We start from the raw sequence: 53261 nt of genomic DNA, 5'->3' as shown, positions 1-53261 counted from the left end.
AAGATCATCCGCCCATCGGCCAATTACACCGGGCCCGAAGACCTCGCCTTCGTGCCGCTCAAGGATCGCAAGGAGGCCTGAGGCCCATGCCCTATCTCGTTTCCGCCGACCTGCCCGCGACCAGCGCCGGCAGCCGTTTTCGCGCCTTGCTGAACCGCCCGCAGATCCTGCAATTGCCCGGCGCCCATAATGGCCATGCCGCCATTCAGGCGAAAAATGCCGGCTTTGAGGGCCTCTATCTCTCCGGCGCCGCCATGACCGCCTCGATGGGCCTGCCTGATCTGGGCGTCATCACGGTCGACGAAGTCGCGTTCTTCATCCGCCAGATCGCCCGCGCCGCCGGGCTGCCGCTCCTGGTGGACGGCGACACCGGCTATGGCGAAGCGCTCAATGTCATGCACATGGTGCGCACCTTCGAGGAAGCCGGCGCCGGTGCGGTGCATCTGGAAGACCAGTTGCTGCCCAAGAAATGCGGCCACCTCAATGACAAGAAGCTGGCCGATGCGCATGACATGGCCGCCAAGGTCGCCGCTGCCGCCAGGGCCCGCCGCGACATGGTGATCATCGCCCGCACCGATGCGGCGGCCAGCGAAGGGCTGGACGGCGCCGTGGCCCGCGCCAAGCTCTATATCGAGGCCGGCGCCGATGCGATTTTCCCCGAAGCGCTGACCAGCATCGACATGTTCCGCGATTTCGCCAAGGCGATGCCGGGCGTCAAGCTCTTGGCCAATATGACCGAATTTGGCCGCACGCCCTACCAGACGGCCGCCGAGTTCGAAGCCCTGGGCTACGCCATGGTGATCTGGCCGGTCTCCTCCCTCCGTGTCGCCAACAAGGCGCAGGAAAAGCTCTATGCCACTATTCTGCGCGACGGCGGCACCAAGGCCATGCTCGACCAGATGCAGACCCGCCAGGAGCTCTATGACGTGATCGGCCTGCATGATTATGAGGCGCTCGACGCCTCGATCATCAAGACCATCGTGCCCTGATCCGCCCGCGTTTGCTCTTGGTTTACCACGCCAGCAACTCGCTGGCGCGGTAAGCACCTCGTCAAGCATCCCCTGCCTAAGGTCTTTCCCTGACACAGAACGTGTCGCAGGCATTTGGGCAGCGGGATGAACGAGGAACGACAAGCCGAGCATCGTGGCGACTGGCGCCGTACCATGGCCATACCGGTCCTGCTCGCGCTTGCCGCCATGCTGGTGGCGGCCATCCTGGTCGACCGGCAGAACCAGCAGATTGCCGAGAGCAATCTGCGCTCGGATGCGCTCAACCAGATTTCGGTGATCCGCGCCAAGCTCGAAGGCCATATTGCGGGCAATATCCAGCTCATCAAGGGCCTGGTTGCGGTCATCTCCACCGAACCCGACATGGACCAGGCGCGCTATGATGCCTTGGTCGGCAATATTTTCGAGGAAGGCAGCCAGTTACGCTCAGTCGCGGCGGCGCCCGACCTGATCATTACAATGACCCATCCTCTGGCCGGCAATGAAGCGGCTATCGGGCTCAATTACCGACACGTGCCGGCGCAATGGCCGGCGGTGCGCGAGGTTCTGGAAACCGGCAGCCTCAATATTGCGGGGCCGGTTGATCTGGTGCAGGGCGGACAGGGCTTTGTCGGCCGCTTCCCGGTGTTTACCGGTCCTGAGGACAATCGGCAGTTCTGGGGCCTGGTCTCCGCCGTAGTGGATGTGCAAAAGCTCTATGCCGACAGTGGCCTGCTCGATCCCGAACTGGGACTCGACATCTCGATTACTGGGCATGACGGCACGGGACGCACCGGCAAGCGCTTTTTCGGGCCGGACCTCAGCGAGGCCAACCCGGTGACCGCCAGCGTCGTGCTGCCATCAGGGAGCTGGGAGATCGCGGCCGCGCCCAAGCAGGGCTGGGGCGCTGACCCTGTCTCCACCTGGTCGCTGCGTGGCCTGATCCTGGCCGCCGGAGCCCTGATCCTGTTCCCCATCGTGGTGACCGGCCGCATGATCCGCGAGCGCCATGAGCATATTCATGAACTGGGCGTGCGCGAGAGCGAGCTGGCGCGCCTGACCCGGCGCCTCAATCTGGCCCTTGCCGTCTCCAAGGTCGGGGTGTGGGAGCTGGACATGTCCACCAACGCGGAAACCTGGGACGAGCGCAACAACGAAATCTACGGCCTGCCCACCGATGGCGCGCCGCGCCACCATGAGCACTGGCGGCAGGCAGTTCATCCCGATGATCGCGAGCAGGCGGAAGCGACCTTCCGGGCCCAGATCGCCTCAGGCTATTATGAAACCGATTACCGGGTGCTCCATTCCGATGGCACGCTGCGCTATGTGCGCTCCGTGGGCGCGCTGCATCGCGAACCGGGTCAGCCGGACAAGGTCATCGGGGTCAATTGGGACGTTACCGAGGATGTCAGGCTTAACGATGATCTGCGGCGCGCCAAGCAGCAGGCCGAGACGCGCAGCAATGATCTGGAAGCGGCCCGCATCCGCATCGAGCACAATGCGCTGCATGACAGCCTGACCGGCCTGCCGAACCGGCGCTATCTCGACGAGATCCTCAAACAGCACGCGGCCGACGGGTTCCATGGCTGCGGCTCGATTGCCCTGCTCCACATCGATCTGGATCGGTTCAAGCAGATCAATGACACGCTGGGCCATGCGGCGGGCGACGCCATGCTGATCCATGCCAGCAAGGTGCTGCGTGCCAATTGCCGCGAGACCGATTTCGTTGCCCGCATCGGCGGGGACGAATTCGTCATCGTCTCGAGCGCGGGGCCAAGCGACGCGCATCTGCATCTGATGGCCGACCGTATCGTGCGTGAAATGCGGCGCCCCGCCCAGCATGACGGCCATGAAGTGCGCTTCGGGGTCAGCATCGGGGTGGCGGTGTCCCGCACGGCGGACATCAATGTCAACCAATTGCTGGTCAATGCCGATATTGCGCTCTATCGCGCCAAGGCGCTGGGCCGCAACCGCCATGAGTTCTTCACCGAAGCGCTACAAGCCGAGGTGGTTCGCACCAAGCGGGTGGCCGACGAAATTCTCATCGGCCTGGACAATGACGCCTTCTTCGCCTTCTACCAGCCCCAGTTCGACGCCCAGACGCTGCAGCTGATCGGCGTCGAGGCCTTGGCCCGCTGGAACCATGCCGATGGCACGATCAAGACGCCCGACCATTTCATGGACGTGGCCGAGGAGCTCAATGTCGTTTCCCAGATCGACAAGCTGATCCTGGATCAGGCGCTGGCCGATCTGGCCCGCTGGGACGAAAAAGGCTTCAACGTCCCGCGCGTCTCGGTCAATGTTTCGCTGCGGCGCCTGCATGACGAAGGGCTGGTGGAAAGCCTGCGCGCCCTGCCGCTGCAGCCGGGGCGCGTGGCCTTTGAACTGGTCGAGTCGATCTATCTTGATGAAAGCGACGGGGTGGTCGCCTGGAATATCGACCAGATCAAGGAGTTGGGCATTGATGTCGAGATCGATGATTTCGGGACCGGCTATGCCTCGATCGTTTCCCTGCAGAAACTGCATCCGCGCCGCCTCAAGATTGATCGCCAACTGATCAACCCGATCCTGCATGAACCGGCCCAGCGCCAGCTCGTGGCCTCGATTGTCGATATCGGAAAATCCATGGATATCGAGATCGTCGCCGAGGGCGTGGAAACCATGGAACACGCCGAAATCCTGCGCGGCCTGGGCTGCGAAGTGCTGCAGGGCTATGCCCTGGCCCGGCCAATGAGCCGCGACGCGTTGGAAAAATTCCTGCTCAAGGGACACCACAAGCTGGTGGGTTGACGCGCCGGTCCCTCATTGGTCCTCATCCTGAGACGCCTTGCGTGGCAAGGCCGCGAAGGACGAGGGCGGCCATCGCCAGGCCGGTCAACTTTTTTATCCCCGCGTCCAGGACCTCGCTTATCCTTTCACCCATCTCTCCCGCGAAAGGGCGGACTGCAGCGAACAGTTGCGGGAGGAGCCGGTGAGACTGGATTCGCTCCAGGGCTCGCCTGCTCGTTGGGCCACCTTGCGACGAGCGATCAATAGGGGCCACGACAGCAGGAGAAACCCGGTGTCCCGAGGCGGCGACGTCTCTATTTACTTAGTTTTACTGAGACGCACGCGCCTCGGGATACGCTCTATTCGTCACAACCGCAGGCGCACGCGTCGGGCGGCAAAGGGTGTTGGCAATGTCAGTCGACCAGGAAATAGGTGATGGTGGTGACCACGCGCACCTTCTTGTCGATCTGCTTTTCCGGCCGGTCATTGGGGATCTCAACGGCGGGCAGGATTTCGAACACGCCCTGATTGGCGGTCTGGATATCGCCGACCTGCGCCCCGGATTCGGCGGCGAACTGTTCGGCGGTTTCCTTGGCGCGCTGGGTGGCTTCGGTCAGCATTTCGCCCTTGAGGTCGTTGATGCCGGTGAACACGAAGCTGGCCCCGGCGCTATAGGCGTCGGAGGAGAACACCACGCCCTGGCGCAAGAGATCGGCGACCGAACGGCTCGCCTCGGCCAGATCCTGCACCCGGTCGGTGGTGACCAGCAAATCCTCGGTCAGCACGAAACGGTATTCGTCGTTCATGGCGTTGGCGTTGTAGCCCGCCGCCCGGTCTTCAACGAGCACGTTCTGGACCTGGATTTCGGTTTCGGCAAAGCCGCGAGCGGACAGGAATTCGCGCACCGAGGCCTCGGAGGCTTCAAGGCTCGCCCGCGCCGCCTGCAGGGTCGGGCCGGTGGCCACGAAGCGAATGGGCCAGAAGCCCAGATTGGCCTCGACGGCGCGTTCGGAAAGCCCCTTGACCGTGACCACGCGCAGCGGCTGGCGGCTTTCTACCAGCGAAGTACCGACAAACCAGCCGGCCAACGCCATGCCGGCCGCCAGAAAAACTGCGGCAACAATTGCGACGATTTTCATGCTAGTCCCTCTGCGAATATCCCCTGGCGGGGAGTTGAGCGCCGCGATCATGGCGCGACAATGGCATAGGAGGAGCTGGCTGAATGGCGCATGAACACAGGATTTTCGGGCTGGGCGTGGTGGGCGCCGGCATGGCGGCAAAACCGCACGCCCTGGCGCTCAACGCGCTCAAGGACCAGGTCGCCGTGCGCGGCGTGTGGCGACGCAACCGGTCCGAGCTTGACCAGTTCTGTGCCGAATATGACCTCCCCGCGGCCCAGAGCTATGAGGCCCTGCTGGCCGACCCGGCGGTGGACGCCATTCTGGTGCTCACCCCGCCCAATGCCCGCGAAGAGATCGTGGCTGCCGCCGCCAAGGCAGGCAAGCATGTGCTGATGGAAAAGCCAGTGGAGCGCTCCACCGAAGCGGCAGAGCGCATCGTTGCCGCCTGCGACAAGGCTGGTGTGACGCTGGGCATTATTTTCCAGCACCGGTTCCGCGCCGCCTCAAAGGCCCTGGCCGAAAAGGTGGCGAGCGGCGCTTTGGGCGATTTGCAGGCCGTGCATCTGGTCGTGCCCTGGTGGCGCCCGCAAGAAGGATATTACGACAAGCCGGGTCGCGGCACATTCGCCCAGGATGGCGGCGGCGTGCTGATCACCCAGGCGATCCATTCGCTCGACCTCATGCTCAGCCTCACCGGCCCGGTCAAGGCGGTGACGGCCCTGTCCGCCACGACCGGACTGCACCAGATGGAAACTGAGGATTTCGTGGCCGGGGGCATGGAATTTATCAATGGCGCGGTTGGCGCGCTGATGGCCACCACCGCCAATTTTCCGGGTGGGCCCGAAAGCCTGACGCTCAACTTCAGCAAGGCCAGCGCCACGCTGACCGGGGGCAATCTGACGCTGAACCGGTTTGACGGGCAGACTGAGACCGTGGGTGAAGCCAGTTCGTCCGGCGGCGGCGCCGACCCGATGGCGTTCCCATTCGACTGGCATATGGCCCAGATCGCCGAGTTCGCCGATGCCGTGCAGCAGGGTCGCCAGCCGGTCTCGACAGGTCACACCGCGCTCAACGTGCACCGGCTCATCGACGCCCTGATCCGCTCGGGGAAGGAAGGGAAAAGGGTGGAGGTATAGCTTCAAATAGCGGGGGCCGCGGACGCACACCTCTCCCCTTAGGGGAGAGGTCGGCACGAAGCGAGGCCGCCAGTATCGTCAGGCCACCCGGGAAATATCCGGCACGGCGTCGAGCAGCATTTTGGTGTAGTCGGCCTGCGGATTGTCGAAGATGGCGTCGGTTGGGCCCTTTTCGACCAGCACACCATTATGCAGCACCCCGACCGCGCTCGACATCTGCCGCACCACTGCCAGGTTGTGGCTGATGAGCAGATAAGTCAGGCCGAATTCGTCCTGCAATTCCTGCATCAGGTCGAGCACCTGGGCCTGCACCGAAACGTCGAGCGCCGAGGTGGGCTCGTCGCAGACAATGAATTCGGGCTGGCTGGAGAGGGCCCGGGCGATGGCGATGCGTTGGCGCTGGCCGCCGGAGAATTCATGCGGGAACTTGCGCATGACCGAAGGATCCAGCCGCACCCGGGTCAGCAGTTCGGCCACCCGGTGGTCGACCTCGGTGCGGTTGCGGGCAAGGCCCAGGGTCCGCATCGGCTCGGCGATGATGTCGGCCACCCGCCAGCGAGGATTGAGGCTGGCATAGGGGTCCTGGAAGATCATCTGCACCCGCTTGCGCCGCTCCTTATGCCCGGCCCCTCCAGCCCAGATATCATGGCCATCGACCGTGATTTGCCCCGAGGAAGGACGCAGCAGACCGACAATCATCTTGGCGCAGGTGGATTTGCCCGATCCGCTTTCACCCACAAGGCCGAAGGTCTTGCCTTTTTCGATGGCGAAACTGACATCGTTGACGGCGCGGAACATCTCGACCTTGCCGGGCAGGAGCTTGAGGAAGCCACCGCCCCCGATCTCGAAGTCGCGCACCAGGTGCTTGACCTGCACATAGGCGCCGTCGTCATTGGCGGCCGCTTCAGGGGCCACATCACCGGCCTGGCGCTGGATGGTCGGGATCGAGTTGATCAGCTTGATCGTATAGGGCTCCTGCGGGCGGCGAATGATGTCGCCCACCGTGCCGGTTTCGACCACCGTGCCCTGATGCATCACCACCATGCGGTCGGCCGTCTGGGCAATGACACCCATATCGTGGGTGATCAGCATCACCGCCGCACCGTGATTGGCGCAGAGTTTCTTGAGCACCTTGATGATCTGGGCTTGCACCGACACGTCGAGCGCCGAGGTCGGCTCGTCGGCAATGATCAGTTCCGGTTCTGCCGCGATGGCCAGTGCGATGACGACGCGCTGGCGCATGCCGCCCGAGAACTGGTGCGGATAGCTCTCCATGCGCTCGGCCGCCTTGGGGATGCCGGCTTCGGTGAGCAGATCGATCGCCTTCTGGCGTGCTTCGGCCTCATTGAGCGGCAGATGCGTGCGGATGGTTTCGATCAGTTGCTCGCCGATGGTGTAGAGCGGGTTGAGGCTGGTGAGCGGGTCCTGGAAGACCATGCCGATGCGCCTGCCGCGCAGTTTGGCCTTGGCTTCTTCGGGCAGATTGTCGATCCGCTCGCCCTTAAGGCGGATTTCGCCGGATGCGATATGGCCGGGCGGCTCGATCAGGCCAATGACGGCCGAGCCGGTCATGGATTTACCGGCGCCCGACTCGCCCACCACGCCGACCACTTCGCCGGGCATGATGTCGAAGCTGACCCCGCTGACCGCGCGAAAGACGTCGTTGCGGAAGGGGAATTCGACCACAAGGTCCTTGATGGAGAGTACTGGCTCGGTCATCAGCGCAACTTCGGGTTGAGGGCGTCACGCAGCCAGTCACCCAGAAGGTTGACCGACAGGGCGAGCAGAACAAGGGTGACCGCAGGGAAGAGCAGGATCCACCATTCGCCGGAGAACAGGAATTGCTGACCAATGCGGATCAGCGTCCCGAGCGAGGGCTGGGTGGGCGGCACGCCGACACCGAGATAGGAGAGCGTGGCTTCCTCGATAATGGCCAGCGCCAGCCCGATGGTGCCGATGACCAGCACCGGGCCCATCACATTGGGCAGCACGTGGCGCAGCAGGATGATGAACGGGTTCACCCCCAGGATGCGGGCGGCGGATACATAATCCTTCTGCCGCTCGACCATGGTGGCGCCGCGCACGGTGCGGGCGAACTGCGCCCAGTTGGCCAGGCCGATGGCCAGGATCAGCACCCAGATGGCCGCGCCCTCCTGCTGGTTGGGCGGAATCAGGCCGCGGGCGACGCCGAAGATCAGCAACGCAATCAGGATGGCCGGAAAGCTCAGCTGCACATCGGCGACGCGCATGATGACGGCATCCCAGATGCCGCCCAGATAGCCGGCGACCAGACCAAGGCCGACCCCCATGACCATGGCGAACAGCGTGGCCGAGAAGCCGACAAAGAGCGAGACGCGCGAGCCATACATGATGGTCGAGAGCACATCGCGGCCCTGATTGTCGGTGCCCAGAATGAAGTAGCGCCCGGCAAAGGAATTCGAATTGGGCGGGGTGAAGCCGTCCATCAGGTTCAACGTGGCCGGATTGAACGGGTTGTAGGGGGCAATCCAGGGGGCGAGCACCGCCATCAGGATCAGCACCAGCGCTACGATCGAGGCGACGATGGTGACCGGCGAATGCCGGTAGGACCAGACGATGTCGGACTTGAGAAAGGTCCGCCAGCGCGACGTCTTGGCCGCCACGACGGGCTGCTCGGGGGAATGGGGCAGATCGGTCACCGACTACCTCCCGGATTTGGCGCCGTCGCGCAGGCGCGGATCGACGATGAAATAGAGAATATCAACGATGAGGTTGATGACCACGAAAACCAGCGCCACAAAGACGAGGTAGGCGGCCATGACCGGGACGTCGACGACGGCAACGGAGTTGACGAAGAGCGAGCCCACGCCAGGCCACTGGAAGACAGTTTCGGTGATGATGGCAAAGGCGATGACCGAACCCAGTTGCAGGCCGGTGATGGTGATGACCGGGACCATGGTGTTCTTGAGGGCATGGCCGAAATTGATCGCCCGCTGGCTCAAGCCACGGGCCTTGGCAAAGCGGATATAGTCCGTGCGCAGCACCTCGAGCATTTCGGCGCGCACCAGCCGCATGATCAGCGTTAGCTGGAACAGCGAGAGCGTAATGGCCGGCAGGATGATTGAGCGTAGTCCGGATTCGGTGAGGAAACCGGTGCGCCACCAGCCCAGATCCACCACCTCGCCGCGCCCGAAGGAAGGCAGGACCTTGAGTTCGACCGCAAAGACATAGATCAGGCCAATACCGATCAGGAAGGTGGGCAAGGACACCCCGATCAGCGAGGCAGTCATGATGACGCCGGTGGAAAAGGCTCGAGGCCGCAGGGCAGTGTAGATACCCAGAACAACGCCAAGCACCAGGGCGATGCTGGCCGAGGCGAAGGCCAGTTCGATGGTGGCCGGCAGGCGCTCCATGATGAGCTGGCTCACCGGCTGCTGCAGCCGATAGGAGATGCCGAACTGGCCCTGCAGGGCATTGCCGACAAAGCTGAAGAACTGGATGTAGAAGGGCTCGTTGAGCCCCAGGCGCTCGCGCAGCGCCGCATGGTCGGCCAGCGTCGAATCCTGGCCCAGCATGGAGCTGACCGGATCGCCGACATAACGGAAGACCATGAAGGCGATGAAAGCCACCGCAAGCATGACGATAACGGACTGAAACAGCCGTCGCGCAATGAAGGCCAGCATACTGGGCCCCCCATAACTGAGAACCGCCGCGCGGGCTTCGACTCCGCGCGGCGGTTCAGGATTGCAGGACGCTTACTCGGCGAACACGACAGTGGTCATGTTGGGCTGGTTTTCCGGGTGCACCGGCAGGGTGATATCCTCGCGCATGGCATAGGCCAGCGTCTGGTTATGCACCGGCAGGAGCACGCGGTCGGCCTTCACCACTTCCCAGATCTCCGCAATGGTCGCATTGCGTGCGTCGAGGTCGGTTTCGGTGCCCAGCGAGATGATCTTCTCATCCAGTTCCGGGTTCGAGTAGCCGCCGACATTATATGTGCCGTGCGTTTCGTTCTTGGTGTGCACCAGATCGTTGAAGATATAGGCGCTGTCGAAGGTCGGAACGCCCCAGCCAAGCAGGTAGAAGTCGGTCTCATCGCCCAGGATGATCGGGCTGTGCTCAGCAATCGGGCGCGAGGCCAGCGTCACATCGATACCGATCTGACCCAACATACCGACATAGGCTGTGGAGATGGCTTCGTCATTGACGTAGCGGTTGTTCGGTGTGTCCAGGGTCACAGAGAACCCATCGGGGTAGCCAGCTTCAGCCAGCAGTTCCTTGGCGCGTTCCACATCGGGAGCGGGATACTGGTCGAGTTCCTCGGTCCAGCCATTGACGAAGGGCGGGGTTGCCACGCCGGTCGGGATAGAGTTGCCGCGCATCACCACCTGCTGGATGGCATCGCGATCAAGCGCCAGTTCCATGGCTTCGCGCACCAGCGGGTTGTCGAACGGGTTGCTGTCGGTGATGTTGGAGGAGCGCAGCGGCTCGTCACCGAAGCGATAGCCGAAATAGATCACGCGGTTTTCCGGACCGGTTTCGACCTTGAAGCCGGGCGAATTCTGCAGGCGCTCAATATCCTGAACCGGGACGTCCTGAACGATATCGACGTCGCCCGAAAGAAGGGCAGCAATGCGGGTGGCATTGTCGGCGATCGGCAGATAGACGATCTCGGTTACCTCAGGCGCCTCGCCCCACCAGCCGTCGAAGACGGAGAGCACAGAGCGCACGTCGACCTCGCGCGAGGTCAGCATATAGGGGCCGGTGCCATTGGTGTTGAGAACGGCATAGTTGGATTCGCCGGCGGCAAAATCCTGGACTTCCTCGACATTATTGGTCTCGGACCAGGTCTTGTCCATGATGAAGGTGTTGGTGACGTTGTTCGGGTAAAGCGGGCTCGGGCCGACCATCTGCACCTCGACGGTGTAGTCGTCCACGGCGCGCACTTCTGCCACTTCGGCATGAAGCTGCTTGAGATTGGAGCCTTCCGAGCGGGCGCGGTCGAGCGAAAACACCACGTCCTCGGCGGTGAAGTCAGCGCCGTCGTGGAACTTGACGCCTTCGCGCAGCTTGAACACCCAGACGGTCGGATCACCTTCCTTGACATACCATTCGGTTGCCAGGCGCGGAATCAGCGTGCCTTCGGTATCGCGCCACATCAGGGTTTCATAGATGTGATGGGCGAAAGTATGCGTGACGCCCTGGTTCTGCGAATGCGGATCCAGCGTGAGCGAATCGGACGAACGCGCCCAGCGGACCGTCTCGGCCTGGGCAACACCGGCGAGCATCGTCGAGGCGATCAGGACCGCCGCGATGCGGGTCAGTGAAGTGTGCATGAATAGTCTCCCGTTCCTTGAAAACGCCATCTCAATGGTTGCCCAAAGGTGGCTTGGGCGACACCAAAGCGTAGATTTAACAGGAGCGCAACGGGAATCGTTGACCGTTTGGTCAATGCTATCGCCGGTAAATTGGCAATCCACAGAAATGGACGGTTCCTGACTGATCCGTTCGGCTGGCTCTGCAGGCCCTTGACCCCTGCCCCGGCGCGGCCTCATCTGCGTGCATGATACAGTCCATCGCCACCATCGCCCTGGTCGTCGCCGACTACGAGGAGGCCATTGCATTCTACTGCGATACGGTCGGTTTCACGCTGCTCGAAGATACGCCGCTGGCACCTGGCAAGCGCTGGGTGGTGTTGGCGCCACCGGGCGGAGACGGTGCGCGCCTGTTGCTGGCAAAGGCCGACGGTCCAGACCAGGAGGCGGTAATCGGCAAGCAGACCGGGGGACGGGTCATGCTGTTTCTGCAAACCGACGATTTTGACCGCGACCACGCCCGCATGCAGGCCAATGGTGTGCGTTTTCTCGAAGAGCCACGGCGCGAGGCCTATGGCACGGTCGCCGTCTTTGTTGATCTTTACGGGAACAAATGGGACCTCATCGAACCGCAGCGTTGATTGGCCTGGCTCTGTTCTGCGCGAGCCCGGCCGCCGGACAACAGCCCGGCTGGCACCATTCCCCCTTGCCCGGAGAAGGCGACCGGGCCAGCATGGGCTGTGCGCGCGAGAGCAATGCGGATAATTTTGCCTGCCTTGTCGTCCGCTGCGAGGATGACTACGCGGTCGGCGTGCATGTCCATACGAGCCGCCCCTTAGGTGACCGCGGCACTTGGGAAATGACTCTGGATCGGGAAACAAGGCAGCTTGATGCCATTGCCGGCTCCTCGCCCTATGGCGCGCGTATGGATGACCCGGATGGCTGGCTTTTGGATGGATTGCGTCAAGGCACGTTTGTTTATCTGCGCCACAAAGCCGATATGGATGGGGCGTTCGCCTTTATCGACCTGTCCGGATCCTTCCGATCGATCGTAGAGGCCTTGCATTGGTGTGCGCCACGCGTGCCAACAGCCGAACAATTCGGGTCGGCAGACGTTGACCCACCAGAGAACAATGGAGAAGCACAATGAATCGTCGCCCCCTTGGCCGCAGCGAACTGGTGATCGAACCCTTGGTGCTGGGTGGTAATGTGTTTGGCTGGACGGTCGATGAAGCACGGGGCTTCGACGTTCTCGATGCCTATGTCGGCTCAGGGTTTTCCGCGATTGACACCGCCGAAGGTTACCCCAACTGGGTGCCGGGCAACCCGCCTGGCATGAGCGAGACGATCATCGGGAAGTGGCTGAAGGCACGGGGCAATCGGGACAAGGTGCATATTTTCACCAAGGTCAATTCGGGCAGGAAGCAGGGCGGGCTGAAGCCCGACGCGATCAAGGCAGGCATCGAAGCGTCTCTCAAAAGGCTGCAGACCGACTATGTCGATCTCTATTTCAGCCACTGGCCTGACGCCGACTCCAGCCACGAGGAGACGCTGGAGACCTATGACACCTTGATCCGGGCGGGCAAGGTGCGGGTCATTGGCGCCTCGAACTACAGCGCCGACATGATGCGGGAAGCGCAACAGACCGCGATCGTCAAATCGCTGCAGCGTTACGAGGTGACCCAGCCGCGCTACAATCTCTACGACCGCGCCGAATTCGATGCGCTCCGCCCCTATCTCATCGAGAACGAGGTCGGCTCGATTGTCTATTACAGTCTCGCCTCGGGCTTTCTGACAGGCAAATATCGCAGTCAGGATGATCTGGGACAGTCGGCGCGAGGCAGCGGGGCCGGACAATACCTCAACGCCAAGGGCCTGAGCATTCTGGGCGCGCTCGATCAGGTTGCCGCCGAAACGGACGCAACGCCTGCTGAGGTGGCACTGGCCTGGCTGGTGGCTCAACCCGGTGTGAGCGCACCGATTGCCTCAGCCACCTCGGTCGAACAGGTCGAGAGCTTGGCGCGCGGGGTGCGCCTCAAGCTAAGCGCAGAAGCAGAAAAACTGCTGAACGATAGCGGGCGGTGAACGGCAAATGGGCCGCACGGCGCAAAACAGCAAAAGCGCTACAGATTGAGCCCTAAAAAATTGAACAGCGCCTCAGACTTGACGACAGATCGCGATTACTGGCATTGCGAGATGAAGTTATCGCAAAGCTGCGGAGCGATACTCAGCCGGGCCGGTCCTGAACCAGAATACACTATCTATTGGCCGCAGGCTCGTCTTGTCCCGGCAGGAGTCCTGTCAAGATGTTTTCAGATCTGGAGCCGACGCGCGACGTGTTTGTTGCCGGCCGGCGCGGCGTTCGCCACACGGGCGTGCGGCGTGCCAATGAAAAGACCGTGCTCACGGTCGTCGCCTTTAATTCGGGCGCCTCGAATGCCGAGATCTCGCGCTTATCAGGCCTGGCGCCGCAGACGGTATCCGCCATTCTGATCGATCTTGAGCGGGAGGGACTGATTGTACGTGGGCCGGTTTTGCGGGGTCGGCGCGGACAACCCGCCACACCGATTCTTCTGCATGAGAATGGGGGCTTTGCAATCGGCGTGGAGATCGGCTGGCGGCATCTTGATGTCGTGCTGATCAATATGCATGCCGACATCCTGCAGCACCACCATGAAGACCACGCCTATCCCGACGCCACCTCGCTGTTCGACCGTATCGGCAGCGTTGTCGAGACGTTCCGCCGTACCTTGCCGCAGCACCATCGGTCGCGGCTGCTCGATATCGGCCTGGCCATACCCGGTTCGCTGACCACTGATCTGGACCTTTTCAATGCGCCGCCCGAGCAGGTGAAGCGGTGGCGCGAGATCGACCCTGTCGCCGAGCTGGCGGGGCGCAGCGGACTTGAGATCACCCAGATCAATGACGGCAATGCCGGATGCTGGGCCGAACTGATTGCGCTGGCGCCGCCGCGACCGGCCAATGTCGTCTTTCTGATGGTTTCGCAATTGCTGCTGGCCGGCATGGTGAGCGATGGGATGCTGTGGGAAGGCGCGACCGGCCACGCCGTCGATTTGGGCTCTGGCCTCGTCCACGTGAACGGCAGAGCGCCGCAATTGGCGCACCAGGTCGCCTCGCTCTTCGCCCTGCGCGCCCGGCTCGCCGCCGCCGGCTTTACAGAGGCTGAAGGGCCGGTGGCGAACTGGGACCTAGTCGCAATGGCGCCCCATGTCGAGGCATGGGTTGGGGAGGCGGCACAAGCCTTGGCGCAGGTAGTCCACAATGCCAGCATGATCCTTGAGCAGCCGCTGGTGGTCCTTGATACCGAGCTGGGCGCTGGGATTGGGGCCAAGTTGGCGGAGCGCTTGCAAGTCGAAATGGGCCGGTTCGCGACACGCGGCTTCAAGCAGCCCCGCGTTGTCAATGGCCAGCATGGCAAGCTGTCTCCTGCCATTGGCGCTGCAGAATTGCCGCTCTACAGGCGCTACTTTTGAACCTTGGTTGCGGCCCGTGCCGGTTCCAGCGCATCACGCAGCCGGGCGCTGGGGATCAGTACGACCGTATGATGCGGCGCAATGCGGTGCTCCTCGCCAGTGCGGGGATTGCGACCAATCCGCTCGGCGCGGGAACGCACATCCAGCGTTCCAAACCCACTTAGCTTGACTGACTCGCCACGTTTTAGGGCATCACCGATCAACTCGAACATGCGTTCGCCGATCTGGACAGCATCGTGACGCGACAGGCCCGTCGCGTCGGCGACGCTTTCCCCTAACATGGCTCGGGTGACTGTTTTATCCACTCCAAACCTCCTCGCCCCATTAAATTCATAGGAGGAAGATAAACGGCTGTCCAGTGCCGCACGCGATCACAAAAAACATGATCCTGCGCTTCAGGATAATTGACATTTTTTAGAATGGTTATAAGCTAGCGGCAACGTTCATGAGGGCCATCAGCCCAAAAGTGCTCGCGCGACGCAGCAGAAAGGCTTCCAGTGAGACTGACCCGCCAATCCAACTATGCCATCCGTACGCTGGTCTATTGCGCTGTCAACGAGCCGGGTTTGAGCCGGGTGGCCGAAATCGCGCGCGCGTATGGCATTTCGGAATTGTTTCTATTCAAGCTGATCAAGCCGCTGGTGGAAAACGGGCTGCTGCAAACCGTGCGCGGGCGGCATGGTGGCATCAAGCTGGGCAAGCCCGCCCAGGATATTACCCTGCTTGAAACCATCCGGCTGACCGAAGAGAATTTCGCGTTGGCGGAATGCTTCGAGGACGGCTCGGACTGCCCCTTGATCGGTGAATGCGATCTCAATGGGGCGCTGCGTGAAGCGCTGGGCGCGTTTTTCGAGGTGCTGAACCGGCACACCATTGCTGATCTGGCCAGCAAGAAGCGCTCGATCCGCGAAAGGCTCGGTCTGACGGCAGACGAGGCCGTCAACGCGGCCTAACCGAAAATCTGATAACAAAACTCAAATATGAGTTTGACAATCATATTTGATCATGGTTGATTACGTCCATGGCGCTGCGACCCCTTGGGGCCTGTGGGTCTGAGCGCCAGAACATGACGGGGCTTGCTGCTACCGTCTCCCCGGGCCGGCCAGGATCCTCAACGTCCTGGCCGGCCTCTTTGCCTTCCTTTGATTGATCTGCGTCCGCCCCTGTGCTCTATCCGGGGCCGAATGCTTCCGGACACAACATGGCCCAGCCTCCCCTACTTTCTCTGCAGGATATCCAGCTCACCTTTGGCGGCACGCGGCTGCTTGAAGCGGCAGAGCTGATCGTTTCACCCGGCCAGCGCATCGCACTGGTCGGTCGCAATGGGTCTGGCAAGTCGACGCTGCTCAAGATCGCGTCGGGTGAGGTGACCCCTGACAAGGGCGCACGCTTCGTCGAGCCCAGTGCCACGCTGCGCTACCTGCCGCAGGAACCGGACCTTTCGGCCTATGCAACGACGCTGGCCTATGTCGAGGCGGGCCTCGGGCCAGGCGATGACGAATATCGCGCGCAGTACCTATTGAGCTCGCTGGGACTCACCGGCGCGGAAGACCCCAAAAAGCTGTCGGGCGGGGAAGGCCGCCGCGCGGCGCTGGCCCGCGTGCTGGCGCCCAAGCCCGATGTTCTGCTGCTCGACGAGCCGACCAACCATCTCGACCTTCCCGCTATCGAGTGGCTGCAGGCCGAGCTGGATTCGCTGCGTTCGGCCCTGGTGCTGATCAGCCACGACCGGCGCTTCCTCAGCGACTTGACGCGCGCCACCGTCTGGCTGGACCGAGGCGTGACGCGCCGCCTCGACAAGGGGTTTTCTCATTTCGAGGGCTGGCGCGACCAAGTGCTGGAAGAAGAGGAACGCGACCGCCACAAGCTCGACCGCCAGATCGTGCGCGAGGAGCATTGGCTGCGCTATGGCGTCACCGCGCGGCGCAAGCGCAATGTCGGCCGGCTCGAAAGGCTGGCCGGTTTGCGGCAGGACCGGCGCGAGCAAAGACGCGTGACAGGTTCGGTCAACATGCAGGTGAGCGAGGGACGCACCTCGGGCGCGCTGGTGGTCGAGGCGGAGAATATTTCCAAGTCCTACGGGCCGCGCGTCATCGTCGGGGATTTTTCGACGCGCGTTCTGCGCGGCGACCGGATTGGTATTGTCGGCCCCAATGGTGCCGGCAAGACCACGCTGATCAAGATGCTGACCGGCCTCGACAAGCCGGACAGCGGCAAGATCAAACTGGGCTCGGCGCTAGAACTGGCGATGCTCGATCAGGGTCGCGCGAAGCTGCATCCCGAAACGCGCCTAAAGGAAGCGCTGACCGGGGGTGGCTCGGATACCTTGCAGATCAACGGCCAGCCCAAGCATGTCGTTGGCTACATGAAGGACTTCCTGTTCGGCCCCGAGCAGGCAAACACCCCGATCGGCAAACTGTCGGGTGGCGAGCGCGCCCGCGTGGCGCTGGCCCGGGCGCTGGCCTTGCCCTCCAATTTCCTGGTGTTGGACGAGCCGACCAACGATCTCGACCTCGAAACCCTCGACCTGCTCGAGGAAATGGTTTCGGACTATGCCGGAACGGTCATCGTGGTCAGCCATGACCGCGACTTCCTAGACCGCGTTGCCACTTCGGTGATCATCGCCGAGGGGGAAGGGGTCTGGACCGAATATGCCGGCGGCTACTCCGACATGGTGATCCAGCGCGGCGAGGGCGTCACCGCCCGCGAACCGGCCCTCAAGGCGCATCGCGCGGGCAAGACCAGCCTGACCCAGACATCACTGGCGACCTCGGCAGCCGCTCCCAAGCGCAAACTGAGTTTCAAGGAAAAGCACGCGCTCGAAACCCTGCCCAAGGACATCGAGAAACTCGATAGCGAGATTGACGCGCTCAACACGGCGCTGGCGGAGGCCAATTTCTACACCCGTGACCCCGCTGGCTTCGCGGCCAAGTCCAAAGCGCTGGAAGCCGCCGTCGCCCGAAAGGCGAAGGCTGAGGAACAGTGGCTGGAGCTAGAAATGCTGCGCGAGGAACTAGAGGGCTCCTGACTCGCCTCAGTCCTGCCAGTCAAAAACCGGCTGAGCCATGAACTGCAGACCTTCGGTTTCCCCGGCAATACGGCGAAGCAGCAGGCTACCCAGATTGCGGCCCGCAGCGACAAAATCTTCCGGCACGGTTTCAGCTCCCGGCTGGAACTGGGCGAACATCGAGGAGGATTGCTTGGTCACGACATGGGCGGTCTTGCCCACCACTAGCCCCGCATCTGTCAATCCGCCAGTTACCGCCAGGGCCGAAACTTCCGAAGCGCAGACATAACCATCAGGCCCGTCGGGCCGCTTGGCGCGCTTGATGACATAGTTGCGGATGGCATCGGTCGGGCTGCCCAGATTGACGTCCGCGGCAAACTCGAAGGTGATACCGGCCTCGCGGGCAGCCCGTTCCATGCCGGCTTTCAAATGCTCGGTATAGGTGAGCGCGCTTTCGGGCAGGATGATCGAGACCTTGCGGCAGCCTTTCGCGGCCAGGCGCAGCGTCGCGCCGTAGGCATAGGCCTCATTGTCGTAATCGGCAAAGGGGTGCGCCTCCGGCCACCGGCTGCGGCCATGACTGACAAACGGAAAGTCATTGTCGAGCAGGAAGCGGATGCGCTCGTCGAAGGCCTCGGCCTTGGAAAAGATCACGCCATCGGCCATGCGGTTACGCACGATGTGCTGGATCGGCTCAATGGGTTCCACATTGCGGAATAGTGGCGTTATGACAAGGTGATAGCTGGTGTTGCGCAGCGCCTCGGTAATGCCGGTCACAAGGCTGGTGCCGAAGCCATAGATCTGTTCGTCTGGCTCGAGGATGAGCGAGATGACATTGGTGCGGCCGGTCTTGAGGCGCAGGGCCGCCCGATCCGGCATATAGCCGATCTCGGCAGCGATCTTTTGGACGCGGTCACGCGTTTCCTGAGCTAATTCGGGTGCATTATTCAGGGCGCGAGAAATGGTGGTGACCGCCAACCCCGTCATTTGTGCGATGGTCTTGAGCGTGGGCTTGCCCGATGGCTTTGCGCCCCGCTTGCCGCGCGAGGCGGGCGGTACTTCTTCCTGCGACACCAATGTTCCCCTCAGACCCGCCGGAAACCGGCGGGGACGCCTAATCGGCAAAGAACATCAGATTGCGGGGTTCGAAGCAAGACGCATACACTTGTGTTTTAATATGAGCGCTGTTATCAAAATTTTATGGGTCGAGGCTTTTCGGGCAGGGTTTTGCGCGATTATCGGCAAATACGCATAAAGGTGCACTGGCAAAACCCGACCGCGTTCCCTATTTTGCCATTGCGCCGCCGCAATGGCGTGCCAATCAAGCGTCCAACACCCGCAAGGAGAGGAATGACGATGACGACATCGAAGACCTTCACGATCCATGCCATGTGTTCGACCGTAGTAACCTGCATGCGAATTTCCAAACGCTGGCAAGGGTCCTGTCGCGCAAAACGAATGTGATCTGATCCGTCACATCCTCGTCTCACAAAACCGATAGACCCCGCGCTGCCAGTCCCCGGATCACCTTCAAAATGAAGGAATCCGTGTTGGACGGACGCGCAAGTGGAGTTTCCACCCATGCAGGAAAATAATCTGAACAGGGCCGAAAAGCTCAGGCCCATTGTGATTGAAGTTGCCGGAGAACCGCAGGGCGTGGTTGTACCGGATGCTGAAGGCTACAGGTTCGTGGCGGTCAAGCTGCCGGCCTTTGCCATGGACGGCAGGCACTTCCCTTCTGTCGAGACCGCCCATCTGGCGATCAGTCGCGCCGTAGCGGACGGCGATGCCGCATAACAAAGCCGGTGGCACGACCACCGGCTTTTTCGTTTCCGGACCGAAAGCTTAGCCCTCAATCGTCATTGGTTGCGTTCAACTCCGAAGGCCGACGGCCTTCTGCCATTGGTAATTCCGGATCGAGGGCGGCCTCTACCGCCGAGGCCAGCGCATCGACATCTACCCGTGAGGCGCCGGAAGCTGCCTGTCGTTCCAGTTCGGATGCCAGGGCCGTGATGATTGCCTGATGCCGCAGTTCTGCGCTATCCCTAGCCATTCCCATCAATCGAAATCCCCTGCTCATCAACCCGCACCTCTATGCCCGGCTGGGCCTGTTGCTGCTGATAGGTATAGATGCCAAAGGCGACCAATGCGATAACCAGAATGGCGATCACGCCGTAGAGGCTGTTGCGGGACAAGGGTATCTCCTGACGCTTGAATAGACTTGGCTCAACGCACAAGGTCCCTAAACGGTTCAATCCTCTGCAATGCGGCGCAGCGCCATGACAAAAGCAGTGACACCGATGCCGACAGAACTCGAATTATCGATCACCAAAGGCTCGACATCGGCGGGCAGAGCTGCCCCTTCGCGTGCAAGGCGCGCGACGATCTGGTCGCGGTTTTCGCGCCCCCGCTTGGACAGGCGCGCGGCGCGCAGGGAAATCTCAGCGGAAATCTGGATGACCCGGCAAAGCGGATATTTGGCAATCGCCTCGGGCACCGCATGGCGCGAGATATTGGCAATGACCACGCGGCCCAGCGCCAGATCGGTATCGACGCCAATGGGCAGAGCATAGTCCAGCCCGTGGGCCTGCCAGGTCAGGGCGAACCGTCCGGCTTTCCTGGCCCGGACGAAGTCATCGCGCTCAAGGCTGATATGGTCCTCTAGATCAATATCGGCGGGCCTCGTCACCAGCCGTCGCACGAAGCTGAAGCGCTTGTCGCCGTCCAGCGCCTTGCGGGCGCCGCCGATCAGCGTGTCCTTGCCGACCCCGGAAGGACCGATAACCAGCACCAGCACTCCAGGAGGACGTTCGCTCAACTCACACGCAGTCCTTCACGCCAGACGCCCCGCACCACGGGCAGAGGCGCCTGCGCTGCAACCCGCACCAGATCGGCCCGCTTGCCCGTCATGATTTCTCCCCGATCATCGAGCCCGGCCGCGCGCGCCGGATTGACCGTTACAGTCGCAAGTGCGGCCGGCAAGGCAAGACCTTCAATGCGCTGCGGCAGCAGGAAGACGGCCTGCAACAGGGCAAAGGGTACATAGTCGGAGCTGAGAATGTCCAGCAGGCCTGCTTCTACCAGATCGGTAGCCGAAATATTGCCCGAATGGGATTTGCCGCGTACCACATTGGGGGCGCCCATCAAAATCGCCAGCCCCGCTTCATGCGCGGCGGACGCCGCTTCGAGCGTGGTAGGGAATTCGGCGATGGCCACCCCGTCCGCCTCGGCCTCCTCAACATGGGCCAGGGTCGCATCGTCATGGCTGGCCAGGGCAATCCCCATGGCGCGTGCACGTGACACGATCGCCTGCCGATTGGGGGCAGAATAACGCTTGTGTTCGGCCAGGCGCGCATCAAGGTAAGATTGCAATTCCTCGGGGCTACGGCCCATCTGCTTGGCATAGAAACGCTTATAGGCATCAAGCGAACGGAATTGGCGCTGGCCCGGCGTGTGGTCCATGACCGAGGCAAGCCGCGTCGTCGGATGGTTTGCCAGCGCGTCGAAGTGATCGACCACATCGTGGCTGGGCAATTCGCAGCGCAGATGAATGAAATGCTCGGCCCTTAGCCAGCCGCCGGCGCCACCGGCCCTGACGGCATCAACCAGATGTCGGGCATGCGAAAGCATGTCAGGCAGGTCTATATCCGAGCCGATACGCACAGCGTCAAATACAGTGGTGATACCCGAGCCGGCGATCTGTGCATCATGGGCATGGAGCGCGGCCAGCGGATCCCAGAAGACGCCCGGGCGCGGCCGATAATGGTTCTCCAGATGGTCGGTGTGCAATTCGACCAGTCCGGGAATGAGAAAGTCGCCCTCGATATCGTCGCCCACACGACTGGACCCGGCGTCGATCTCGGCAATCCTGCCATCGCGCACCACCAGGCAACCCCGGATTACTTCGTCGGGCAGGACAATCTGCGCATTGGAAAAGACCGTTTCGGACACTGGCCTCAGCCTCGCAAAGGAAAATCGGCGATGCGGTCGAAGGGCAACTTGTTCTCTTTCTCATGGAACAGGGTCAGCCGATCGAGCGTGACCGGATCGTTGAGAATCGGCCCGAACCAGGTTTGCGCGGCCTGTAACACTTCATCGTGCTCAGCCGGTGAAAGGCGGTCGGTCAGGGTCATGTGGAAACGGAACTGATCAAAGACATAGGGATAGCCATAGGCGTCCAGCAGTTCTTCCTGGCGTGGCGTCAGGCCCCGGGCCGCCCGTTCGGCGCGGTCACGCGGCTTGAGCGGCGCCCGGAAAGGGTCGAAACGCTCCACCACGGTGGCAGCGAAATCCTGCAGTTGCGTATTGTTCGCCTCTTCAGGCATCAAGGCCAGAAAGCCGTCGAGCGAAGCGATCCGCAGCTTACCCAGGGGCACGGTCGGCAACTCACCTGCCGCTTCCTTCATCGCGGCGCGCAGGCTCTCTTCACTCCGCCCCGACGCAAGCGCCATTGGCGGCTTGAGCGTAGCGTGGAAACCATAGCGGCCGGCAGACTGGGTGAGATTGAGCAGGCGGGTCCGCTCCATTCCGGCAACGGCGCCATCATAGGACACCCCGGAGGCAGGGTCGCGGCCAAGCCAGAGCGCAGCGCGCTCCCAGAGAAGGTCGGTCACCGCGGGGGCGTAGTAAATTGCGAATCTCTGCGACATGGGACCTCCTGAACGCGGAGCTAATGGACCTATATGGCGGGCGTTTGACAAGTCGCGGGACTGGACAAATGCGTTTCCGGTGGCGACAAGGTGCCATCCGGCAACCCAGAAGACAGCAATCCCATGGACCGCTCCCTGCTCGAACGCCTGTTTCGCCAAGCCGTTGCACAGGCGCAGCCGGCCTTGGCGGTCGAACGGCATTTGCCAGCGCCACCCAAGGGCCGCACCGTGGTGGTCGGGGCCGGCAAGGCTTCGGCGCAGATGGCAAAAGCATTCGAGTCGGCCTGGTCCGGCGACATCTCCGGCCTGGTGGTCACGCGCTATGGCTATGCAGAGGCCTGTGAACGCATCGAGATTGTTGAGGCAGCCCATCCCGTGCCCGACCAGGCGGGGCAAGTGGCAGCGCGCAGACTGCTGGAACTGGTTTCCGGGCTGACTGCAAATGATCTGGTAGTGGCCCTGATTTCGGGCGGTGGCTCTTCCCTGCTGCCCGCCCCCGCACCGGGCCTGGACCTCGAAGATGAACAGGCGATCAACCGGGCGCTGCTGGCTTCGGGAGCGCCGATCGGGGTGATGAACCTGATCCGCAACCAGTTTTCGACAATCAAGGGCGGGCGCCTCGCCGCAGCCGCAGCGCCGGCGCGGGTGGCAACGCTGGTGGTGTCCGATGTGCCGGGCGATGATCCGGCGCTGGTGGCCTCCGGTCCCACGCTGCCGCTGTCCGGGGGACGGGCCGAGGCGCGCCGCTTGGCAGCGCTCTATCGTCTCGATCTGCCCGAAGCGGCACGGCGTCTGCTGGAGAGTGAAGACAATCTGCCGCCTGAACCAAGCGACCCAGGCTTTTCCGCCAACAGCGTCGCCACCATTGCCTCAGCGGCCTTGTCGCTGGAGGCTGCCGCCGATATGGCGCGGCAAGCCGGTATCCAAGCAGCCATCCTGTCCGATTCCATTGAGGGTGAAGCGCGTGATGTCGCGCAGGTGCATGCGGCGCTGGGCAGGGAAATTGCGGCACGTGACCGCCCGTTTACCAAGCCCGTGCTGTTGCTGTCAGGCGGCGAAACGACCGTGACGCTGCGCGGCAAGGGGCGCGGCGGCCGCAATGGCGAATTCATGCTTTCGCTCGCCATTGCGCTGGACGGGGTCGACGGGATTTCGGCATTGGCCGGCGATACCGACGGCATTGACGGTTCGCAAGACAATGCCGGCGCCTTTGTCGACGGCACGACAGCGCGGCGCATGCGCGAAGCTGGTATCGACCCGCAAGCGGCGCTGGCCAATAATGATGCCTATACAGCCTTCGAGGCCATCGGCGACCTCTTCGTCACCGGCCCGACCGGAACCAATGTAAATGACTTCCGCGCCATTCTCATTCGTTGAATCTGCCTTTTGACCGTCGCCTTGGCGTGCCATGCTGTCATCGAATTGAGGGAGGCAGGCATGGCACGTGTAACCGGCATTGGCGGCATCTTCTTTCGGTCCCGCGACACCAAGGCGCTGGGGCAATGGTACGAGACCCATCTGGGGATCGCTGAGTTCTGGACTCAGCAGGCGGGCTTCACCGTCTTTTCGCCCTTCCAGCAAAGCAGCGACTATTTCCCCTCTGACAAGCAGTGGATGATCAATCTGCGCGTCGATGATCTGGACGGGATGATAGCGCAACTCAAGGCGGCAGGCATTGCCATCGAAACACGGCCGGATGAATGGGACAGTGACGAAACCGGGCGGTTTGCCCGGATTCACGACCCCGAGGGCAATCCCATCGAGCTGTGGGAGCCGCCCCCACCGGCACCCACCGCATAAAAATCATACTTTTATCACTTTGAGGTCTTGGCAGGTGCTGGCAAGACCTGCTCTATAGCCGCGTTTTTGCTGCAGGGGGAGTTCTGGCATGGCCAAGCGCAAGATCGCCATTATCGGCGTGGGCAAGATCGCGGTGGACCAGCACATACCGGTGATCGAGGCCTCCGAGGATTTCGAGCTGGCCGCGACCGTCTCCTCGCGTGGCGTGGCGCATGGCGACCTGCCGGTGTTCCGCACGCCAGCCGAACTCTATTCGTCCAAGCCGGAAGTTGGTCTGGTGTCGATCTGCACGCCCCCCGGCGTGCGCCATACGCTGGTGCGCGAGGCGCTTGATGCCGGCAAGGACGTGATGATGGAAAAGCCACCGACCACCACGATTTCGGAGCTGGACGACATCTTCGCACATGCCGCACGGCTCGACCGCGTGCTGTTCCAGACCTGGCACAGCCAGTACAATGCCGCGGTGGATCGCGCCAAGGCGATCCTGTTCGAACAGGGCGTCAGCAAGGTGCGTATTGATTGGCGCGAAAGCGTGCGCAAGTGGCATCCGGGCCAGGACTGGGTCTGGGAGCCCGGCGGTTTCGGGGTGTGCGACCCCGGTATCAACGCCTATTCGATCTTCACCAAGATCATGCCGTTCCCGGTTTTTATCGAAAGCGCGCGGCTGATCTTCCCCGCCAACCGGCAGACACCGGTGGATGTGGAGGTCCAGTTCAAGTCTGGCCAGGCGCACCGCCCCGACATGTCATCGGGGTTCAACTGGCTGGAGGAAAACGGAGAAATCTGGACCATTCAGGTCACCACAGGCACCGGGGACGATCTCAAGCTCGAACGCGGTGGCCGCACCTTGCGCATCAATGGCGAGGTGGTGCTCGAACATGGCGACGAAGAGTATGCCGGCATTTATGATCGCTTCGCAGATCTGCTCGACGCCCGCGCATCTGATGTCGACGCTACTCCGCTCAAGCTGATGAGCGACGTGTTCTTCCTTGGTGCCCGCGAGAATGGCCCTGACTTTGAGTGGTAGGCACTAGAGCGGTCTTTTCGTTTCGTTGAAACGTCAAAAACTGTCCCAAGTCCACGTGTTGTCGCGTTTCCGCACCGCAAACCGTTGTGGCTTTTTCCGAGAACGCTCTAATCCTGCGGCTCGGTGATCCGGGCCGGGCGGGGTTGCTGCCGCGTCTTGCGGTTGGTGTACCAGCGGATCCGGATACCCTTGGCGATCAGGCGCAGCGCTTCGAAGTGAATGCTCGCCGTGACCTTGAGGGTCATCAGTGGGTGGGTCACGAAAAGGCGTATCAGCTTGGCGTCGGTCAGTTCCTGACGGTCCCCTGTGAAGGCGGCATAAAGCAGAGGCTGATCGTCCTGGGTCTCGTTGATCGCGATACGCACCTTGTCGCCCGGCGGGGTCAGGCGGAATTTGTAGCGGCAATTCATGTCGATGAAAGGCGACACATAGAACGCCTTGTCTGCCGCCTGCTCGGCACTGGCGGGCAGCACATAGCTATGACGCTCGCGGAACGTGTTGTGCACTTCGTAAATTGTGGCCAGAGGCCGGCCCGATGCATCGTCGCAGAACCAGACGGTGAGCGGATTGAACACATAGCCCAGAATGCGCGGATAGCACAGCAAGCGCACCCGGCCCGCCGGGCCCAGCCCCTCGCCGGCCAGTTTCTGGTTGACCCACTCGCGCAAGGGCAAGTCGTCCCCATGGTCGGCGTCGCGGAACGAGAACAAGGCACGGCGGTTGTGGCCGAACCATTTCAACCGGTTCAGCAAAGGCAATTCATCGAGATCAATGAGGAGCGAAAAGACCCGATAGCGCAGATAGTGCTTTTTCGGGCGGTGCCGCTGATGCACCACGTGGCCCACATAGATGGCCGAGTTCAGGTTCATGCCACCAGCGCCGCCTCGGGGGGCGCAAGGGTGATCCGGCCGGAGGGATTGGGCACGGTCCAGGGCCGAGGCAGCGACCCCATGGCCTCGGCAGCGGCGAGGCCGGACTGCAATCCATCCTCGTGAAAGCCGCGACCGAAGTGGGCGCCTGCAAAAAAGGTACGGTTCTGCCCCTGGATCTGCCAGAGATTGTCCTGGGCATGTATCGCCGCACTGTCGAACAGGGGGTGGGTATATTCGAAGCGCGTAATTTCCTGCTGCGGGTCGGCCGGCGGATTGAGCGTGACGAACAGATCGCGTCCCTCAAGGCTCTGCAACCGGTTCATCCAGTAACTCACGCAAAGCTGGTTCTCGGACGAAATGTGATCGGTCGAGATGTAGTTCCAGCAACACCAAACCTTGCGGCGGCGCGGCATATAGGTCGCATCGGCGTGCAACACGGCCGTGTTCGTGGTGTAGGAGAAGGCCCCGAGCAACTCGCGTTCCCGTGCACTGGGCGCATCGAGCATGGACAAAGCCTGATCGGCATGAGTGGCGATCAAAATAGCATCGAATTGATCCACTTGGCCGGTGCGGGCGGTGACAGTGACACCGGCGGCGTCACGGACCACCTTGGCGACGGGCGTGGCAAGCCGAAGCTGACCGGCAAAGTCCTGCAGCAGAGCCCCCACATAGGCCCGGCTACCTCCAGCGACGGTGCGCCAATTTGGGCGTTCCCACAATTGCAGCAGCCCGTGGCTTTCAAAGAAGCGGACAAAAGCAAACAGGGGATAGGCACGAATATCTTCGGCCTTGGACGACCAGATCGCCGCCGCCATGGGCAGCAGATGTCCCTCCACGAAGGATCGTGAATAGCGTTGAGCCCGCAGATACTCATCCAGCGTCAGGCCGCGCATGTCGGGCTGAAGCAGCGCCTTGGGTGCTTCACGATAAAAGCGCAGCAGATCGCGAAACAGGCTCCAGAAGCGCGGACGGAAGGCATTGCGGCGCTGCGCCAACATGCCCGAAAGCCCCTCTCCGCAATATTCGAACGTTCCGCGGTCAAGCGAAGCGGCAAAAGACATTTCGGTGGGAATGCTGCCGACACCAAGATGGGCCAACATGGCCTGGAAGTTGGGGTAGTTCTTGTCGTTGTAAACGATAAAGCCCGTATCGACCGGACCGGTGCCGGGCACGTCGATTGTATTGGCATGACCGCCAGGGCGATCATCGGCCTCATAGAGGACAACATCATGGCTTTTGGATAGCAACCACGCCGCTGACAGGCCAGAAACGCCGCTGCCAACAACTGCGATACGCTGACGCGTGGCGGGCGAGCCTGAGAATCCTGTGGCAGCGTGAAACATGCTTTATGTCCTGAGTGTTTGATTTTTATACGTCTGCGCCGCGAGCATGGATCAACCACGTGGCGATTTTTTTCGTAAGGGGGCTATGAACGTTTTTTTGTATCGCACCATGATCCATCCGACGCAGGCTGGCGTATTTCGGACATGTCACTTGCGATTTACCCACTTACCGGACCATGCGAGGATGCTGTCAGACCACAGCGCCGCCGCCTTGCCGTGCCCGCGCCAGAACAGGGCCAGAATCGCATGACGCACCGGACAGACGCCGCCGCACCACCAACCGAGACCGGCGCACAAATCGTGGCGATCGCTGCCCGCGCGGACATGGCGGCTTTCGAAGCATTGTTCAAGGATTTCAGCCCGCGCGTACGCGCCTATCTGCTCAAACTGACCCGCGACGGCCAGGCCGCCGAGGACCTGATGCAGGAGACCATGCTGGCGATCTGGCGCAAGGCTGGGCAATTCGATCCGGAACGCGGCCAGGCTTCGGCCTGGATCTTCACCATCGCCCGCAATATCTGGATCGATGCCTGGCGCAAGCAGAAACGACCGGCCTTTGATCCAGACGATCCGGCACTGGTGCCGCCGGCCGAACCCGACGCGCCGGACCTGCTGGAACAAAAGCAGAGTGGCGCGGCGCTGCATGAGGCGCTCAAGACCCTGCCGCAAGAACAGGTGGAGCTGATCCGCCTCTCCTTTTTCGACGAAGACTCGCACAGCACCATCGCCGCCCGCACCGGGCTTCCGATTGGAACCGTGAAATCACGCATCAGACTGGCCTTCGGACGCCTTCGCGCGGCGCTGGAGGAATTGAAATGACCATTCATCACCATCTCAACGACGACCTGCTTCTCGACTATGCCGCTGGCACACTTTCCGAAGGGTGGTCGCTTGCTGTTGCCTGCCACCTGGCCATGTGCCCGCAATGCCGCGACCAACTGGCGCTGGCCGAAGCCACTGGCGGCGCGCTGCTTGAAGAGCTCGCGCCAGTCGAGGGGCCTGCCGATAGCTGGGAGGCCTTGAAGACCCGGCTGGCTGCAGCGCCACAGGACAAGGCGGCGCCGGTTGCGCGGCCCGCCAGCGCCACTATCCCCGAGCCGCTGCGCAGCTATCTGGGCGGTGACCTCGAGACCATCAAATGGCGCAATCTGGGCAATGCCAAGCAGGTGCTGATCAAGACCGGCGACCCGACCACGCAAGCCCGGCTGCTGTGCATTGCCGCTGGCAAGCCGGTGCCGGAGCACAGTCATGGCGGGCGCGAGCTGACAGTGGTGCTCAAAGGCAGCTTCCACGACGAGGTCGACCGCTTCGGCCCCGGCGACATCGAGGATGCCGATGGCTCGCTGACCCATCAGCCGGTGGCCGATGAGCACGAAGATTGCATCTGCCTGGCCATTACCGATGCACCGCTGAAATTCTCCAGCCGTCTTGTGCGCCTGGTGCAGCCTATTCTGGGAATCTGAGGAGGGGATATGTTCGGCTTTTCACTGCTGACCGTGCTGGCTGCCTATGGCGGTACGGCGCTGGTGTTCTTCGGTATCGACTTCCTCTGGCTCACCGTATTGGGCATCGGTTTTTACCGGGCCGAGATCGGTGATCTCTTGCTTGAGCAGCCGAACCTGGTGCCGGCGGCGCTGTTCTACCTGTTTTATGTCGCCGGGCTTGTCGGCTTTGCCATTCTGCCCGCGCTCAATGCCGGAAGCTGGGTCTGGGCGCTGCTGGCCGGGGTGGCGCTGGGGCTGTTGGCCTATGGCACCTATGACATGACGAACCTCTCCACCCTGAAAGGCTGGAGCCTGCAGATCAGCCTGATCGACCTGGCCTGGGGCGGCTTCCTGTCGGGCATTTCGGCCCTGGCCGGATATTGGGTCGCGAAACTCACGACTTAGCCCCGCATCCGCGCGGTGATGGCAAATGCCAGCCAGTGCGGCAACACGCCGAGGAGTTTGAGCGGCCAGATCAGGCGGCGGGGAAAGGCGGTTTCAAACCCCTTGCCGTCGAGCCCCTTGAGGATGCGGTCGGCGGCCTCGGCCGGCTCCATCAGGCCCGGCATGGCGAAATCATTCTTGTCAGTGAGCGGGGTGCGGACAAAGCCGGGGGTGACCAGTCGTACATCGACCTGCGGCCAGAGTTCGCTGCGCAGCGACTGGGCCAGGTTGACGATGCCGGCCTTGGTGGCTGAATAGACCTGTCCATTGGGCAGGCCGAAAATGGCGGCGGCCGAGCCGAACAGCACCAATTGGCCGCCATAGCGGATATGCTGCGCGCCGATCTGCGCCACGTTGAAGGTGCCGGTCAGATTGACTTCGAACACTTTTGCCGCCTCGTCCGGATCGGCCTTGGAGAGCGCGCCGGGATTGTAGATGGCGGCGGTGGAGACGATGCGGTCGAACGGGCCGTGCTGGCTGGCGGCCTCAACCAGGCTGTTCCGGTCGATGGCGTCGGCGACGACGGCGTGATGGCCGGGGCCGATGCGGGTGAGCGCGGCATCGAGCGCGTCCTGGTTGCGACCCGAGATCACCACCAGGGCGCCGCGCGCCGCATAGGCCTTGGCCATGGCCTCGCCAATGCCGCTCGATCCGCCGATGATCCAGATTTTTTCGTTGCTCGCCACTGCGTTGGGCTCCTGTATTGTGCTTGTAAGGAGATACGCAGACGCAGCGGGGATGGATGCAGGGGACGGGGAAGAAATGTGGGGGCGTGCGGAGATGGCCATCCGAACACGGTTCGGATGGTTTTTGCTGCAGCATCGCCATTCGAGCGTAGCTCTCATGGCCTGCCTTCCTAAAATCTCTCCACTGGAGAGATTTTGCCTGACGGCACGTCAGGCAGATCCGGAGACAGATTGCGTCTCGGATATTTTTTATGAGACGAAACCTGTCTCCGGAGCCGGATTTCTATTGGATTTGTCGTCCCCATTGATCGCTCGTCGCAGGGTGGCGCGCATCCAACCCGCGGGCGATGCGCACACCCGCGACCGGCTCTCCCCTTGCTTCAGTCGCATGCTGACTGCCCGTGCGGGGAGATGGCGCTAGGTTAATCCAGGTCTGCCAGGCGGGGATTATTTTTTGCCGAGGCGTCGGGCTCGGCAAAGCCCGGGGGCACGGGCGGGCCGATGCGCGCGGCGCGCCCGGCTTCAAAGCCACGCTCATAGGCCTGGTTGCGATTGACCAGAATCATGCGTGTGAATTTGTCCCGCAGGCCGGAATTGCCCTGCGCCGCCGCGCTTGTCTGCGTCAATTGCGGCTTCAACCGCTTGACCGGCGTGGTGGCCCCATCGAGCCGCCAGCTCCAGCAGTTTTCGCCCGCATTCCAGAAGGTGTGGCAGCGCTCGTAATTTTCCAATTGCGCCAGCACCTGGCCGAGCTGCACGCAGAGCCCGGCCAGATCGGGCGCCGCCACCGGCAGTCGGTCGCGGGGCTCACGAAACGGCGCGCAATCAGCCATCAGCCCTTCGGCCAAGATGCGCACGGTTTCGGACAGTTCCTGCCGCCCGCGCCGCGTGGCGAGGGTCGTGACATCCTTGTGCAGCGCGGTGAGGCGAATAACCAGGGTTTCGTGGCGGCCGGCAAGGCTCAGCGAGGGTGGTGGGCCGTTCCGGCGCGCGACGGGCGGTTTCTGCGCGGGTTCGGCCGGGCCAGAGGCGATGGGGGGATTTTTGAACACGGATTGCTCCTGTCGGAAGGGGGGTGGATGACAGGAGAGGGTAAGCGGGGGTGGAGGGGCGGGGAGAAGTTTATAGGGGCTTGCTAGTTCGTCTGACCGCCAATGGACTGAACCCCTGCCTTACACTATGCGTAGCAAAAAAGGGTATCTACAATGCATTTTGATAAGATCGCGACGGAAGAGCGACCTTCCACAGCTTCCGACATACCTACCATCTATGAAGTAGGCGATGACGCCTATATTTTCTGCCCAGTTCGTAGAAAGCCTTACAAAGTCACCGGAAAGCCCGAGGAACTGGTGCGGCAATGGTGGCTTTACAGACTACATGTTGAGTATGGTTACCCCTTTGATCAAATGGCGATAGAAGTGCCCGTATCCGTGGGGTCTGGGGAAGCCAAGAAAGCTGCTGACATCGTCATATATACTGACAATAAGAAGAAGACTCCCAGGATCTTCGTTGAGGTTAGAAAGCCGAACCGAAAAGACGGTATAGAACAACTTCAGGTCTACATGAACGCAACTGGTTGCCGGATTGGGCTCTGGAGTAACGGCACACCTCCCCACGTTTACTTGCTGCGCCTCGAACCAAATGAACATTCCGAAGAAGCAACTTGGCGCGAGTTGCGAAATATTCCGAGAAAATCCGAGAAAATTTCGGACGTTGACTCACCGATAACTCGGGCCGAACTTGAACCTGTACAAGATTTTCTCTCATTGTTCCGCGAATGTGAAGACTTTATAAAGGCCCATGAGGGTGCCGACGCGTTCGATGAGATTTTTAAGCTGGTATTTTCAAAGCTCTACGATGAGCGAAGAAATCTCAAAAATGATCAGTCTCGGGCCCAATTTCGTGTCGGCGCGTTTGAAAGTGCCGCAGACGCTAGAACCCGCATTGTGTCTCTCTTTGATTCTGCGAAGAACCATTGGGCAGGCGTATTTGAGGCAAGTGATGCTCTTAACCTTGGGGACGAAACCCTAGCGTACTGTGTATCCGCACTCCAGAAGGCTTACCTTTTGCGCTCGGACGCAGACGCATTGGGAGCTGCATTTGAAGTTATGATCAATCCTGGGATGAAGGGGGACAAAGGCCAGTACTTTACGCCGCGACACGTGGTTCAAATGTGCATCGACGTGCTGAATCCCAGGGATAACGAGTCAATTTTTGACCCCGCCTGCGGTAGCGGCGGATTTCTTATCTACACGATGGACAAGGTATTCAAGGACATCGCTTCTGATCGGGACGACCAATCTGAAATACTAGAGAACCAGAAAGATTATGCATCAACTTACGTATTTGGGATGGATTACGACCGGACACTTGCCAAAGTAGCTAAAGCATACATGCTGATTTGGGGCGACGGTCGCTCAAATATTGCGGTTGCTGACGGACTAAACGAGAACTACTGGGATCAAGCTACCCAAGCGAAGTTTATGGTGGGCGCCGGCAAGGAGCGCAAGCCTCGCGGGTTCGACATCATAGCAACGAATCCACCGTTTGCGGGGGACATAAAAGCCGAAGATACTCTTTCGAAGTACGAAATCGCCTACAAAATAAAAGGAAACAAGAGGAAGAGGCTCTCTCAAGTCTCAAGGGACAAATTGTTCATAGAACGTTGTATTAGCCTTCTAAACCCGAACGGAAGAATGGCTATAGTTCTTCCTCGCGGTGTTCTGAAAAATTATAACGATGAAAACATCAGACGTCACATAATAACTCACTGCCGAATTGTTGCTGTGGTGGGGTTAACGGGAGATATGTTTAAACCTTACACCAATACGAAGACATGCGTTTTGTTCGTTCAGAAACGTCCGCAAAAACTTGATGACATAGCACTTGCTGAGGCCGATCCAGACATCGTCTTTGCCCAAACAACTCAATCGGGCAAGGATAGGTCGGGGCGGCTCGTAAGAAACGCTGAGGGAGTTATCGCCTCAGACCTCCCTGAAATTAGTGAGTTTATTAAGGCAAATGTGGAGTGGGCATAATGCCGATGGTAACGCTTAGGGCTTTTGCGGCGACCAAACTTGACCTACCAGGCGCGCATGACGAACTACAACTGCATAACCATATTTTGGAACCCGAGTTTCACCAGGAGCGCTATGCTGGAGCGGTCGAGCGGGCAGAAAGTCATTTAGGCGCATTTCAACTTGGCGACATCAACGTTGTTGCGAGGGCTATTGGACGCGGGCGCCAGCCCTCGTATGCTGACGATGACTCCGACCCAGAGAGCCTTGACTACGAAGGAATGATGAACCGAAGCGGTGCGCGCCTAGACTCAAATGGTGGGAGCCGGAACATCTGTGCCTTAAAGTCCAATTGCATTCGAAGTGGCTACGTTGACCTGGATCTTGCCCGATCTGTTGAGCGCTCTTTCTACCTAAAGAATGCCGAAAAGGCCGGAATTATAGAAAATGATCTACTGATCAACTCCACTGGGGACGGGACGATTGGCCGAATTGCGGTATATGATAAATCGTTTCCTGCCCTAGTTGACGGACACATATCCATAGTAAGATTTCGTGACCCGAAACTTGCATGGTACTCTGCATCCTACTTGCTGTCGGACGAAGGGCAGCGACAGATATACAGATACATAAACGGCTCGAGCGGGCAGGTAGAAATATACCCACAGGACATCGCGAGGCTCTGGATCCCCGGCAATTCAGACGAAAAAATAACCGAGATCGCAAATGCCCTCAGGGAGGCCAATCAAAAACATGAAGAATTTTTTAACAGGCTGACGGTGGCGAAATCGTACTTCCTTGAGAATGTCGATCCGGCATAGCCGGGAGATGTCTGCGTTCCCAATTTCCATTGAATGCACCTGATCCCACTTGCTTCGCAGGGCTCACGCGGCAGGCACCGGCGGGCTCTTCCCCCTTCTTCAGGGGGAGGGATGACATTGAGCCTGTTGAGGGTTTTGGGACACCCGCCCTCGTGGTGCGAGGCTCCGCTGGCGCTGCGCACCTCACCATGAGGCCCGTGGGAAATCGTGCTGGAAATAGCTGGATGTTTTGGAGCCCTCATCCTGAGGTGCCGCGCAGCGGAATCGAAGGGCGGGGGCGTTGGGCTGTGCGGTGTCGAGAAATCACCCCCACCTAGCTTTTCCAGGGCCCTTCGGGCCGAGCGGCGCTACCCCCCATCAAGGGGGAGGTGAAGGAAGGATTGTGCCTGTTTGGGTCGGGCGCATCAGATAAGGCCCCCTCACCCGGCGCTGCGCGTTGGCTCTCACCCTGCGTGCATAGAGCACTCCGGGCCTAGCTGCCAAAAATTGCTCCACTGGAGCGATTTTGCCCTGCGGGCCGGAGCGAAGCCCCGCGCGCTTGCCCTGCCCCGGCTCAGGACGCCGTCTGGCTCTGGCGGCTGAGCTGGCGGGCGATGAGGCCGTAGACCTGGCGGGCGTCGGCGATGCGCTTGAAGCCGGTGCGCGTCTGGGAGGTATAGGTGCGGTGCCGGGGCAGGCCGTTTTTCGTGCGGGTGGTGCTGGTGTGGAGCTGGGTTTCGCGCTTGAACCAGACCGTGCCTTCAACACCGTCTTCAAGCTCGAGCGCATTCATGTCGGCCAGGGGAATGCGCTTGAGGGCGCGCCGGCCGAACAGTTCGGTGGCGATGAAGGCGGCTTGGTCGGACATTGCGTACCAGCTATGGGTGCGCTCATAGGCATCCCAGAGGGGCGCGCCAATGACCTGATGAAGGCCCAACAGCACGAAGGGAATGCCGAACAGGGGGAAGAACTCAAAACCCATGCTCGCGTTCTGCGTCATGGCCGAGGTCGCCATGATCCAAAACACGGCAAAGGCGGTGAAGACCAGGCCAAAGGGCAGGCGGGCGGTGAGGAAATCTCCCAGCCGGACCCCCGGCGCAGGGCGGCCCTGCCAAAGGAGTTTTTCGCCGGGCGCGAGAAAATCCGTCCAGCCTTGCGATGGTGCCACGCGTAATTCTCCCTGGTTCGACGTCGCCCGGATTGGCAGGGCGGCCGGAGAATAGCGAACGGAGTTGTCTGGCACCCTACCCTGAACAAGGGAGGCGGCTTTGCAACGATGCCCCGTTTGAATCTCGCACGAGAGAGGTGACGGGGTGATCGTTCTTAGTCGTCGCCCATCTTGAGGGCTTTGATGAATGCCTCTTGTGGGATTTCCACACTACCAAACTGGCGCATTCTCTTTTTGCCCGCCTTCTGCTTTTCCAGCAGCTTACGTTTGCGCGTGGCGTCGCCGCCGTAGCACTTGGCCGTCACGTCCTTGCGCATGGCGCGGACGGTTTCGCGGGCGATGATCTTGCCGCCAATGGCGGCCTGGATCGGGATGACGAACAGATGCGGGGGGATCAGCTCCTTGAGCTTTTCGCACATGACGCGGCCACGTGACTCAGCGACAGTGCGGTGCACCAGCATGGAGAGGGCATCGACCGGCTCGGCATTGACCAGGATCGAGAGCTTGACCAGGTCGCCGGCGCGGTGTTCGGCGAGCTGATAGTCGAAGCTGGCATAGCCTTTTGAGATCGACTTCAGGCGATCGTAGAAATCGAACACCACCTCGTTGAGCGGCAGTTCATATTCGACCATGGCGCGCTGGCCGACATAGCTCAGATTGGTCTGGATGCCGCGGCGGTCCTGGCAGAGCTTGAGGATCGCGCCGAGATATTCGTCGGGGGTGAGAATGGTCGCCTTGATCCAGGGTTCGCGGATTTCGGCGATCTTCATCACATCGGGCAGGTCGGCGGGATTGTGCAGATATTGCGTCTCGCCATTGGTCATTTCGACCTCGTAGACCACGGAGGGGGCGGTGGCGATGAGATCGAGATCGAATTCTCTGGAGAGGCGCTCCTGGATGATTTCGAGATGCAAGAGCCCCAAAAAACCGCAGCGGAAGCCGAAGCCGAGGGCGGCGCTGGTTTCCATCTCGAAGGAGAAGCTGGCGTCGTTCAGGCGCAGCTTGCCCATGGCGGCGCGCAGCTCGTCAAAGTCCGAAGCATCGACCGGGAAGAGGCCGCAGAACACCACCGGCTGGGCCGGGCGGAAGCCGGGCAGCGCCTTTTCGGTGGGTTTCTTGTCTTCGGTGATGGTGTCGCCGACATTGGTGTCGGCCACTTCCTTGATCGAGGCGGTGAAGACGCCCAGCTCGCCCGGGGTCAGCTCCTTGACCTCGACCAGCTTGGGGGTGGTGACGGCGACGCGGTCCAGCTCGTAAACGGCGCCAGAGGCCATCATGCGGATCTTCTGGCCCTTCTTCATCACCCCATCGATGATGCGGACGAGGACAACCACGCCCAGATAGGTGTCGTACCAGCTATCGACCAGCAGGGCCTTCAGGGGCGCATTGAGCTCGCCCTTGGGGGCGGGGAGGCGCTTGACGATGGCTTCGAGCACGGTTTCCATGCCCAGGCCTGTCTTGGCCGAAATTTCCAGCGCGTCGGACGCGTCGATGCCGATGACGTCCTCGATCTGGGTCTTGACGCGCTCGACATCGGCGGCGGGCAGATCGACCTTGTTGAGCACCGGGACGATTTCGTGATTGGCGTCGATGGCGTGATAGACATTGGCCAAGGTCTGCGCCTCGACGCCCTGGCTGGCATCGACCACGAGCAGGGAGCCTTCGACGGCGGCCATCGACCGGGAGACTTCATAGGCGAAGTCGACATGGCCGGGGGTGTCGATGAGGTTGAGGATGTAATCCTCGCCATCTTCGGCCTTGTATTTGAGACGCACGGTCTGCGCCTTGATGGTGATGCCGCGCTCGCGCTCGATATCCATCGAATCGAGCACCTGGGCCTTCATCTCGCGCAGGTCGAGCCCGCCCGTCATCTGGATCAGACGATCGGCCAGGGTGGATTTGCCATGGTCGATATGGGCGACGATGGAGAAATTGCGAATGTTCTTGAGCGGCGTGGTCATAGCCGTGGCTGTAGCAGAAGCGCGGGAGCCGAGAAAGATGGTTTAGCGGGGGTTAACCGGGGTTTTGCGGCAACGGGAGGGCGGATGGCGCGTTGAAGAGCCATGCACAGGTTCACCCAGACTGCCATCGCCGCCCTGCTTATCGCGACCACCCCGGCTGCGGGGCAGGATTTGTTGCAGGATTTCGAGCGTTTCGTGGAGGATGTGCTGCCCGAGCGGGTGGCGCCGGCCACTGTTCGGGAGGCGCCGATTGAGCCGGTCGCGCCGGTGACCCCGACGCCGCGTGATGAACGGCCCGCAGCGGAGGAAGACGCCGAGGCGGATGATGCGCCACCGATGCCCCGCCCGCGACCGGCAGGGCAGACTGCGGTAGAGGAAGATTCCGCGCCAGAGGTGGATGATGCCGAGGCGAAAAGCGCTGTGCCGGTTGCCCGCGCGGAGCCGGAGCCGGAACGGGTGTACCAGACGGCCTGTCCGGCGCTGCTGGAGGGCCGGGTGATCGGGGAGATGCTCGATCCGGTGGCCGAAGGGATTTGCGGGGTGCGCTCGCCGCTGTCGATGACCGGCGTGCGGGTCAATGGGCGGGAGATCGGGTTTACTGCGCCGGTCACCACCAATTGCCAGATGGCCGGGGCGATTGCCGACTGGGTGGGCGCGGTGGATATTTATGCCGGCGCAGCGCTCGACAGTCCGCTGGCGGGCGTCACCACCGGCACCTCATTGATGTGCCGCAACCGTAATGGCGCGCAGGACGGGTTCGTCTCCGAACATGGCTTTGCCAATGCGCTCGACGTGGTGGGGTTCACGCTGGAAAATGGCCAGAGCATTGCCGTGGAGGCGGACTGGCTGCCGGCGGCGGCACCGGCGGGGCGGCTGTTGCGGCAGGCGCATGGGGCGGCTTGCGGGCGGTTCACCACGGTGCTTGGCCCCGAGGCCAATGCCGAGCATGAGGATCATTTCCACCTGGACCTGGGGTGCCACGGACAGAACTGCACAGCGCAGATCTGCGAGTGATCAGCACGGATCGCAGTTGGGATGATGCGGCGGCAGATCGGCCCAGTCATGCAGGGGCATGCTGTCGGGATGGGGTGTGCGGGGGCGTGACGGCACGAACTTGCCGAACCACGCCAGAAGGCGGGTCAGGAGTGACATTTTCTGTCTCCGGAAGTGATGAGGGATTTGCTATGAGCTCATGATGCGCCCGCAGAGCTGCACCTGCAATGGACAAGGCCTGCACGCCGATATAGAAAATCTATATGACAAACCCCTTCCCCATTCCGCTCAATGCACTGCGCGCCATCGAAATTGTCGCCCGTCGCGGGGCGCTGGCGCCGGCGGCCGAGGAGCTGGGCGTGACCATTGGCGCGGTCAGCCAGCATCTGCGACGGGCCGAGGACCGGCTGGGCATGGAATTGTTCGCGCGCACGCCGCAGGGCATCAAACCGCTGCCAGCCCTCATGCAGGTCTTGCCGCAACTGACTGGCGGCTTCACCCAATTGCAGGATGGCCTGGCGAGCCTGACGGGCGCGCATGAGGGCGTGCTCAACGTGACGGTGGGGAGCGTGTTTGCCTCGCGCTGGCTGATCTGGCGGGTCAACAAATTCTCCGCGCTCTATCCGGGCCTGGAAGTGCGGCTGACAGTGACCGGGGCAATGCTGGACCTGAGCCGGCCCGATATCGATTGCGGCATCCGCTATGGCGACGGAACCTGGCCGGGGGTCAATGTGAGCCTGATCGGCGGACAGGAATACCAGCCGGTCTGTTCCCCCCTGATCCGCGACCGGGTGAAAAACCCGGCGGACCTGGCGCATGTGCCGGTGATTGCCGACCAGACCAGCATGCTCGACTGGCCGGCCTGGCTGAAAACAGCGGGGCTGGACCCGGCCATGCCGCTTAGTGGCCCGGTCTATTCGGATGCCTCGCTGGCCTTTGATGCGGCGATTTCCGGGCAGGGCATCTTGCTGGCCGCCGACATGATGACCGCCGATGCGGTGAGCGATGGGCGGCTGATCCGCCCGTTTGATCTGCCGGCAGCGGGCAAGCGCGGCTATTTCCTGGCAACGGCCAAGGGGCGGCGGGAGCCCAAGAAGCTGGGCTTTTTCCGTGACTGGCTGGCCACGGAAGTGCCCGCGAGCGTGCTGGGCTATGTGCACCAGAATGTACCGAACACGGCGACACTGGCGCCATTCTCCAAATAAATTCGCGCATGCCTTGCATTGTGCCGGATAATCTTGCGCAAAATTGCCATGCGCCGGCCGATATGGACGCTTTGTTGCGCAGGTGTTCTGATAGGCTGATCCGATAGTGACTGGATCGGGGGATCGGCATGGACGACGTACTCATTCTTGGCGCCGGCATTGTCGGCATTGCCACCGGCATTCACCTGCTGCGGCGCGGGCGCAGCGTGACCCTGGTCGACAGAAGTGAGCCGGGGCACGAGACCAGCTTTGGCAATGCGGGGATCATCCAGCGCGAGGGGGTGCGGCCGCATCCGTTTCCGCGCGACCTGCAAACCCTGCTGCAGGTGGGGCTGCATCTTTCGACTGCGGCCCGCTATGAGCCGCTGGCGCTGCCCCGGCTGGCGCCGCCGCTGTTGCGCTATTGGTGGGAATCCTCGCCCGAGCATTATCGCAAGGTGGTGCAAAGCTATGCGCCGCTGATCGGGCGCTCGATCATCACCCATGCTGACCTGATCGACGCCTGCGGCCCGGAGGCCGAAAGCCTGATTTCGCGCTATGGCTGGCATCTGGCTTTCCGCAGCCCGGAAAAACTGGAGAAGGAAGCACGCAAGGCGCAGGGCGATCATGACCAGTTCGGGATCGGCTATGAGGTGCTGGACTGGCCGGCACTGCAAAAGGCAGAGCCCAGCCTGACCGGCGGCCTTGCCGGCGCCATTCACTGGACCGACCCGTGGACGGTGCGCGATCCGGGGGCCTTGGTGACCGCCTATTTCAATCTGTTCGAGAAACTGGGGGGCACGTTTGTCCGCGGTGCAGCAACAGGTCTGAACCAGGTTTCCGAGGGCTGGCAGGCCGAGATTGCGGGCCGACAGCTATCTGCCAAGCAGGCGGTGATTGCCCTGGGCCCGTGGGCGCCCGATGTGCTGGACAGGCTGGGCTATCGGCTGCCGCTGTTCGTCAAGCGCGGCTATCACATGCATTATGGCAGCGCCGACGGCGCAGCGCTCAACCATTTGCTGCTCGACCCGGAAGTCGGCTATGCCATGGCGCCGATGGCCAAGGGCATCCGCATTACCACCGGGGCCGAATTTGCCGAGCGCGACGCCGCGCCAACCCCGATCCAGCTTGGCAAGGCAGAGGCCGCGGCGCGGGAATTGTTCCCGCTGGGCGAGCGGCTCGACCCGCAACCCTGGAAGGGCGCACGCCCCTGCACGCCGGACATGATGCCGATCATTTCGAAGGCCCCCAGGCATCAGGGTTTGTTCGTGGGTATCGGTCACGCCCATCACGGCTTTACGCTGGGACCGGCCACCGGCGAATTGCTGGCGCAGGCGATGACCGGGGAAGAAACCGCAATCGATATCCACCCGTTCCGCATGGCGCGGTTCATGGGGGGCTGATCCGCCTGGGCGCTCACGACCGGGCAGACCGGCGCGATGCCGATCTGCCCGCGTGGTTCAGCCTTCGAGCAGGCGCCGGAGCTTGGCGAGCGCGGTGTCGCTGTCTTCGCGATAGGCAATGGTGCCCTCGAACTCGCCCTCAGCATTGACCAGGAACACCGAGGCGGTGTGGTCCATGGTGTAGTCGCCACCTTCAAGCGGCACTTTTTCGGCATAGACGGCCCAGGACTGGGCCGCCTTGGCGATCTCTTCCGGGGATCCGGTGACGCCGGTGACACGGCCGGTCCAGCTCACATAGTCGCCAATGACTTCCGCCGTATCCCGCTCAGGATCGACGGTGACGAAAAAGGCGTTGAGATCGTCTGCCTCGTCGCCCAATGCCTCGTACCAGCTGGCCATTTCGGCCAGCGAGGTGGGGCAGACCTCGGGACAATGGGTGAAACCGAAGAACAGCATGGACGGACTACCCTTGAGGCTGTCGCGATTGAACGCCGCGCCGGTCGCGGTCACCAGTTCATAGTCGCCCTGCCCCAGGGCGACCGCCTGGGCCGGACGTGTCATGGTGGTGTAAACATAAAGCCCGGTGGCCCCCAGGGCAGCGACGGCCACCAGGGTCCAGAGCACGGTGCGGATATGGGACAGGGCCATGGGTCAGTGTCCCATATGGGCAGAATGGTCTTCTGCCGGGGCGTCAGCGGCGGAGCCGGCTGCGATCAGGTCCAGCGTGATGGTGCCGGCTTTTTCGAAGGTCAGCGTGACCGGCACGGCATCGCCCTCGGCGATCGGATCGGTGAGCCCCATGAACATCAGGTGATAGCCACCGGGTTCAAGCACCACGGTCTCACCAGCAGGAAGGACCAGACCGTCGGGGAGCTGACGCATCTTCATCACATCGCCCTCCATGGCCATTTCATGAATCTGCCCTTCCTTGGCCACCGGGGTTTCCACCGCGATCAAAGTATCGTCCTGGGCGCCGGTATTGGTCAGGGTCAGAAAGCCACCGGCGACCGGGGCGTTGGGCAGGGTCGCGCGGGTAAAGGCGCCCGAAATGGTCAGATCGCCAATGCTCGTTTCGGCAGGTGCGGCCATGGCCCCATGATGGGCGTGTTCGTCCATGCCGCCGGCGACCAGGGTGAGGCTGGGCGCGGGCATGTCGCCGCTTCCGCTCACATCGGTCCAGGCCTCCTCGCCATTGGCGCATTCCTGGATGGTCGGGAAGTAGAAGGGGCCTTCTTCGAGCGTATCGGCAAAGGTGCCGCGGAAGACAAATTCGTCATAGAATTCGTTGGGCAGATTGCCCTCTGACCAGACGATCTCGGTGACACCTTCGGACATTTCGGTGCCGTGGTTCACATAGGTGTTCTGATAGGGCCCGGTAACGGTATCAAGAGTCCAGCCCGCCTTGGGCATGGGCTTGACGCCAAAAAAGCCCTCGGGGATCAGCACGCGGACGGTATGGGTGGCTTCGGTGCCGCATCCATGGGGAATGCGGAGCACGGCCTTGTAGCTGGCGCCGAGATTGGCCTGCTGAACCTCGAGGGTCGAGTGGGCAACAGCCGGGGCGGCCAGGGTGATGAGGGTGGCGGCGGCCAGGCTGGCGCGCGCGAAAGAACCGATCATGGGTTCGTCTCCAGTCAAAGAAATGGTCTGATACCGGCAGGAGACCTGCCGGGAAGGCTTGAAATCAGACCGTGACAGGCGGCGCGCGGGATTGCCCGACATGATCGGGCAGCAGGGACCGGTGTGGACTGGGGGCCTGGGCGAAGCGAATGATTTCGGTCGCAGCCGGGGGCGCAAGGGCCGGTGCCGGCGGGGGCAAGGTGGCGAGCTGATGCTTGGAGACACCGGTGGCCGGGCAATTGAGCGCGGCGGCCTCATGCGGGTCGCCATTGCCGTCCTGCGCCAATGGCTGACAGACCGACCAGGAATCCAGGGTTGAGAAACCGATGGCGTTGAGATCGCGCTGCAGGCCCGCGGCCTGATGCAGCGGCAGCAGCAGCGTGAGCACATAGATGGCCAGCACCGCGACGGCGATGCCGGTTTCGCGGAGCATGATCTGCGCTGAGCTGTGGGTCCTGCTGTTCACGGCTCACTCGATAGCCCGTACCTCCGGCCTGCTCAAGAGCAATGGCGGGGAGCGGGCCCTGCACATTGTCGCAGCGCAAATGGCAGTTGCCTCTAGTTTAGAAACATTCTAAACATAGTCTGGAATGGTTCTAAACTATGGAGGGCGCCATGCTGCGTCTCTGGCCCGATAACCGCCGTGACTTCGCCTCGCTGTCAGAGCGCGAAATTCTCTCCCTGGCCGTAGCGGCCGAGGAAGAGGATGGACGCATCTATTCGGAGTATGCCACGCGGCTGGGCGAGACCTATCCGGGCAGCGCGGCGCTGTTCGAAGGCATGGCGGCCGAAGAGGACGAGCACCGGCGGCGCCTGCTCGATCTTTATGTCGAACGCTTCGGGACGCGGCTGGTGCCGATCCGGCGCGAGCATGTGCGCGGCTTCCTGAGCCGCAAGCCGGTGTGGCTGCAAAAGTCGCTGACCCTGGAGCAGGCACGCCAGCAGGTGTGGGAAATGGAGGAAGGGGCCTATCGGTTCTATCTGGCTGCGGCCGACCAGGTGAGTGACGCGGGAATCCGCAAGCTGCTGGGCGATCTGGCGGCGGCCGAAAAGGGCCATGCCAAGCGCGCCGACCAGATCGATGACAGTGTGCTTGGGGCAGAAGGGCGCGAGAGCGAAAGCCAGGAACAGCACCGGCAGTTCCTCTTGACCTATGTGCAGCCGGGGCTGGCCGGGCTGATGGATGGATCGGTGTCGACGCTGGCACCGGTGTTCGCCGCGGCCTTTGCCACCGGGGACACGCACCAGACGTTTCTGGTGGGCCTGGCCGCAGCGGTGGGCGCGGGTATTTCCATGGGCTTCACCGAGGCCGCTTCCGATGATGGCAAGCTGACCGGGCGCGGCTCGCCGATCAAGCGCGGGCTGGCGGCGGGCATCATGACGGCGGTGGGCGGACTGGGGCATGCCCTGCCCTATCTGATCGCAGATTTCTTCACCGCCACAGCCGTTGCCATTGCCGTGGTGCTGATCGAGCTCTGGGCCATCGCCTATATCCAGAACCGCTATATGCAGACCCCGTTCTGGCGGGCGGTGATGCAGGTGGTGCTGGGTGGCTCGCTGGTATTCGCGGCGGGGATCCTGATCGGCAATGCCTAGACGGCGCGCTGCGCCCGCTGCCGCATCCGCAACCAGGCCAGGCCTGAAACGACGAGGACCGGAACGATGACCAGCAGCGACTGGGTCCAGCCGGCCTCGGGACCGAACAGCACCGCGTGCATGCGCCGGCCGGGCAGGAAAGTGAAGGCGCCTGCCAGGACAAGCGCGCCGATATAGAGCCCCTGCATTTCGGCGCGGTGGCGCGCCACATTGCGCTCCACGATGATGGCCTTGAGGCCAACATAGAGCGTGTAATAGGTGAACAGCGAAAACAGGTGGATGGGGCTGAACGGCCCGATCAGCCTTATGTCGTGGATAAACAGGGCCGAGGTGGCGGTGATGAACATCAGCAGCACCCAGACCCGCCCCATCGCCTTGTGCAGGGCGGTGCCCTTGCGGCGCCAGAGGACGAGGGCGCCGAGCAGGGTGGCCGCGATGGCGGCGAAGGCATGGATCTGGATGACAAGGTCAGACTGCAGCAGGGGCGAAAGAGACATCGAACAGCGCCATATTGGTGAGGGTAAAGACTTTGCCTCACCTCGATGCTTGGCTAGATTGGCCGCGACAACAGCAAGTGCCCCAATCGCAGGTCTCATTCGTGAATAACAGCCCATGGCAATCCACGCTTCGTGAACTGCAGGGGTTGTCGCGCGATGCCCGGTTCTGGACCGTACTGGCCGCGATCGCGCTGATCGTGGGACTGGTGGGACCGTTCGGCACATATCAGCGGCTCGATGTCGCCCCACGCCTGGCCTATTGGGGTGTAATCGTCTTGAGCACCGCCTTTGCCGGAACATTGCTGGTCGGCTTCGTCGAACGGCTGCTGCGGCCGCGGCTCAACAAATATGCTGCGGCGCTGCTGGCCGGAGCCCTGCCCGGGCCATTGCTGGCGGCCATCGTGGCGCTGGTCAACATTGTCGTGTTCGGGCCGGGCGGGACCGGCTTCGACCTTGTCACGCTGGGCATCTATTGCGCGCTGATATCGGCAGCGGTGACGCTGGTCAGCGCGGTGCTGGAGCGGCCCGCCCGAACGGACCCGGCACATGTCCCACCAGCCCTGCTGGAGCGGTTGCCGCGTCCGCAACGAGGTCCAATAAGACGCATTTCGGTTGCAGATCACTATGTCGAGGTGACGACCGACAAGGGCAGCAGCCTGATCCTGATGCGGCTCTCCGACGCCATCAGGGAAACCGCACCGGTCGCCGGATTGCAGGTGCATCGCAGCCATTGGGTGGCGCTCGACGCGGTCAGGCGCAGCACGCGCCAGAATGGCCGGCCGGCGCTGGAGCTGGACGATGGCAGCATCGTGCCGGTGAGCCGGACCTACCTCGCCGCCGTGCGGGCGGCGGGCTTTCCGGTCTGAAACAGGTGCAGCCGGTCATCGATGATTTCGCCGACGCGAGCGCATTCCTGGGCGATTTCGCGGACAAAGTCGGCCAGCATGGGGCGGTCAAGCACGGCGGGATTGCGCACCACCATGGCGGTGTCGCGGTGCAGCGGCTCGAACTCGAGCGGTGAGATTTCCACCAGGCGACCGGCGCGCACATCCTCTTCCACGGCTGAATTGACGAAGAAACCCAGCCCCTCGCCTTTCATTGCCAGGCGCCGTGCGGGACCGGTGGGCAACTCGACGCTGGTCCGGGCCAGCCGGACCAGGGCCGCGGCACGCTCCGGATCAGCCTGCCACCAGCGCAGGGCAATGACGCGGGGCACCAGCGTCAGCACCTCATCGATGGTGGGCTGGCCCGAGAGCCTGGCCGCCACTTCGGGGGAAACCACCAGCGGCACGCGCTCGCGCATGATGATAAGCGGCTCAAGATCGACCACCAGCGGATCGATATTGGGCCAGCACAGAATCCCCATTTCCACTTCGCGCTCATGCAGCATGGCAGCGATCTGGGCCTGACGACCTTCGCGCACCACCACGTCGACAGACGGGTATTGCGCCTGAAAGCGGATGAGGCTTTCGGTGATCAGGGGCGAGACCAGGGTGCGCAGCGAGCCGATCGAGACCCGGCCACGCTCGACCCGGCGCAGCGCCTCGCGCCCTTCCTGGGCCGTGCCGATGATGCGACGGGCAAAGGGCAGAAAGGTCATGCCCTGATCGGTCAACGTGACGGTGCGGCCACGGACAAAAAGCGACACGCCAAGCAGGTTTTCAAGGGCGCGGATGCGCATGGAGGCGGTGGCCTGGGTGATGTTGAGATAGGCCGCTGCCCGGGTGAAGGACTGGTCACGGACGATGCGGTCGAAGGTGCGAAGCTGATCGAGATCCATTGGAAAGGCTTATGCGAATTGAACTTCTGCACTGAACATCGCTGCTCAGATAGACAATGTCGATGCGTCGATTTGCTCATAACGCATTGCGTTATGTAACGCAGGGCGTTATATTCAGCCCGTGATCCAAAGCTTTTCAGATGGCGAAACGGAGCGTATCTGGCAGGGGCGGCACAGCCGCAAACTGCCCGGTGATATTCAGGCCATCGCCCTGCGCAAACTGCGTCTGCTGCATGCGGCCCGGACCATAAGCGATCTTCGCGTGCCGCCGGGAAATCGGTTGGAGAGTCTCAAAGGCAAACGCGCTGGACAATGGAGCGTTCGCATCAATGACCAATGGCGGATCTGTTTTGTTTGGGAAGAAGGAGGACCGCGCGATGTCGCAATTGTCGACTACCATTGAAGAGGTGCTGCCCAATCCGCATCCGGGAGAAATCCTGCTCGAGGACTTCCTGAAGCCGATGGGGTTGAGCCAGAATGCTTTGGCCCGCGCCATCCACGTACCTCCCCGGCGCATAAACGAAATCGTCTTGGGTGAGCGCAGTGTCAGTGCGGACACAGATCTTCGGCTCGCGCGGTACTTCGGCCTGTCGGAAGGATTTTTCCTGTCACTGCAGGCAGAGTTTGACCTGATGAAGAAACGGCGCGAAATCGGCGCGGACTTGCAAGCTATCGCACCGCGGGCAGCTTAGTCCTTATTGATTTGCCGCGCCCGCTCGGCCTGCGCTTTTTTCTGCTGGCGGCGGCGTTCGGCGTCGGTGAGGGCGGCGTCGCCCATATGCGAGAGACCGCGTTGCCGGGCCAGGTCCATCTGGCGCTGGCGCTCGGCGGCGGCCTGATGCTTGGCGGTGTCACCGGCGCAATAGGGGCAGGAGATGCCTTCGTGGAAATCGGCGTGGCGCCGGTCAGCCTCGGTCAATGGATGGCGACAGGCGCGGCAGAGGGTGGCATTGCCCAGTTCGAGCCCGTGGCCGACCGAGACACGCTCATCGAACACGAAGCATTCGCCGGAAAACCGGCTTTGCGCCTCGGGCACCACTTCGAGATATTTCAAAATCCCGCCCTTGAGATGAAAGACCTCCTCAAAGCCCTGGCTCAACAAGTATGACGAGGCTTTTTCGCAGCGGATGCCGCCGGTGCAGAACATGGCGACCTTCTTATCCTTTTTCGGATCGAGGTGCTTTTCGACATAGTCCTTGAATTCGACAAAGCTCGAAGTGTGCGGATCGAGGGCGCGCTGAAAGGTCCCCAGACCCACTTCATAGTCATTGCGGGTATCGACCAGCACCACGTCATTGCGCTCGATCAGCGCGTTCCAATCCTCGGGTTCGACATAGGTGCCGACCTGACGGCTGGGATCGACCTGGGGCGCGCGCAGGGTGACGATTTCGGGCTTCAGGCGCACTTTCATGCGCAGGAAGGGGGCTGTGTCGGCAAATGAATATTTCACCTCGGCGCCGGCAAGCCGGGTGCCGAAGGGACCGGAGGCGAAGAGATAATTGGCCAGCGCGTCGATGGCCTCAGGCGTGCCGGCGACGGTGCCGTTGATGCCTTCGGGGGCGAGGATCAGCGTGCCCTTGATATTGCGGCCACAGCAGAATTCGGCCAATGGGCCTTTCAGCGCTTCGGCATCGGGCAGAGCTGCGAATTTATAGATGGCCATCACCTTGTATGGATGAGGGGTCTGGGGCAAACTGGACATGGATTTCGAGCCGGGCGCGTTCATGGCGCCGCTCATACCACCGGCCGCGCCCGGCGTCACGGGGCGGCCGCTGCCACAAAATTGGGAGAGACACCATGACCTATCGGGCCGATCCGGCGCGCTATGACACCATGCAATACCGCCGTTCGGGCATATCGGGGCTGAAGCTGCCGGTGGTGAGCCTGGGGCTATGGCAGAATTTCGGCGGCACGCGGGACTATCCCAGCGCCATGGAAATTCTGGGCTATGCCTTCGACCAAGGCGTGACCCATTTCGACCTGGCCAATAATTACGGGCCGCCGGCAGGATCGTCCGAAGAGCTGTTCGGGCAGGTGATGGCCCGCGACTTCCGGCCCTATCGCGACGAGATGATCATTTCGACCAAGGCAGGCTACAATATGTGGCCGGGACCCTATGGCGAATGGGGGAGCCGCAAGTACCTGCTGGCGAGCCTCGACCAGTCGCTCAAGCGCATGGGGCTCGACTATGTCGACATTTTCTATTCGCACCGCTTCGATCCCGACACGCCGCTCGAAGAAACCATGGGCGCGCTGGCCCATGCGGTCAAATCAGGCAAGGCGCTTTATGTCGGCATCTCGTCCTACCCGGAACAGCAGACGCGCGAAGCGCATCGGATCCTGAAAGAAATGGGGGTGGCGACCACTATCCACCAGCCGAGCTATTCAATGATCAATCGCTGGATCGAGAACGATCACACGATTGATGCCTGCGGCGAGTTGGGGATCGGCGTCATCGCCTTTTCGCCGCTGGCGCAGGGGGTGCTTTCGGGCAAGTATAATCGCGGGCAAACCGAAGGCGCGCGGGGCGACAATCCAAACGGCACCTTGCGCGCCAGCCATATCGAGCCGCGGGTGCTCGAAGCGGTCGACAAGGTGGGCGAGATTGCCAAGGCGCGCGGCCAGTCCATGGTGCAACTGGCGCTGAGCTGGGTGCTGCGGCGCAAGGAAATGACCTCGGCGCTGATTGGGGTGCGGACGCTCGAACAGCTCAAAGACAATCTGGGCGTGCTGAACAATCTCGATCTCAACGATGAGGAGATTGCGGCGATCGACGAGGCCACTGCCGGCGGGCAGATGGAGCTGCATCCGCGACCGCAGGGCTGGTTGCGGTAAGGGTTCGCACCCCCACCCAACCTCCCCCTGAAGAAGGGGGAGGGGTCTGCCGGTGATCGCCGCCAGACCGAGGATGAACTCGATGCGCTCCTCCCCCTTCTTCAGGGGGAGGTTGGGTGGGGGTGCGTCGGCGCCCTCACGCCATCATCGACTGCAGTGCGCCCATGGCCGCCAGCGAGCCGGTGTTGCTTGCGAAGGTGACCGAGTGCATGCCGGTGACGAGGTCGCCGGCGGCGAAGATGCCGGGGCGGGAGGCGGCCTGCATATCGCCAATGGCGATCATGGTGCCGGTCGGGGTGTCTTTCATGTCGAGGCCAAGCTGGGCATGCAGATCGGCCGAGGGGCGATTGCGCGGATGGGCATAAAGCGCATCGAGACCGATTTCGGTGCCGTCTTCAAGCGTGACCCCGCGCACTAGGCCCTGGTCATGGGTGATGCTGGTGAGCTTGCCATTTGTGATCCTGACGCCGCGCTTTTCGAGCTTGTGGCGCTCCTCCTCGGGGATGTCGTGACCATCCAGGATCAGGGTGATGTCGTCGGTCCAGTTGGCGTAGAGCGTGGGACCATGCAGCGACATGGGCGAGGAATAGAGCAGGCCCCAGCGTTTTCCGGCCACTTCATAGCCGTGGCAGAAGGGGCAGTGGATGACCGTTTTGCCCCAGCATTGGGCAAAACCGGGAATGTCGGGCATTTCATCGACAATGCCATAACTCAGGATCAGGCGGCGGCCGGCAATGGTTTCACCATCGGCGGTGGTGACGCGGAAATCATCGGGCTCGCCGGTGACGAGCTGGGCCCTGGCGCCGACCAGTTGCACCGTTGGATAGTGCTGGACCTGGTGGCGGGCTGTGGCGAGCAATTCGCCCGGCGGGATGCCGTCATGGCCGAAGATATTGTGGGCGTGTTCGGCGTAGCGATTGCGGTTGAGGCCGGTGTCGAGCACGGTGACCTTGCGGCGGGCGCGGCCCAGTTGCATGGCGGCGGTGAGGCCGGCAAAGCTGCCGCCGATGATGATGACATCCTGCATGTTTCAGGTCCTTTTCTGGGCGAGCAGAACCGTTCGCTGCCACGGCCTGGCAGCGCCTGAGGCCCGCTCTGGGGTTGGTAATGTCAGTCCAGGCGGGGGAACCCCGCATGGAGCGCGTCGGTGGCCAGGTCGCTCAGGCGCACCCGCTGCAGGCGGGCGGCCAAGAGGGCCTCGGCATCATCGAGAAAATCGTGCATGACCCGATCGACCGACCGAACAATGGCGCAGGTGACGTCGCCCGGATCGCTTTCGGTGCGCACCAGCATCCGCTCACCAAGAGCGGCATAGACATCGCGCAGGGTGATTTCGGTGGCCGGACGGCTGAGCGTCCAGCCGCCATTGGGCCCCTTGCTGGCATCGACTATCGCCGCCTCGCGCAATTCGCCCAGAATGCGGCGCACGACGACGGGATTGGTCATCAGGCAAGTGGCCAATGCGGCCGAGCTGAGCTGCTTGCCGGGCTGGGCGTGGAGGTGCACCAGGGCGTGCAAGGCGATGGAAAGGCGGCTTGATCGTTTCATGTAACTTTTATTGTTACATATAGAGCGCCTGTCAAGGGGGGTTATCTTTGCCCCGCTTGCCAGCTTAGAGTGAAGACCTTGATCTTGGGAGGATCGCCATGCGCCTTGCAGCTTTACTCATTGCCCTGTGCGCCGGCCTGACTGGCCCGGCAGCGGCACAGGACGCGGGCAGCCAGGCGGTGATCGACCGCATGAAGGCGGGCAAGCTGATACCGATCAGCGATGTGGCCGTGCTGATGATGGGCGCGGAGCGCTGGTGCTACCGGCTGCAGGACGGCAATTGCGCCTGGTCCGATATCTATCTGGCGGTGAGCGAAACCGGGGCAATCTATGAGATTTCCAACCCCTGGAGCGAAGAGGTCGACATCTCCTTTGTCGACCGCGGCGTCTTCAAAGAGGATCGCTATATCTGCGAGACCGGCAATGACTGGGTGCCCACAGTCCGCGGTTACGAGAGGACCGATGGCACGGCCATTGAAGGTCGCGCGCTGGCAGCGCTGAAGGAGGAGATCTACAGCATCGTCAGCGTGGAGGATGACGATGACTGTTTCGACTATCTCTATCAGCATCAGGACAAGGCCGCAGAGACGGTGACCCTGCTGCAACGCCAGTATATCGACGGGGAAACCAACCCCGCCGATGATGCGCTGGTGACGCTGTATTTTGATGCCGACGCAGCCGGTGAGCTGGGCTGGTATTGGTAGGCAAGACGTCCGCCCCCCACCCTAGCTGCGCCAGGACACGGTGCGTCCAGCTTTACGACCCTCCCCACAAGGGGGAGGGAATGGGGGTCGGGTGCCTGCTGGCGCGGCGCCTATAGGGCTCCGCCCCTGAGGCTTTCGGCAAGCGGGGCGGGCCGTTCGACGGGTGTCTTGATATCGACAGTGCGGCCGTCGCGCGCGGCGATCTCGAAGGCTTCCATCACCTCGAGCACATGCAGGGCCAGATCGCCATTGGCGCGGTGCGGCCGGTTGTCAAGAATGGCGGCGGCCATGTCGGCGACCCCGAGCGAGCGGTAATTGCCGTCCGCAAAGGGGGCCTCAAGCTTGACTTCGGCCCAGTCCTGGTCGCGGCCGCGCCTGCGCAGCTCCACCGTGCCGCCGAAGTGGTTCGGATCGGGCACGATCAGGGTCTGCTCGGTGCCATAGAGCTCGAGCGGGACGTGCTTGTGGGCGGCGACATCGAAGCTCATGGCGATCTGTACGATGGCGCCATTGGCAAAGCCGAGCGCGCCGGTGACATGGGTGTCGATATGCACCGGCATGGTCTGGCCCTTTTTGGGCTCGGAGGTGATGGTGCGTTCGGTCCGCAGGCGCGAGGACATGGCCGAGACCTTTGCCACGGGCCCAAGCAGATTGACCAGGTCGGTGATGTAATAGGGGCCCATGTCGAGCATGGGGCCACCGCCCAGGTCATAGTAAAAGGCCGGGTCGGGATGCCAGCTTTCGTGGCCGGGGCTCTGCATGAAGGCGGTGCCGCCAACCAATTGCCCCAGTACGCCGCTATCGACCACGGCGCGGGCCTGCTGATGGGCGCCGCCGAGGAATGTATCGGGTGCCGAGCCGATGCGGAGGCCCGCCGCATTGGCGGCGTCGAGCAGCTTCCGGCCTTCGGCGAAGGTGATGCCGAGCGGCTTTTCGGAATAGACATGCTTGCCCGCGGCCAGGCATTTGAGGCCGACTTCGACATGGGCCCGCGGGATGGTCAGGTTGACCACCAGATCGATGCCGGGATCGGCGAGCATGTCATCGACACTCATCGCCTTGAGGCCGAATTCATCGGCGCGGGCCTGGGCGGCTTCGGGCCGCATGTCCGAGAGCGCCTTGACGTCGAGCACGCCGAAGCCCGGCAAACCGTCCTTGCCCAGAATGGCCTTCAAATAGGCCGACGAAATATTGCCGGTACCGATAAAGCCGATACCCAGGCGCCTGGCGCTCATCTGCGCATTCCTCCCAAAGCAAGTCAGCGTTTCAAGGAAACGCCGCGCCTGCTTCCCATTGTTGATTTGTCGCGCCCGCCGGTCACACGCCGTGCCGGAAGCGCTCCGGATGTACGTGCGTCAGCCTAGACCGGGCAGGGCGGAGTCGGGAAGTGGGGGCTGCGAAATTGTGTGATTTTTCTTCTGCGCTGGTCCTCAGGGAATTCTACCCCACCAGCACAGAGCGATCGCAGCGCACGCCATAGACGCGCACATCGGCCTCGCCCAGACCCAGCCCCAGGGCGGAGAGCGTGGCGTTGATCGTGTTGTCGAGCAGGGGCGCCAGCGGCACGAGCAGGCTGCGCACCGCCTGGGCGATGAGATGGGGCGGCGAGAGACCAAGGCCCAGCACATTGACCGTGAGGTCGAGGCGGGCGAGCAGCGCATCCGCAAGGGACGCCACCAGCGTTTCGGTGCGCGCCGTCCGCATGGTGCCCGCGGCGATGTCGGCTGAGGAAAATTCGAGCCGGACCGGGCTGGTCTGGGCCAGCTCGACCATGGCCGCGCCGGTGACGCGCAGCAGCAGGATATTGATCAGGCGCACCGGGGCGGCCGAAGGGGGCACGCCGAAATCGGCAAGGCTCGCATCGCTCATCTCCCCAATGCTCAAGCGCAGCACGCCGGGGCGCGTGGCGATGGTGGCGCTGCCATGTGGCGCGCCGATGGTGGGACAGGTGGCCACTTCGGCGCGCGCCTCGGCGGGGGCCAGATCGAGCCAGAGCGGGAGCTTGACGCCGGCGCCGAGCAGGGCCGGTCCGCCCAGCAATTC

General features: G+C 62.2%; 56 protein-coding genes (1 of these 56 only partly in view). 27 read left to right on the top strand and 29 right to left on the bottom strand.

The annotated features are described in order from the left end of the window. The first annotated feature begins 86 nt into the window (after nucleotides 1-86). Together prpB and QZ564_RS01105 are read left to right on the top strand one after the other, a co-directional pair. Entirely contained in the window at nucleotides 87-989 is a 903-nt protein-coding gene (gene prpB, locus QZ564_RS01110) for a methylisocitrate lyase (protein ID WP_104892349.1), read from the top strand. 126 nt (nucleotides 990-1115) lie between these two features. Next, on the top strand, nucleotides 1116-3776 hold the full coding sequence (locus QZ564_RS01105) for an EAL domain-containing protein (RefSeq protein ID WP_297103461.1): 2661 nt from the start codon (nucleotides 1116-1118) through the stop codon (nucleotides 3774-3776). 392 nt (nucleotides 3777-4168) lie between these two features. Here QZ564_RS01105 and QZ564_RS01100 read toward each other — a convergent pair whose 3' ends face one another. Beyond that, nucleotides 4169-4894 carry an SIMPL domain-containing protein gene (locus QZ564_RS01100; RefSeq protein ID WP_297103458.1) on the bottom strand — a complete coding sequence of 242 codons (726 nt, stop codon included), beginning with the start codon at nucleotides 4892-4894 and terminating at the stop codon, nucleotides 4169-4171. 83 nt (nucleotides 4895-4977) lie between these two features. Here QZ564_RS01100 and QZ564_RS01095 point away from each other — a divergent pair, with 83 nt between their 5' ends. After that, the gene (locus QZ564_RS01095; protein ID WP_297103455.1) at nucleotides 4978-6012 is read left to right on the top strand and encodes a Gfo/Idh/MocA family oxidoreductase; all 1035 of its coding nucleotides are present in this window, start codon (nucleotides 4978-4980) and stop codon (nucleotides 6010-6012) included. Nucleotides 6013-6090: 78 nt separating this feature from the next. Here the strand turns inward: QZ564_RS01095 and QZ564_RS01090 are convergent, their stop codons facing one another. The 4 genes from QZ564_RS01090 to QZ564_RS01075 form a co-directional block, all read right to left on the bottom strand. After that, nucleotides 6091-7731, bottom strand: coding sequence for an ABC transporter ATP-binding protein (locus QZ564_RS01090; RefSeq protein WP_104892352.1), 1641 nt, complete (start codon nucleotides 7729-7731; stop codon nucleotides 6091-6093). Next, a complete protein-coding gene (locus QZ564_RS01085; protein WP_104894793.1) occupies nucleotides 7731-8654 on the bottom strand; it encodes an ABC transporter permease in 924 nt (307 codons plus the stop codon). The genes QZ564_RS01090 and QZ564_RS01085 overlap by 1 nt, the downstream gene beginning before the upstream one ends. A 39-nt stretch (nucleotides 8655-8693) precedes the next feature. Then, nucleotides 8694-9674, bottom strand: a complete 981-nt coding sequence (locus QZ564_RS01080; protein WP_104892353.1) for an ABC transporter permease — start codon at nucleotides 9672-9674, stop codon at nucleotides 8694-8696. 72 nt (nucleotides 9675-9746) lie between these two features. After that, a complete protein-coding gene (locus QZ564_RS01075; RefSeq protein ID WP_297103448.1) occupies nucleotides 9747-11327 on the bottom strand; it encodes an ABC transporter substrate-binding protein in 1581 nt (526 codons plus the stop codon). 227 nt (nucleotides 11328-11554) lie between these two features. Between QZ564_RS01075 and QZ564_RS01070 the strand changes: the two genes are divergently transcribed. From QZ564_RS01070 to QZ564_RS01055, 4 genes are all read left to right on the top strand, one after another. Then, nucleotides 11555-11947, top strand: a complete 393-nt coding sequence (locus QZ564_RS01070; RefSeq protein WP_297103445.1) for a VOC family protein — start codon at nucleotides 11555-11557, stop codon at nucleotides 11945-11947. Beyond that, on the top strand, nucleotides 11944-12456 hold the full coding sequence (locus QZ564_RS01065) for a hypothetical protein (RefSeq protein ID WP_297103442.1): 513 nt from the start codon (nucleotides 11944-11946) through the stop codon (nucleotides 12454-12456). Before QZ564_RS01070 ends, QZ564_RS01065 begins: the two co-directional genes overlap by 4 nt. Continuing rightward, nucleotides 12453-13391 carry an aldo/keto reductase gene (locus tag QZ564_RS01060; RefSeq protein WP_297103439.1) on the top strand — a complete coding sequence of 313 codons (939 nt, stop codon included), beginning with the start codon at nucleotides 12453-12455 and terminating at the stop codon, nucleotides 13389-13391. The genes QZ564_RS01065 and QZ564_RS01060 overlap by 4 nt, the downstream gene beginning before the upstream one ends. 221 nt (nucleotides 13392-13612) lie before the next feature. Then, complete coding sequence (locus QZ564_RS01055) at nucleotides 13613-14800, top strand: ROK family transcriptional regulator (protein WP_297103436.1); 1188 nt, start codon at nucleotides 13613-13615, stop codon at nucleotides 14798-14800. Here QZ564_RS01055 and QZ564_RS01050 read toward each other — a convergent pair. Further along, nucleotides 14791-15105 (bottom strand): integration host factor subunit alpha, encoded by a 315-nt coding sequence (locus QZ564_RS01050; protein WP_245891752.1) that lies wholly within the window; start codon nucleotides 15103-15105, stop codon nucleotides 14791-14793. The two genes, QZ564_RS01055 and QZ564_RS01050, sit on opposite strands and share 10 nt — an antisense overlap. Nucleotides 15106-15297: 192 nt before the next feature. Here QZ564_RS01050 and rirA point away from each other — a divergent pair, with 192 nt between their 5' ends. Then, nucleotides 15298-15753: an iron-responsive transcriptional regulator RirA gene (gene rirA / locus QZ564_RS01045; RefSeq protein WP_104892360.1), complete on the top strand. Its 456-nt coding sequence runs from the start codon at nucleotides 15298-15300 to the stop codon at nucleotides 15751-15753. A 248-nt stretch (nucleotides 15754-16001) separates the two neighbouring features. Beyond that, nucleotides 16002-17828 (top strand): ATP-binding cassette domain-containing protein, encoded by a 1827-nt coding sequence (locus tag QZ564_RS01040; protein WP_297103432.1) that lies wholly within the window; start codon nucleotides 16002-16004, stop codon nucleotides 17826-17828. A gap of 6 nt (nucleotides 17829-17834) precedes the next feature. Here the strand turns inward: QZ564_RS01040 and QZ564_RS01035 are convergent, their stop codons facing one another. Next, on the bottom strand, nucleotides 17835-18881 hold the full coding sequence (locus QZ564_RS01035) for a LacI family transcriptional regulator (RefSeq protein WP_245891753.1): 1047 nt from the start codon (nucleotides 18879-18881) through the stop codon (nucleotides 17835-17837). 507 nt (nucleotides 18882-19388) lie between these two features. Here QZ564_RS01035 and QZ564_RS01030 point away from each other — a divergent pair. After that, the gene (locus tag QZ564_RS01030; protein WP_297103428.1) at nucleotides 19389-19604 is read left to right on the top strand and encodes a hypothetical protein; all 216 of its coding nucleotides are present in this window, start codon (nucleotides 19389-19391) and stop codon (nucleotides 19602-19604) included. 55 nt (nucleotides 19605-19659) lie between these two features. Here QZ564_RS01030 and QZ564_RS01025 read toward each other — a convergent pair whose 3' ends face one another. From QZ564_RS01025 to QZ564_RS01005, 5 genes are read right to left on the bottom strand one after another with little or no spacing between them, the layout of a single operon-like run. Next, on the bottom strand, nucleotides 19660-19860 hold the full coding sequence (locus QZ564_RS01025; protein ID WP_104892364.1) for a hypothetical protein: 201 nt from the start codon (nucleotides 19858-19860) through the stop codon (nucleotides 19660-19662). Beyond that, nucleotides 19853-20002, bottom strand: coding sequence for a hypothetical protein (locus QZ564_RS01020; protein WP_157291017.1), 150 nt, complete (start codon nucleotides 20000-20002; stop codon nucleotides 19853-19855). The genes QZ564_RS01025 and QZ564_RS01020 overlap by 8 nt, the downstream gene beginning before the upstream one ends. Nucleotides 20003-20058: 56 nt before the next feature. Next, nucleotides 20059-20625, bottom strand: coding sequence for a phosphonate metabolism protein/1,5-bisphosphokinase (PRPP-forming) PhnN (gene phnN / locus QZ564_RS01015; protein ID WP_297103419.1), 567 nt, complete (start codon nucleotides 20623-20625; stop codon nucleotides 20059-20061). Next, nucleotides 20622-21758, bottom strand: a complete 1137-nt coding sequence (locus tag QZ564_RS01010; protein ID WP_104892366.1) for an alpha-D-ribose 1-methylphosphonate 5-triphosphate diphosphatase — start codon at nucleotides 21756-21758, stop codon at nucleotides 20622-20624. The genes phnN and QZ564_RS01010 overlap by 4 nt, the downstream gene beginning before the upstream one ends. A 5-nt stretch (nucleotides 21759-21763) precedes the next feature. Further along, complete coding sequence (locus tag QZ564_RS01005) at nucleotides 21764-22456, bottom strand: DUF1045 domain-containing protein (RefSeq protein WP_157955600.1); 693 nt, start codon at nucleotides 22454-22456, stop codon at nucleotides 21764-21766. A gap of 123 nt (nucleotides 22457-22579) precedes the next feature. Here QZ564_RS01005 and QZ564_RS01000 point away from each other — a divergent pair, with 123 nt between their 5' ends. The 3 genes from QZ564_RS01000 (at nucleotide 22580) to QZ564_RS00990 (ending at nucleotide 25283) form a co-directional block, all read left to right on the top strand. After that, entirely contained in the window at nucleotides 22580-23833 is a 1254-nt protein-coding gene (locus tag QZ564_RS01000; RefSeq protein WP_297103414.1) for a glycerate kinase, read from the top strand. Nucleotides 23834-23893: 60 nt separating this feature from the next. Then, nucleotides 23894-24256: a VOC family protein gene (locus QZ564_RS00995; protein ID WP_104892368.1), complete on the top strand. Its 363-nt coding sequence runs from the start codon at nucleotides 23894-23896 to the stop codon at nucleotides 24254-24256. An 88-nt stretch (nucleotides 24257-24344) separates the two neighbouring features. Next, a complete protein-coding gene (locus tag QZ564_RS00990; protein WP_297103409.1) occupies nucleotides 24345-25283 on the top strand; it encodes a Gfo/Idh/MocA family oxidoreductase in 939 nt (312 codons plus the stop codon). A gap of 107 nt (nucleotides 25284-25390) precedes the next feature. Here QZ564_RS00990 and QZ564_RS00985 read toward each other — a convergent pair whose 3' ends face one another. Both QZ564_RS00985 and QZ564_RS00980 read right to left on the bottom strand, forming a co-directional pair. Continuing rightward, the gene (locus QZ564_RS00985) at nucleotides 25391-26152 is read right to left on the bottom strand and encodes a DUF1365 domain-containing protein (protein WP_297103406.1); all 762 of its coding nucleotides are present in this window, start codon (nucleotides 26150-26152) and stop codon (nucleotides 25391-25393) included. Then, nucleotides 26149-27498: an FAD-dependent oxidoreductase gene (locus QZ564_RS00980; protein WP_297103404.1), complete on the bottom strand. Its 1350-nt coding sequence runs from the start codon at nucleotides 27496-27498 to the stop codon at nucleotides 26149-26151. Before QZ564_RS00980 ends, QZ564_RS00985 begins: the two co-directional genes overlap by 4 nt. Nucleotides 27499-27744: 246 nt before the next feature. On the opposite strand from QZ564_RS00980, the gene QZ564_RS00975 reads away from it, so the two are divergent. The 3 genes from QZ564_RS00975 to QZ564_RS00965 are packed head-to-tail and all read left to right on the top strand — an operon-like array spanning nucleotide 27745 to nucleotide 29387. Then, nucleotides 27745-28317, top strand: coding sequence for a sigma-70 family RNA polymerase sigma factor (locus QZ564_RS00975; protein ID WP_297103402.1), 573 nt, complete (start codon nucleotides 27745-27747; stop codon nucleotides 28315-28317). Then, nucleotides 28314-28961, top strand: a complete 648-nt coding sequence (locus QZ564_RS00970; RefSeq protein WP_297103400.1) for a ChrR family anti-sigma-E factor — start codon at nucleotides 28314-28316, stop codon at nucleotides 28959-28961. The genes QZ564_RS00975 and QZ564_RS00970 overlap by 4 nt, the downstream gene beginning before the upstream one ends. A gap of 9 nt (nucleotides 28962-28970) precedes the next feature. Beyond that, a complete protein-coding gene (locus QZ564_RS00965) occupies nucleotides 28971-29387 on the top strand; it encodes a DUF2177 family protein (protein ID WP_297103398.1) in 417 nt (138 codons plus the stop codon). Here the strand turns inward: QZ564_RS00965 and QZ564_RS00960 are convergent. Both QZ564_RS00960 and QZ564_RS00955 read right to left on the bottom strand, forming a co-directional pair. Next, on the bottom strand, nucleotides 29384-30112 hold the full coding sequence (locus tag QZ564_RS00960) for an SDR family NAD(P)-dependent oxidoreductase (RefSeq protein WP_297103396.1): 729 nt from the start codon (nucleotides 30110-30112) through the stop codon (nucleotides 29384-29386). The two genes, QZ564_RS00965 and QZ564_RS00960, sit on opposite strands and share 4 nt — an antisense overlap. Nucleotides 30113-30534: 422 nt before the next feature. Continuing rightward, the gene (locus tag QZ564_RS00955; protein ID WP_297103393.1) at nucleotides 30535-31164 is read right to left on the bottom strand and encodes a hypothetical protein; all 630 of its coding nucleotides are present in this window, start codon (nucleotides 31162-31164) and stop codon (nucleotides 30535-30537) included. Between the two features lie 153 nt (nucleotides 31165-31317). Here QZ564_RS00955 and QZ564_RS00950 point away from each other — a divergent pair, with 153 nt between their 5' ends. Both QZ564_RS00950 and QZ564_RS00945 read left to right on the top strand, forming a co-directional pair. Next, nucleotides 31318-33150 carry an N-6 DNA methylase gene (locus QZ564_RS00950; RefSeq protein WP_297103392.1) on the top strand — a complete coding sequence of 611 codons (1833 nt, stop codon included), beginning with the start codon at nucleotides 31318-31320 and terminating at the stop codon, nucleotides 33148-33150. After that, on the top strand, nucleotides 33150-33950 hold the full coding sequence (locus QZ564_RS00945) for a hypothetical protein (protein WP_297103390.1): 801 nt from the start codon (nucleotides 33150-33152) through the stop codon (nucleotides 33948-33950). Before QZ564_RS00950 ends, QZ564_RS00945 begins: the two co-directional genes overlap by 1 nt. 553 nt (nucleotides 33951-34503) lie before the next feature. Here QZ564_RS00945 and QZ564_RS00940 read toward each other — a convergent pair. Then, complete coding sequence (locus tag QZ564_RS00940) at nucleotides 34504-35097, bottom strand: hypothetical protein (RefSeq protein ID WP_297103388.1); 594 nt, start codon at nucleotides 35095-35097, stop codon at nucleotides 34504-34506. 155 nt (nucleotides 35098-35252) lie between these two features. Next, nucleotides 35253-37058, bottom strand: coding sequence for a translation elongation factor 4 (gene lepA / locus QZ564_RS00935; protein WP_297103386.1), 1806 nt, complete (start codon nucleotides 37056-37058; stop codon nucleotides 35253-35255). A gap of 102 nt (nucleotides 37059-37160) precedes the next feature. On the opposite strand from lepA, the gene QZ564_RS00930 reads away from it, so the two are divergent. Next, the gene (locus tag QZ564_RS00930; protein ID WP_297103384.1) at nucleotides 37161-38072 is read left to right on the top strand and encodes an extensin family protein; all 912 of its coding nucleotides are present in this window, start codon (nucleotides 37161-37163) and stop codon (nucleotides 38070-38072) included. On the opposite strand, the gene QZ564_RS00925 is transcribed toward QZ564_RS00930, so the two are convergent. Next, nucleotides 38073-38210 (bottom strand): hypothetical protein, encoded by a 138-nt coding sequence (locus QZ564_RS00925; RefSeq protein WP_157955604.1) that lies wholly within the window; start codon nucleotides 38208-38210, stop codon nucleotides 38073-38075. 104 nt (nucleotides 38211-38314) lie between these two features. On the opposite strand from QZ564_RS00925, the gene QZ564_RS00920 reads away from it, so the two are divergent. Both QZ564_RS00920 and QZ564_RS00915 read left to right on the top strand, forming a co-directional pair. Continuing rightward, nucleotides 38315-39256: a LysR substrate-binding domain-containing protein gene (locus QZ564_RS00920; protein WP_297103381.1), complete on the top strand. Its 942-nt coding sequence runs from the start codon at nucleotides 38315-38317 to the stop codon at nucleotides 39254-39256. A gap of 128 nt (nucleotides 39257-39384) precedes the next feature. Beyond that, nucleotides 39385-40638, top strand: a complete 1254-nt coding sequence (locus tag QZ564_RS00915) for an FAD-binding oxidoreductase (RefSeq protein ID WP_297103379.1) — start codon at nucleotides 39385-39387, stop codon at nucleotides 40636-40638. A gap of 57 nt (nucleotides 40639-40695) precedes the next feature. Here the strand turns inward: QZ564_RS00915 and QZ564_RS00910 are convergent, their stop codons facing one another. The 3 genes from QZ564_RS00910 to QZ564_RS00900 form a co-directional block, all read right to left on the bottom strand. Continuing rightward, nucleotides 40696-41286 carry an SCO family protein gene (locus QZ564_RS00910; protein ID WP_297103378.1) on the bottom strand — a complete coding sequence of 197 codons (591 nt, stop codon included), beginning with the start codon at nucleotides 41284-41286 and terminating at the stop codon, nucleotides 40696-40698. Between the two features lie 3 nt (nucleotides 41287-41289). Beyond that, nucleotides 41290-42258: a copper chaperone PCu(A)C gene (locus QZ564_RS00905; protein WP_297103376.1), complete on the bottom strand. Its 969-nt coding sequence runs from the start codon at nucleotides 42256-42258 to the stop codon at nucleotides 41290-41292. A 64-nt stretch (nucleotides 42259-42322) separates the two neighbouring features. Further along, entirely contained in the window at nucleotides 42323-42724 is a 402-nt protein-coding gene (locus tag QZ564_RS00900; RefSeq protein ID WP_297103374.1) for a hypothetical protein, read from the bottom strand. A gap of 149 nt (nucleotides 42725-42873) precedes the next feature. Here QZ564_RS00900 and mbfA point away from each other — a divergent pair, with 149 nt between their 5' ends. Next, nucleotides 42874-43854, top strand: coding sequence for an iron exporter MbfA (gene mbfA / locus QZ564_RS00895; RefSeq protein ID WP_297103372.1), 981 nt, complete (start codon nucleotides 42874-42876; stop codon nucleotides 43852-43854). Here mbfA and QZ564_RS00890 read toward each other — a convergent pair. Next, nucleotides 43851-44351: a DUF2306 domain-containing protein gene (locus tag QZ564_RS00890; RefSeq protein WP_297103370.1), complete on the bottom strand. Its 501-nt coding sequence runs from the start codon at nucleotides 44349-44351 to the stop codon at nucleotides 43851-43853. The two genes, mbfA and QZ564_RS00890, sit on opposite strands and share 4 nt — an antisense overlap. Nucleotides 44352-44452: 101 nt before the next feature. Between QZ564_RS00890 and QZ564_RS00885 the strand changes: the two genes are divergently transcribed. Then, a complete protein-coding gene (locus QZ564_RS00885; protein ID WP_157955606.1) occupies nucleotides 44453-45217 on the top strand; it encodes a LytTR family DNA-binding domain-containing protein in 765 nt (254 codons plus the stop codon). On the opposite strand, the gene QZ564_RS00880 is transcribed toward QZ564_RS00885, so the two are convergent. Continuing rightward, nucleotides 45178-46131, bottom strand: a complete 954-nt coding sequence (locus QZ564_RS00880; RefSeq protein ID WP_297103368.1) for a LysR family transcriptional regulator — start codon at nucleotides 46129-46131, stop codon at nucleotides 45178-45180. The genes QZ564_RS00885 and QZ564_RS00880 overlap by 40 nt on opposite strands. 121 nt (nucleotides 46132-46252) lie before the next feature. Here QZ564_RS00880 and QZ564_RS00875 point away from each other — a divergent pair, with 121 nt between their 5' ends. Together QZ564_RS00875 and QZ564_RS00870 are read left to right on the top strand one after the other, a co-directional pair. Further along, nucleotides 46253-46534, top strand: a complete 282-nt coding sequence (locus QZ564_RS00875) for a type II toxin-antitoxin system RelE/ParE family toxin (protein ID WP_297103365.1) — start codon at nucleotides 46253-46255, stop codon at nucleotides 46532-46534. After that, nucleotides 46509-46823, top strand: a complete 315-nt coding sequence (locus QZ564_RS00870) for a HigA family addiction module antitoxin (RefSeq protein ID WP_104892390.1) — start codon at nucleotides 46509-46511, stop codon at nucleotides 46821-46823. Before QZ564_RS00875 ends, QZ564_RS00870 begins: the two co-directional genes overlap by 26 nt. Here QZ564_RS00870 and QZ564_RS00865 read toward each other — a convergent pair. Then, nucleotides 46820-47857: a rhodanese-related sulfurtransferase gene (locus QZ564_RS00865; RefSeq protein WP_297103359.1), complete on the bottom strand. Its 1038-nt coding sequence runs from the start codon at nucleotides 47855-47857 to the stop codon at nucleotides 46820-46822. The two genes, QZ564_RS00870 and QZ564_RS00865, sit on opposite strands and share 4 nt — an antisense overlap. A 71-nt stretch (nucleotides 47858-47928) precedes the next feature. Here QZ564_RS00865 and QZ564_RS00860 point away from each other — a divergent pair, with 71 nt between their 5' ends. After that, nucleotides 47929-48966 carry an aldo/keto reductase gene (locus tag QZ564_RS00860; protein ID WP_297103356.1) on the top strand — a complete coding sequence of 346 codons (1038 nt, stop codon included), beginning with the start codon at nucleotides 47929-47931 and terminating at the stop codon, nucleotides 48964-48966. 136 nt (nucleotides 48967-49102) lie between these two features. On the opposite strand, the gene QZ564_RS00855 is transcribed toward QZ564_RS00860, so the two are convergent. Further along, a complete protein-coding gene (locus tag QZ564_RS00855; RefSeq protein WP_297103353.1) occupies nucleotides 49103-49993 on the bottom strand; it encodes an NAD(P)/FAD-dependent oxidoreductase in 891 nt (296 codons plus the stop codon). Between the two features lie 83 nt (nucleotides 49994-50076). Next, on the bottom strand, nucleotides 50077-50514 hold the full coding sequence (locus tag QZ564_RS00850) for an Rrf2 family transcriptional regulator (RefSeq protein WP_104892393.1): 438 nt from the start codon (nucleotides 50512-50514) through the stop codon (nucleotides 50077-50079). 98 nt (nucleotides 50515-50612) lie between these two features. On the opposite strand from QZ564_RS00850, the gene QZ564_RS00845 reads away from it, so the two are divergent. After that, nucleotides 50613-51218, top strand: coding sequence for a hypothetical protein (locus QZ564_RS00845; protein ID WP_297103347.1), 606 nt, complete (start codon nucleotides 50613-50615; stop codon nucleotides 51216-51218). A gap of 110 nt (nucleotides 51219-51328) precedes the next feature. Here the strand turns inward: QZ564_RS00845 and QZ564_RS00840 are convergent, their stop codons facing one another. Both QZ564_RS00840 and QZ564_RS00835 read right to left on the bottom strand, forming a co-directional pair. Then, nucleotides 51329-52453: a Gfo/Idh/MocA family oxidoreductase gene (locus QZ564_RS00840; RefSeq protein WP_297103344.1), complete on the bottom strand. Its 1125-nt coding sequence runs from the start codon at nucleotides 52451-52453 to the stop codon at nucleotides 51329-51331. Nucleotides 52454-52658: 205 nt separating this feature from the next. Further along, a protein-coding gene (locus tag QZ564_RS00835; protein WP_297103341.1) for a TadG family pilus assembly protein crosses the window boundary here: on the bottom strand, nucleotides 52659-53261 show its end. It continues 1038 nt past the right edge of the window; 603 of the gene's 1641 nt are visible here — the last part of the coding sequence; the start codon falls outside the window, past its right edge; the stop codon is at nucleotides 52659-52661.

It is taken from the genome of uncultured Devosia sp., assembly GCF_913055165.1.
GTDB lineage: Bacteria > Pseudomonadota > Alphaproteobacteria > Rhizobiales > Devosiaceae > Devosia.
This window is presented reverse-complemented; position numbering and strand designations above follow the sequence as displayed.

Bases quoted from the DNA above. Each gene is read 5' to 3' on its own strand.
- prpB (WP_104892349.1), top strand. From the start codon at position 87: ATGCCCTATCTCGTTTCCGCCGACCTGCCCGCGACCAGCGCCGGCAGC.
- QZ564_RS01105 (WP_297103461.1), top strand. From the start codon at position 1,116: ATGAACGAGGAACGACAAGCCGAGCATCGTGGCGACTGGCGCCGTACC.
- QZ564_RS01100 (WP_297103458.1), bottom strand. From the start codon at position 4,894: ATGAAAATCGTCGCAATTGTTGCCGCAGTTTTTCTGGCGGCCGGCATG.
- QZ564_RS01095 (WP_297103455.1), top strand. From the start codon at position 4,978: ATGGCGCATGAACACAGGATTTTCGGGCTGGGCGTGGTGGGCGCCGGC.
- QZ564_RS01090 (WP_104892352.1), bottom strand. From the start codon at position 7,731: ATGACCGAGCCAGTACTCTCCATCAAGGACCTTGTGGTCGAATTCCCC.
- QZ564_RS01080 (WP_104892353.1), bottom strand. From the start codon at position 9,674: ATGCTGGCCTTCATTGCGCGACGGCTGTTTCAGTCCGTTATCGTCATG.
- QZ564_RS01075 (WP_297103448.1), bottom strand. From the start codon at position 11,327: ATGCACACTTCACTGACCCGCATCGCGGCGGTCCTGATCGCCTCGACG.
- QZ564_RS01070 (WP_297103445.1), top strand. From the start codon at position 11,555: ATGATACAGTCCATCGCCACCATCGCCCTGGTCGTCGCCGACTACGAG.
- QZ564_RS01060 (WP_297103439.1), top strand. From the start codon at position 12,453: ATGAATCGTCGCCCCCTTGGCCGCAGCGAACTGGTGATCGAACCCTTG.
- QZ564_RS01055 (WP_297103436.1), top strand. From the start codon at position 13,613: ATGTTTTCAGATCTGGAGCCGACGCGCGACGTGTTTGTTGCCGGCCGG.
- QZ564_RS01040 (WP_297103432.1), top strand. From the start codon at position 16,002: ATGGCCCAGCCTCCCCTACTTTCTCTGCAGGATATCCAGCTCACCTTT.
- QZ564_RS01030 (WP_297103428.1), top strand. From the start codon at position 19,389: ATGCAGGAAAATAATCTGAACAGGGCCGAAAAGCTCAGGCCCATTGTG.
- QZ564_RS01025 (WP_104892364.1), bottom strand. From the start codon at position 19,860: ATGGCTAGGGATAGCGCAGAACTGCGGCATCAGGCAATCATCACGGCC.
- QZ564_RS01005 (WP_157955600.1), bottom strand. From the start codon at position 22,456: ATGTCGCAGAGATTCGCAATTTACTACGCCCCCGCGGTGACCGACCTT.
- QZ564_RS01000 (WP_297103414.1), top strand. From the start codon at position 22,580: ATGGACCGCTCCCTGCTCGAACGCCTGTTTCGCCAAGCCGTTGCACAG.
- QZ564_RS00995 (WP_104892368.1), top strand. From the start codon at position 23,894: ATGGCACGTGTAACCGGCATTGGCGGCATCTTCTTTCGGTCCCGCGAC.
- QZ564_RS00990 (WP_297103409.1), top strand. From the start codon at position 24,345: ATGGCCAAGCGCAAGATCGCCATTATCGGCGTGGGCAAGATCGCGGTG.
- QZ564_RS00985 (WP_297103406.1), bottom strand. From the start codon at position 26,152: ATGAACCTGAACTCGGCCATCTATGTGGGCCACGTGGTGCATCAGCGG.
- QZ564_RS00980 (WP_297103404.1), bottom strand. From the start codon at position 27,498: ATGTTTCACGCTGCCACAGGATTCTCAGGCTCGCCCGCCACGCGTCAG.
- QZ564_RS00975 (WP_297103402.1), top strand. From the start codon at position 27,745: ATGACGCACCGGACAGACGCCGCCGCACCACCAACCGAGACCGGCGCA.
- QZ564_RS00970 (WP_297103400.1), top strand. From the start codon at position 28,314: ATGACCATTCATCACCATCTCAACGACGACCTGCTTCTCGACTATGCC.
- QZ564_RS00965 (WP_297103398.1), top strand. From the start codon at position 28,971: ATGTTCGGCTTTTCACTGCTGACCGTGCTGGCTGCCTATGGCGGTACG.
- QZ564_RS00950 (WP_297103392.1), top strand. From the start codon at position 31,318: ATGCATTTTGATAAGATCGCGACGGAAGAGCGACCTTCCACAGCTTCC.
- QZ564_RS00945 (WP_297103390.1), top strand. From the start codon at position 33,150: ATGCCGATGGTAACGCTTAGGGCTTTTGCGGCGACCAAACTTGACCTA.
- lepA (WP_297103386.1), bottom strand. From the start codon at position 37,058: ATGACCACGCCGCTCAAGAACATTCGCAATTTCTCCATCGTCGCCCAT.
- QZ564_RS00930 (WP_297103384.1), top strand. From the start codon at position 37,161: ATGCACAGGTTCACCCAGACTGCCATCGCCGCCCTGCTTATCGCGACC.
- QZ564_RS00925 (WP_157955604.1), bottom strand. From the start codon at position 38,210: ATGTCACTCCTGACCCGCCTTCTGGCGTGGTTCGGCAAGTTCGTGCCG.
- QZ564_RS00920 (WP_297103381.1), top strand. From the start codon at position 38,315: ATGACAAACCCCTTCCCCATTCCGCTCAATGCACTGCGCGCCATCGAA.
- QZ564_RS00915 (WP_297103379.1), top strand. From the start codon at position 39,385: ATGGACGACGTACTCATTCTTGGCGCCGGCATTGTCGGCATTGCCACC.
- QZ564_RS00910 (WP_297103378.1), bottom strand. From the start codon at position 41,286: ATGGCCCTGTCCCATATCCGCACCGTGCTCTGGACCCTGGTGGCCGTC.
- QZ564_RS00905 (WP_297103376.1), bottom strand. From the start codon at position 42,258: ATGATCGGTTCTTTCGCGCGCGCCAGCCTGGCCGCCGCCACCCTCATC.
- mbfA (WP_297103372.1), top strand. From the start codon at position 42,874: ATGCTGCGTCTCTGGCCCGATAACCGCCGTGACTTCGCCTCGCTGTCA.
- QZ564_RS00890 (WP_297103370.1), bottom strand. From the start codon at position 44,351: ATGTCTCTTTCGCCCCTGCTGCAGTCTGACCTTGTCATCCAGATCCAT.
- QZ564_RS00880 (WP_297103368.1), bottom strand. From the start codon at position 46,131: ATGGATCTCGATCAGCTTCGCACCTTCGACCGCATCGTCCGTGACCAG.
- QZ564_RS00870 (WP_104892390.1), top strand. From the start codon at position 46,509: ATGTCGCAATTGTCGACTACCATTGAAGAGGTGCTGCCCAATCCGCAT.
- QZ564_RS00865 (WP_297103359.1), bottom strand. From the start codon at position 47,857: ATGAACGCGCCCGGCTCGAAATCCATGTCCAGTTTGCCCCAGACCCCT.
- QZ564_RS00860 (WP_297103356.1), top strand. From the start codon at position 47,929: ATGACCTATCGGGCCGATCCGGCGCGCTATGACACCATGCAATACCGC.
- QZ564_RS00855 (WP_297103353.1), bottom strand. From the start codon at position 49,993: ATGCAGGATGTCATCATCATCGGCGGCAGCTTTGCCGGCCTCACCGCC.
- QZ564_RS00850 (WP_104892393.1), bottom strand. From the start codon at position 50,514: ATGAAACGATCAAGCCGCCTTTCCATCGCCTTGCACGCCCTGGTGCAC.
- QZ564_RS00845 (WP_297103347.1), top strand. From the start codon at position 50,613: ATGCGCCTTGCAGCTTTACTCATTGCCCTGTGCGCCGGCCTGACTGGC.
- QZ564_RS00840 (WP_297103344.1), bottom strand. From the start codon at position 52,453: ATGAGCGCCAGGCGCCTGGGTATCGGCTTTATCGGTACCGGCAATATT.